Genomic DNA, 57,671 nt, shown 5'->3' with positions numbered 1-57,671 from the left:
CACGGTGGCCAGTTCGGCGAGGATGTCCGGGATGTCTTCCAGTGCCGGCCAGTTGTACTGCACGTTCTGGCGGGTGGAGATGTGGGCGTAGCCCTTGTCGTAGTCGCGGGCGATCCTGGCCAGGGTGCGGACCTGGGTGGCGTTCAGCTGGCCGTACGGCACGGCGACGCGCAGCATCGGTGCGAAACGTTGGATGTAAAGGCCGTTCTGCAGGCGCAGAGGGCGGAATTCTTCTTCGCTCAGCTCACCGGCCAGATAGCGGCGGGTCTGATCACGGAACTGCTTGACGCGGTCCTCGATGATCCGCTGATCGTACTCGTCGTATACGTACATAAAAGTCCTGTCTCAGGCATGCAGCTATTCGCGCGCACGGCCGCGCACTCCGCTTCGGAGCCGGGGAACGATAGCAGGTTGCGTTTATGCGCTAAAGTGATGTTTTTGCATATGAAAAGAACCAAATGGACTATGTGAGACTGACTGCCATTTGTGCGTTGGGCGTGGCCTGGCGTTTATAATCCGATGTTTGCATCGCAGGGATATCACCCATGCTCAAGGCGTTGTGCCAAAGCTTGTGTCTTGCCTTGCCGCTGGCGGCAAGCGCGCAGCCGGCTTCGGTGGTTTTCCTCAACCCGGGGCTGTCCACCGAGACGTTCTGGACCAGTTATACGCGCTTCATGCAGGCCGCCGCGGACGAGCTGGGCATGACCCTGCGCGTGGAGTACAGCGAACGCCGCGCCGACCTGGCGCTGACCCAGGCCAGGGCGATCCTGGGCGGGGCGCAGCGCCCGGATTACCTGGTACTGGTCAACGAGCAGTACGTGGCGCCGGAGATCATCCGCCTGTCGCGCGGCAGCGGGGTCAAGCTGTTCCTGGTCAACAACGGCCTGACTGCCAGCCAGGCCCGCAGCATCGAGGCCCAGCCCGACAAGTATGCCGAGCTGCTGGGCACCTTGACGGCCAACGACGAGCAGGCGGGCTTCCAGATGTTGCACCAGATGGTTGCGCAATTGCCTCGTGACAGCGGGCCGGTGGACCTGCTGGCGTTTGCCGGGGTCAAGACCACCCCGGCCTCGCAACTGCGCGAGGAAGGCATGCGCCGGGCCCTGGCCGACTTCCCTCAGGTGCGCCTGCGCCAGGTGGTATATGGCGGCTGGAGCCGCCAGCGCGCTTACGAGCAGGCGCAGCAACTGCTGGAGCGCTACCCGGCCACCCGCCTGGTGTGGTCGGCCAACGACGAAATGGCCTTTGGTGCCATGCAGGCGTTCGAGGAAGCGGGGCGCAAGCCGGGGCGCGATGTGCTGTTCAGCGCCATCAACAGCTCGCCAGAGGCCCTGCACGCACGTATCGACGGGCGCCTGAGCGTGCTGATGGGCGGGCATTTCACCCTCGGCGGCTGGGCCATGGTGATGCTGCACGATGATGCCCAGGGGCTGGCGGTGAACCGTGACGGCCTGCGCGAGCATCGCGTGCCGGTGTTGCAGCCGATCGACCAGGCCAAGGCAGCCCGTTGGCTGAAACTGCTGGAACGGCCGGACTACGGCATCGATTTCCAGCATTACAGTGCCGAAGGGCGGCCGCCCGACTACCAGTACCCGTTTCTGACATCACCGATCAATTATTGAAAGACCTTGCTTGAGGGAAGGGCATTGCTCGTCTTAACTGCTGGTGGTGAAGTGCATTCCCATAACCACTACAAGAGGCAATGCAATGGGAAACTCAACCAAGGTCCGCAAAGCTGACAGCAGCGTCGATGCCTGGGCGATCCTCTGCCTGATCGTTCTGGTAGTGGTCACTGCCGTGTATTGGGTCAGCCACCAGTAGACTTGTATTCAAGACCGTGATGCAGCCAGAGCGCCTGCGGGAGGGAGTCCCGCAGGCGTTTTTGCTAGCGCGCAAGGTGCAGGGCCAACTGCACCAGGCCGATCAGCACGGCAATGAACACCAGGGTGAACAGCGTCCCCAGCGCAATGAAATGGCTGGCCTTGCCGTGTGTGAAGTCGCGGGCGCGGTTCTTGCCGCTTTGCACGCCGAAGGCGGCAGCGAGGATGCTGTGCAACATCTGCCAGAAGGTAGGGGGCTTGCCCTGGCTGGAATCGTCCATGGTGGCTCCTGAGGAAATCAGAGGCAATCAGGGACAGTGTAGGCAATGAGGCTGAGGTTGGCCTTGCCGGCCTCTTCGCGGGCTTGCCCGCTCCCACAGATACTGCGCAACCCTGAAGAGCAGTGCGGTCCCTGTGGGAGCGGGCGAGCCCGCGAAGACGCCAACGCCGATTTAGCTGTCGTAACCCAGGTTAGGCGCCAACCAGCGCTCGCTGACACTCACATCCTGGCCCTTGCGCGCGCTGTAGCGCTCGATCTGGTCCTTGTCGACCTTGCCCACGGCAAAGTACTGCGCCTGTGGGTGGGCAAAGTACCAGCCGCTGACCGCCGCCGCCGGGAACATCGCGAAGTGATCGGTGAGGAACACGCCGCTCGGCCCGGTCTCGCCGATGGCAGTGCCGTCAAGCAGGCGGAACAGGGTTTCCTTCTCGGTGTGGTCCGGGCAGGCCGGGTAGCCGGGGGCCGGGCGAATGCCGCGGTACTGCTCCTTGATCAGCGCCTCGTTGTCCAGGTGTTCGTCGCGGGCATAACCCCAGTGTTCTTTACGCACCTGCTCGTGCAACCATTCGGCACAGGCCTCGGCCAGGCGGTCGGCCAGGGCCTTGACCATGATCGAGCTGTAGTCGTCGCCCTTGTCCTGGTAGGCCTTGGCCACTTCCTCGGCACCGATGCCGGCGGTGGTGATGAAACCGCCCACGTAGTCGGTAACGCCACTGGCCTTCGGCGCGACGAAGTCGGCCAGCGACCAGTTGGGCTTGCCGTCCGGCTTGATGGTCTGCTGGCGCAGGTGGTGCAGGGTAGCCAGGGCCTGGCCGTCCTCGCCGTACACCTCGATATCGTCATCGGCCACCTGGTTGGCCGGCCAGAAGCCGAACACCGCGCGGGCGCTGATGAGCTTTTCGTCGATCAGCTTGTCGAGCATCTCGCGGGCATCCTTGTACAGCGCCGTGGCCGCCTCGCCGACCACTTCGTCGGTGAGGATGCGCGGGAACTTGCCGGCCAGGTCCCAGGAAATGAAGAACGGGGTCCAGTCGATGTACTCGGCCAAGGTGCGCAGGTCGATGTCTTCCAGCACCTTGACGCCGGTGAAGGAGGGCACCGCTGGCTGGTAGCCAGCCCAGTCGTACTGCGGCTTGGCGGCGATAGCCTGGGCATAGCTCAGGCGCTCGGTGCGGGCACTGCGGTTGGCGGTGCGCTCGCGTACTTCTTCGTATTCCTGGCGGGTCTTCTCGACGAAGCCGGCTTTCAGCTCCTTGGACAGCAACTGGGTGGCAACGCCCACCGCGCGCGAGGCGTCGGTGACGTAGACCACGGCGTCGTTGCTGTACTTGGGCTCGATCTTGACCGCGGTGTGCGCCTTGGAGGTGGTGGCGCCGCCGATCATCAGCGGCAACTGGAAGCCCTGGCGCTGCATTTCGCGGGCAACGTGGACCATCTCGTCCAGCGACGGCGTGATCAGGCCGGACAGGCCGATGATGTCGCACTTCTCGTCGCGGGCGGTTTGCAGGATCTTCTCGGCCGGCACCATCACGCCGAGGTCGACGATGTCATAGCCGTTGCAGCCCAGCACCACGCCGACGATGTTCTTGCCGATGTCGTGCACGTCGCCTTTTACCGTGGCCATCAGGATCTTGCCCTTGGCTTCCGGCTTGTCGCCTTTCTCGGCTTCGATGAACGGGATCAGGTGGGCTACCGCCTGTTTCATCACGCGGGCCGACTTGACTACTTGGGGCAGGAACATCTTGCCCGCGCCGAACAGGTCGCCGACCACGTTCATGCCATTCATCAGCGGGCCTTCGATCACTTCGATCGGGCGTGCGCACTGCTGGCGGCATTCCTCGGTGTCTTCGACGATGAACGCGGTGATGCCCTTGACCAGCGCGTGCTCCAGGCGTTTTTCCACCGGCAGCGAGCGCCACTCTTCGTTTTCCACTTCCTTGGTTGCGCCGCCGCCCTTGTAGTCGTCGGCGATGGCCAGCAGTGCGTCGGTGCCATGCGGGGTACGGTTGAGCACCACGTCCTCGACCTTTTCACGCAGGGCAGCCGGGATCTCGTCATAGATCTCCAGCTGGCCGGCGTTGACGATACCCATGGTCAGGCCGTTCTGGATCGCGTGGTACAGGAACACCGAGTGGATGGCTTCACGCACCGGGTTGTTGCCACGGAACGAGAACGACACGTTGGACACACCGCCCGAACTCAGGGCGTGCGGCAGGTGGTCGCGGATGTAGGCACAGGCCTCGATGAAATCGACGGCGTAGTTGTTGTGCTCTTCGATGCCGGTGGCGACGGCGAAGATGTTCGGGTCGAAGATGATGTCTTCCGGCGGGAAGCCCACTTCATTGACCAGGATGTCGTAGCTGCGCTGGCAGATTTCCTTCTTGCGCGCGGCAGTGTCGGCCTGGCCGACTTCGTCGAAGGCCATCACCACCACGGCAGCGCCATAGCGCTTGCACAGGCGGGCGTGGTGCTTGAACTGCTCGACGCCTTCCTTCATGGAAATGGAGTTGACGATGCCCTTGCCCTGGATGCACTTGAGGCCCGCTTCGATCACTTCCCACTTGGACGAGTCGATCATGATCGGCACGCGCGAGATGTCCGGCTCGCCGGCGATCAGGTTGAGGAAGCGGACCATGGCGGCCTGGGAGTCGAGCATCCCTTCGTCCATGTTGATGTCGATCACCTGGGCGCCGGCCTCGACCTGCTGCAGGGCGACTTCCAGGGCTTCGGTGTAGTTCTCTTCACGGATCAGCCGGGCGAACTTGGCGGAGCCGGTGATGTTGGTGCGCTCGCCGACGTTGACGAACAGCGACTGACGGTCGATGGTGAACGGCTCCAGGCCCGAAAGGCGGCAGGCCTTGGCGATTTCCGGAATCTCGCGCGGCTTGTACTTGGCCACGGCCTCGGCGATGGCCTGGATGTGGCCCGGGGTGGTGCCGCAGCAGCCGCCGATGATGTTGAGGAAGCCGCTGGCGGCGAATTCCTCGACCACCACGGCCATTTCCGCCGGGGTTTCGTCGTATTCACCAAAGGCGTTCGGCAGGCCGGCGTTGGGGTGGGCCGAGACATGGGTGTCGGCCTTGGTCGCCAGCTCTTCCAGGTAGGGGCGCAGGTCCTTGGCGCCGAGGGCGCAGTTCAGGCCCACGGAAATCGGCTTGGCGTGGCGTACCGAGTTCCAGAACGCTTCGGTGGTCTGGCCCGACAAGGTACGGCCCGAGGCGTCGGTGATGGTGCCGGAGATCATGATCGGCAGTTCGATGCCGTCTTCCTCGAACACCTGCTGCACGGCGAAGATCGCCGCCTTGGCGTTGAGGGTGTCGAAGATGGTCTCGATCAGCAGCAGGTCGGCGCCGCCCTCGATCAGGCCGCGGGTGGCCTCGATGTAGTTCGTTACCAGCTCATCGAAAGTGACGTTGCGGTAGCCGGGGTCGTTGACGTCCGGGGAAATCGAGCAGGTGCGGCTGGTAGGGCCGAGCACGCCGGCGACGAAGCGCGGCTTGTGCGGGGTTTCCAGGGTCTTGGCATCGGCCACCTGGCGGGCGATGCGCGCGCCCTCGACGTTCAGCTCGTAGACCAGCGACTCCATGCCGTAGTCGGCCTGGGAAATCTGCGTGGCGTTGAAGGTGTTGGTTTCGAGGATATCGGCGCCGGCATCCAGGTAGGCCTTTTCGATGGCGGCGATCACATCCGGGCGGCTGAGCAGCAACAGGTCGTTGTTACCCTTGACATCGCTTGGCCAATCGGCGAAACGCGTGCCACGATAGTCGTGTTCCTCGAGCCGGTAGCTTTGGATCATAGTACCCATGCCGCCGTCGAGGATCAGGATGCGCTCTTTGAGTGCGTTCTGGAGTGCTTGGAGACGAGCGCTGCGGTCGGACATAGGAACTACCTGGTCGGGCAAATTTCAGAAGGTGCAGAATCATAACAAAGCTGCGCGGTTTTTAGGCGCATCGCCCATTTGCATGAAAATGGCTCATGTTGGGCGGGCGTCGGCGAAGCAGGGCACCCAAGGACGACCAGGCAACAAATCGTGATGGCTTTCAATACCCAGGACTTTCCGCACATGGTGCATCGTATTCTTGCCGGCGTTTTCGCCCTGCTCATCAGCAGTGTGGCGTTCGGGCAAGCCCCCCAGTCGAGCCCGGCTATTTCCTACACCCGGGACATTCAACCGATCTTCACCGAGAAATGCGTGGCCTGCCACGCCTGCAACGACGCCGCCTGCCAGCTGAAGCTGGAAAGCCCCGAAGGTGCGGTGCGCGGCGCCACCAAGGTTCCGGTGTACCAGGGCGAGCGCAGCAAGCCAGTGCCCACCACGCGGCTGTTCTACGACGCCCACAGCGAGGGCGAGTGGCGCAAGAAGGGCTTCTACTCGGTGCTCGACAACCAGGGCAGCCAGGCAGCGCTGATGGCGCGCATGCTCGAGCTGGGGCACAAGACCCCGCTCACGCCCAACGCCAAGCTGCCCGAGGAAATCGTCCTGGGCCTGAACCGCAACAACATGTGCCCGTTGCCGCATGAGTTCGATGCCTATGCCGGCGCCCACCCCAAGGAAGGCATGCCGCTGGCGGTGACCGGCCTGACCGACAGGGAATACGACACCATGCGCCGCTGGCTGGCCGCCGGTGCGCCGGTCGAGTACCAGCCGATCAAGCCAAGTGCGGCCGAAGCCAAGCAGATTGCCGACTGGGAAGAGCTGCTCAACCGCCCGGGTTCCACCGAGGCGCTGGTCGGCCGCTGGCTGTACGAGCACCTGTTCCTGGCGCACATCTATTTCGTTGGTGGCGAGCAGGGCCACTTCTTCCAGTGGGTACGTTCGCGTACACCGAGCGGCCAGCCGGTCGACCTGATCGCCACGCGCCGCCCCAACGACCCGCCGGGCACCGACTTCTACTACCGGTTGATCCCGGTGCAGGGCGTGATCGTGCACAAGACGCACATCACCTACCCGATGGGGCCGCAGAAGCTCAAGCGGGTCAAGCAACTGTTCTACGCCGGCGACTGGCATGCCACCGCGCTGCCAGGCTACGGCCCGCGCCACAGGGCCAACCCGTTCGAAACCTTCGAAGCGATCCCGGCAGTGGCGCGCTACCAGTTCATGCTGGATAACGCCGAGTACTTCGTGCGCACCTTCATCCGTGGCCCGGTATGCCGTGGGCAGATTGCCACCGACGTGATCCGCGACAACTTCTGGGCGTTGTTCCAGGAGCCGGCCCACGACCGCTACATCACCGATGCCAAGTACCGTGGCGAGGCCACGCCGCTGCTGGCCATGCCTGGGCAGATCGATGACGTGGGCAGCGTGCTGAGCCTGTGGCACGCCTACCGTGACAAGCGCAACGAGTACGAGAAACTGCGCCGCGAAGCCTATGCCGACATGCCGGCTCCGGGCTGGGCGACGCTGTGGGCCGGTAACGACAACGCGTTGCTGAGCATTTTCCGCCACTTCGACAGCGCCTCGGTGACCAAGGGCCTGATCGGTGATGTGCCACTGACCGTGTGGCTGTTCGACTACCCGTTGTTCGAGCGCACCTATTACCAGCTGGCGGTCAACTTCGATGTGTTCGGCAACGTCTCGCACCAGTTGCAGACGCGCCTGTACTTCGACCTGATCCGCAACGGCGCCGAGGTCAACTTCCTGCGCCTGATGCCGGCCGACCAGCGCAAGGCGATCCTCGGCGACTGGTACCAGAACAGCGGCAAGGTGAAGATGTGGATGGATTATGAAGACATCGACACCGACACCCCGAGCGGCATCCAGCTCGACCCGCGCAACCCCAAGCGCGACTTCGGCCTGAAGCTGTTGCAGCGTACCGGCAGCCTGAATGCCGCGCCTGACCCGATCAACCGCTGCCAGGGCGCATTCTGCTCGCGACCGCAGGTGAGCGAAGAGTTCCGCAATGCCGAGCAGTCGCTCAGCCGCCTGGTGTCGCGCCCGGCTGCCGGGTTGAGGGTGATCAACCAGCTGCCCGAAGCGACCATGCTGCGCATCGAAGGGCAGGGCGGCCAGCGCCAGGTGTACAGCCTGCTGCGCAACCGCGCGCACAGCAACGTGGCGTTCCTGCTGGGCGAGGCGTACCGCTACCAGCCGGGGCTGGATACCCTGACGCTGTACCCGGGCGTGCTCAGCAGCTACCCCAACTTCATCTTCAACATCCCGACCAAGGATGTGCCGGAGTTCGTCGAGGACATGGAGTATGCGAAAGATGACCCGGCCAGGTTCGAGCGCATCGTCATGCGTTGGGGTGTGCGTCGCAGTCACCCAGAGTTCTGGCGCTACTTCCATGACCTGAACAGCTTCATCAAGGAGACCGAACCGGTCGAGGCGGGCGTGCTGGACATGAACCGCTACGAGAACCTCTGATCGGTTGGGCTGACCTTTCCGATTACCCTGTGGTCGGACTTGCTGGGTGGTCCGGGGGCTGCTTTGCAGCCCAATCGCCGGCAAGCCAGCTCCCACAGGGGCCGCACATGCCTGAAGGCTGCGCAGTACTTGTGGGAGCTGGCTTGCCGGCGATGGAGCGCAACGCGCTCCCAAAGGCCTCAATGCACCGGCAATTGCAGGGTTCTCCATGCTGTATTCGCTTCAGGCACTGCGGGCGTTCGCCGCCTGGGTGGTGGTCTGCCACCATTTCATGCAGATCTTCTTCGACTTCCAAGCCTCCGGCCCCATCGGCCAACTGCTCACCGACCGCGGCGCCGCAGGCGTCGACATCTTCTTCGTCATCAGCGGGCTGGTCATCTACCTGTCGACTTGCGACAAGGCCATCGAGCCTCGCCAGTTCCTGCTCAACCGGGCGCTGCGTATCGTCCCGGCCTATTGGTTCTACACGGCGCTGATGGCAACCCTGCTGCTGGCCTTCAGTCAATGGATGCCGCACCAGGCATTCACCTGGCACCACCTGCTGCTGTCGCTGCTGTTCATCCCGGCGGAAAACCCCGGTGGCTACGGCTTGTACCCGACCCTGAACGTGGGCTGGACGCTGAACTTCGAGATGTTCTTCTACCTGCTGTTCGGCCTGGCCTTCCTGGTGCGCCAGCGTCATCACCAGTTGCTGGTCACCGCCGCGCTGCTGCTGGCCAGCGAGATACTGGGCCGGCTGGGCGTGCTCAGCCGCTTCTACAGCAACGACATCATCTACGAATTCCTGCTCGGTATCGGCCTGGGCGTGCTGCACCGTCGCGGGCTGATCCACCAGGGCCGCTGGCTGCCGTTGGCGTTGCTGGCGGTGGCAGGCCTTGCCATCTACCACCTGGACGCTTCCCGGCGCTTGCTGCACTGGGGCGTGCCGAGCGCAATGATCGTGCTGGCCTTCGTCGCCCTGGAGCCGGTGTTCCGCGGCAACCGGCTACTCAAGGCGCTGGGCGACTGTTCGTATTCGGTGTACCTGGTCCATGTGCTGGTGCTGTACGCAGGCTGGTTCGCCAGCCAGCGCCTGCAGTTGAACCCGTACCTGGTGTTCGCCCTGTGCGTGCCGTCCATTGGACTAATGTCGTGGTTCAGCTACCAGTGGCTGGAGCGCGGCCTGTACCGGCGCATGCAGGCCTGGCTGGCGGCGCCACGGGGGCAGGCCCCTGAATATGCGCTTTCCCGAGTCAAATACTAGGACTTTGTTCGAAGGCCGGGTTGGCGTACACTTGGCCGCAAGTCTGTGAGGAACCTACATGAGCGCTATAACCATTACCGACGCCGCCCATGACTACCTGGCCGATCTGCTCTCCAAGCAGAACACGCCTGGCATCGGCATTCGCATTTTCATCACCCAGCCGGGCACCCAGTACGCCGAAACCTGCATCGCCTACTGCAAGCCGGGCGAAGAAAAGCCTGACGACACCGCCGTGGGTCTGAAGAGCTTCACCGCTTACCTGGACGCGGTCAGCGTGCCGTTCCTGGAAGACGCACTGGTCGACTATGCCACCGACCGCATGGGTGGCCAGCTGACCATCAAGGCGCCGAATGCCAAGGTGCCGATGGTCAACGAAGACAGCCCGATCAACGAGCGCATCAACTATTACCTGCAGACCGAGATCAACCCCGGCCTGGCCAGCCACGGCGGCCAGGTGAGCCTGGTGGATGTGGTCGACGACGGTATTGCCGTGCTGCAGTTCGGTGGTGGTTGCCAAGGCTGTGGCCAGGCCGACGTGACCCTGAAGGAAGGCATCGAGCGTACCCTGCTCGAGCGTATTCCCGAGCTGAAGGGCGTGCGTGACGTGACTGACCACAGCCAGAAAGAGAACGCCTACTACTGATGTAGAGGCGGGCGCGGTCTGTTGTGTGGGAGCGGCCTTGCGTCGCGAAAGGGCCGCGAAGCGGCCCCAGCAATATCAGCTTCGCCGCCAATACCCCAGGGGCTGCTATGCAGCCCTTTCGCGACGCAAGGCCGCTCCCACAACGACCGCACAACCTGGTCAGGCCTTAGCAACAAAGTGTTACTGTTTCAACCCCTGCGACAACAGGCCGCAGCCCGTATTCAAAGGGCTGCAGCCGATCCTTGCCTTCGTCGGGTAGAACCCCTCGGGGTGTCGTGCCAGAATGCCCCGGTTTTTCGACCGGCCCGTCCCGAGGGCCGGCACCTTCCCTGTAAAGGATGGTTTCATGAATGATCTATATACCCGGCGCGCAGTTGTCGCCGGGATGGGCGTTCTCGGGCTTGGCCTGCTCGCAGGCTGCAGCCCGGCCCGGGGGCTCGAGTTCAAGTACGGCAAGAACATGAGCAACGAAATCCTTGGGCGCAAGTTCAGCCTCAAGGACACCCAAGGCAATGTGCGCACCCTGTCGAGCTTCTACGGCAGCATGCCGATGATCTTCTTCGGCTTCACCCAGTGCCCGGCCGTGTGCCCGACCACCCTGGCGCGCGCCGCGCAAATCCGCAAGCTGCTGCGCGGCCGCGATCGCGACCTGTTCCAGGTGGTGTTGATTACCCTGGACCCGGAGCGCGACACCCCCGAAGTGCTCGATGCCTACGTGAAGGCGTTCGACCCGTCGTTCACCGCGCTGACCGGCACCCCTGAGGAAATCGCCGCGGTGGCCAAGGAATTCAAGGTGTTCTACGAGAAAGTCCCGGCCGGTGATACCTATACCGTCTCTCACTCGTCCACCAGCTACGTCTACGATACGCGTGGCACCCTGCGCCTGAGCCTGGGCCATTCCCTGACCGCCCAGGAATGCGCCGAAGACCTGGTCACCCTGATGGAGATCTGCTGAATGTCGATGCAACCGATCAAGCACGGCCTGGCTGCCCTGGTCCTGATGGGCCTGGCGCTGCCGGCCCTGGCCCAGACCACCGTGAGCGACGCCTGGGTGCGGGCGACCGTGCCGCACCAGCAGTCCACCGGTGCCTTCATGACCCTGACCGCCAGCAGCGACAGCAAGCTGGTGGGTGTGGCTTCGCCTGTGGCCAAGACCGTGCAGGTGCACGAGATGACCATGAACGGCGATGTGATGGGCATGCGTGAGGTCAAGGCGGTCGAGTTGCCGGCCGGCAAGGCCGTGACCCTCGACCCGAACAGCCTGCATGTGATGCTGATGGGCCTGAACAATCAGGTGAAGGAAGGCGAGAAAGTGCCGCTGACCCTGACCATCGAAGATGCCAAGGGGGCCAAGGAAACCCTGGACGTACAGGCCGAAGTGCGTGCGCTCAACGCCGAGGCGGGCGGTGGGCATGATCACATGCACATGAAGCACTGATCAGGCTGAACCCTTTGGGGGCGCTTTGCGCCCCATCGCGACACAAGGCCGCTCCCACAGGAGAACGCGTATCCCCTGTGGGAGCGGCCTTGTGTCGCGATGGGCTGCCAGGCAGCCCCCGGTTCAATCAGCTGCGAAACTTGGGCAGCGGCCTGTCGAGGGTCAGCGAGGTCAAGGTCTTGCGGACCTGGGCCTCATCGGCCTCCAGGGCCTTGAGACTTGCGCGGATCTTGCCGGCGGCGGGCACGTCGCCCTGCCGGTCGATCCAGTCGGCTATCTCCTTGCAGGCACTGCTCAGGCAGGCCTGGCGCTGGTTCATCAGCGACAGGAGGGTGGTGAGCTCTCTTTCGGACATGGCAGGATCCTCCATTCAGCCTTGTCAGTGTAGCAGTGGCTGGCCGGCCTGCCTGAGGCCGGCTGTCGCAGCTCAGCCTTGCAGGCAGGCGCTGCGATAAGCCCCTGGCGTTACCCCATAGGCCTGCTTGAACTGCCGGCTCAAATGGCTCTGGTCGGCAAAGCCCAGGTCGAACGCCACCTCCGAGGCAGCCCAGCCACGCTTGAGCATTTCCCGCGCACGGGCCAGGCGCCGCTGCTTCAACCAGGCATGTGGCGGCAGGCCGGTGGCCTGGCGGAACACCCGGGCGAAATGGAATGGTGACAAGTTGACCGCCGCCGCCAGGGCCTCGAGCGAGGGCGGGTCGGCCAGTTGGCTTTCCAGCAGCTCACGGGCGCGGGCCACTGCCAGCGGTTCGTGGCCAGGCGCGGCTGGTTCGGCGCATTGCCCGTGCCGTTGCACCAGGGCCAGCACCGCCTGGCGCCAGGCGGTCTGCTGCTGCAGGGCGCTGGCGCCGGCTTCGGACAGCTGGTGCAACTGGCTGAAGGCAAGCGCCAGGGCCGGGTCGTGTATCACGCTGTCCTTGAAGCTGGGCATGCCGTGGCGGCCCAGTTCCAGTTCGTCGAGCACCCCGGTTACCCGTTCATGTTCCGGGTAGAACCCTCGGTAGCGCCAGCCCGCTTCGTGGGCGGTGGCCCCGGTGTGCAGTTCGTCGGGGTTGATCAGCACCATGCTGCCGACCGGCGCCAGGTGCTCGCTGCCGCGATGCCAGAAGCGCTGGGCGCCCGACTCGATCACGGTGAACACATAGCCTTCATGCACATGCGGGGCGAAACGCTGCTGGAAATAGCGCGCGTGCAGCATCTCGACGTCGCCCAGTGCCGGCGCCTGCCAGAGGTGTGTCTGCTCGCGCAGGGGCGTGCTCATGCCAGCCAGCTGCGCAGGAGGAAGAAGATCAACATGCTCACCAGCATGCTCAGCAACACGCTGCGGGTCAACAGCACCAGGGCGATGGCCACCAGCGAACCCAGCAGGTAGGGGTTGAGCAGGCTCAGGTTCAACTGGTGCTCGGGCATGAAGATGATCGGGCCGCAGATTGCGGTGAGCATGCCCGGCACGGCAAAACCGAGGAACTGCCGGGCGTTGGAGCTCAGGCGCAAGGGCAGGCGCGGCTCCAGGAACGCATAGCGGTTGAGGAACACGATGGCGCCCATGGCAAGAATCAGGACCCAGGTCATGCGCGGGCTCCGGCGAATTTCTGGCAGACGAAACCGGCGCTCATGCCCAGCAGGCCTGCGGCCACCAGGGCGGTTTCCCAGTGCCAGTAGCTGAACAGCACCGAACAGAACAGCGACACCGCCACGCACACAAGCGTGGCCAGGTTGCGCACCAGTGGCGCGATCAGGGCGACGAAGGTGGCGACAATGGAAAAGTCCAGGCCGAGCTGGTCCAGGTGCGGAATGTTCTGCCCCAGCAGGATGCCGGCCAGGGTGAACAGGTTCCAGGCGACGTAGAAGGTCAGGCCCACGCCCAGGGCGTACCAGCGGTTGAACTGCTGCTGGTCGTACTGGCTGGTCAGGGCGAAGAACTCGTCAGTGAGCAGGAAGCCCAGGCCCAGCCGCCAGCGCAGCGGCTGGCTGGACAGCACCGGGCGCATCGTCAGGCCATACAGCAGGTGCTGCGAGGTCAGCAGCAGGGTGGTCAGCAGGATCGACGCCAGGTTGGCGCCGCCCTTGAGCATGCCGATCGCCACCAGTTGCGCGGCACCGGCGAAGACGATGGCCGAAAGCCCTTGCCCCTCCCAGGCGCTGAGATTGGCCTCGATGGCCATGGAGCCGGCCAGCAGGCCCCAGGGGGCGACGGCCAGGGACAACGGGAGAATGGCGATGGCGCCGTGGAGAAAGGCTTGGCGGGCGATGTGGGGCATGGTGGCTGCAGTGCGTGTACGTGGCAGGCCAGCATGCCAGACGGGGCGGGGGATGGCTTGAACGATCTTGCTATGCCTGGCACGGTCCCTTGTAGGAGCAGCCTTGTGTCGCGATGGGGCGCGCAGCGGCCCCGGCAATATCTGCGGCGAAGCTGAAATCCTGGGGCCGCTGCGCGCCCCATCGCGACACAAGGCCGCTCCTACACAGAAACCGTGTCCGTGTTACGGACGGCTGGTCAGGTGCTGCTGCGCTGTCACGCAGCCGTTGGTATCCACGGCCTTCTGCAGCAGGCTCTGGCGGTGCTGCGGGTCGAGGTCGCCGAGCAGGCGGTATACCTCGGCCTGGTAGTCACGCTGGCGCCCCCACTGCATTTCCAGGCCTTGTGGCCGGTTGCGGTTGCAGGCCAGGCGCGTGGCCGGTTGCGGGTAGTAGGGCGCATACACGGTAGCCATGTTGGGGATGGCCTCCAGCGCAGTACGGTACTCGCTGCTGACGTTATAGGGCGGGCACCAGGTGGCGATGGCCGGCGCCGGTGCGGCAAAGCCCTGTCTGAGGCTGGCTTCGAGCAGCGGGCAGGCGGCATCCGGGATTTGCGCGGCGGGCAGGTAGGACATGTAGTACAGCGCCAGACGGTACTGTGCGACCGGGTGGCCCAGCTCCACGGACTTTTTCAGCAAGGCGACGGCTGTCGGCAGGGTGTGGGCCATGGCCTGTCCCTGGCGGCTGAGCTCCGGGTCGCCGCCGATGGCCGTGCGCAGTGTGCTGGCGCCGTCGTCCTGGCTGTCGGCCTGCTCCAGCAGGGGCAAGGCCTGGCGGTAGAGCAGGTCGGCATGAGGGTCGATGCGCACTTCCAGCGCGTGCGCGGCCAGCGGCATCAGGGCGATCAACAGTGGGGGCAAGCGAAGCATGCGGCTCACAGGCAAGCCCCATGGGGTGCCAGGTACTGATGGATGGCTTCGATGTTCATGGCGGTCAAGCGTGCGCCTCGGGCAGATCGGAACGACGGCCTATTCTAGCCACCCAAGGGGCCTGGCCGGAAGACCACCTGGCAACTGTCAGACGAGCTTGATCGGCGTGACCTTGCGCTGGGCATGTTTTTCCTGGGCCAGGCCAAGCTTGGCGGTAATGACCTTGGCCAGGGCATTGTTGCCCAGGTCGTTCAGGTGCAGGCGGTCGATGAACAGGTCGGCGCCGAACACCGGCGAGCTGCTGAGCATGCAGTTCATGTCATAGCAGGGCACCGGGTCGGCCTGGGTCTTGATGCGACGGAAGAAGGCCGAGTGCAACTGGCTGTCGAACGCGCCGTCCAGCAGCCGGTCGAAATTCGCCGGTCGCCGCTGCAGCGCGTCCAGCATGGCCTGTTCGCCAGCGGGCAGGCTATCCCGGCACCAGGGCAGCAACGGCTGCAGGATGAAGGTGAGGGTGGAATGGCTGTCTGCCAGCAGCCGGTCCCATTGGCGCAAGGTCCGGCCAATGCTGTCGGCGGCACGGGCCAGGCGCTTTTCCGGGGGTGACAGCGGCCAGGTGGCAGGTGTTGCGACCGAGGGCGTGGCCAACGCCTGGCCGATGCGCCGCCACAGCGATTGCCGGCGGGGCGCCGCCGTGGGCTGCATGCCTTCGCTGAAACTGTTGAGAAAATCCTGGTAGGCCTTGGCGTGCCGCGGGTCGCTCAGGCTGGCGAGGACTTCGCAGAGGGCTTCGTGGGCCAGGGTGTTGAGGCCGCTGAGCACCACCACATGGCCGAGCTGGCCAAGGCGGTGCTGGTGGGTCAGGAACATCAGCAGCTCCTGGCTGGCATTGAGCCCGCAGCCAGCCAGGCTCAGCCAGACTTCGCCAGTCAGCATCGACAGGTGCGAGGCCACCGTGTGTTCGTCGGAGCTGGCACCGATGCCCAGGGCGGTGGAGCCGCCGACCAGCAGGTTGATGCGTGACGCACCACCGCGCTCGGCTGCCGAAAAGCGCTTGCCGGCGCAATGGCTGTAGCGCAGGCCCAGGGCATCGGTGTTGATGGTGCCGGAGCGGTAGCCGGTTTCGTGCACATGCACGGTGTGCGGGGCACGCCGGCTGCCCAGCAGCAGAAAGCGCTGGTAGTCCTGTTGCAACGGCGAAGGCGACGGGGTCGTGTCAGTCGCGGTCATGGGTTCTCCTTCTGTTGCAGCGGGCACCTTGCGTCACGTTCAGGCCGCCAGCTCCTTGACGTTGTACAGCAGGCCGCCGGCGGCGATCAGCAGCAGGGCGACCCCCGAGGCCAGGCTGATCATGCGGTTGCTGCGCTGCGAGGCGATCTTGCCGATGGCGAAGATGTACAGGCTGAGCACGGCAAAATCGATGGCCACCCACAGCATCGACAGCACCACCATGCTCTTGCCGAACGATTCGGTGATCTGGATGAACTGCGGGAAGAAGGCGATGAAGAAGATGATGTCCTTCGGGTTGGAAATGCCCACCATGAAACCTTGCAGCAGCCCGCCGCGGCCAGGCTTGGCGAGCTCGCCCGGTGCCTCGGCTGCAGGCGCCTGCAGGGCGTCCCGCAGCGTGCCGACGGCAATGTAGCCGATGAACAGGCAACCCAGCAGGCTCATGGCGCTGAGCCAGGCCTTGTCGATGGCGGCGCTGGTGAGGATGATCCAGGCCGCCGCGCCGATCAGCACCAGTGATGCCCAGTTGGTGCCGACAGCCGTGAACATGGCCTTGCGTGAGCCGGAGGCGGCCGCGGTGTTGACGATCAGTGCCACCACCGGGCCGGGGGTGGCGATCAGTAGCAGGACAGTAAGGGCGTAGGTAGCGGTGAGTGCGGTATTCACGGTCAGGTCTCGATCAGTATGTCGGGTGTTGCCGGCTGTACGGCATGGGCGTGGAACGGGCAGCGGGACGGGTTGAGCGACCCTGCCTCCTGCAGTTGGTACTGCTTCCACTCGTAGTTGTCGGCATCGCCGAAGAAACCAAGGGTGTCGGGCATGACGCCGTCGTTGTAGTGGTGCACGCGCTCGCGGATGCGTTCGCGGATACGATGGCCGCTTTCGGTGTTGACGTTGGCCACTTCGTCGAAGTTCGCCCGCGGGTTGATGACGAAGGTGATGTGCGGCCCCAGGTTGCGGCTTTTCATCTGCTGGTGGCCGGGGAAGTTCATGTTGATGAACAGCGGCATGCCGGCAAAGCAGAACGACCAGGCGTTGTCGTCGGGGTCGGTCGGGATGCCCTGCGGCCAGGGATGCGGGTCGCGCGCGTGCACGCCACGCAACACCTTCCAGGCCAGCGCCTGTTGCTCGGCCAGGGTGTAGTCGGCGGCGGTTTCGAGAAACACCACCAGTGGGCTGCCGATACGCTGCTTGGGTGGGATAGGTGTGACGGTGCGCACGTAGTCGGCCAGGCCCATGGCGATGTCATCGGCCAGCTGCCCGGCGCGGGCGAAGAGGATGTGGCAGGTTGCGCCGTTTACCGCCTTGCGGCCGAACAGGCAGGGAAACTCGGGGTTGGCGAGGACACTGCGAAAATGTTCTACGGCTTTGTAGGTCCAATGTCGCGCGTTGCGCACATGGTCAGCGGCCAGCTCTAGCGCATCCAGGCGATAGCAAGTTCCATAACCCGTCGACATGATTTCCCCAGGCGTAAATTTGATGAACGTTCAAGTCACATGCAGGCAGGATCTTGGTTATGTTTATTATTTACCCGCATTTTCCGAGACGTCCTTGGTGTTGTAAAACGCGTGGAACTATGACCTACTATTAGTCTTACTCATGCTCGGGGCGTCGCCATGTCGGAACGGATTCAGGCTTTGCACGCGCTGCGTGCCTTCGAGGTGGCCTCTCGCTATGGCTCATTCACCCGTGCCGCGGAAGAGCTGGCCCTGACCCAGGGCGCCGTCAGCCACCACATCAAGACCCTCGAAGCCATGTTCGGCTGCGACCTGTTCGAGCGCCGCGGGCCGAAGCTGGCCCTGACCGAGCACGGCCGCCTGCTGGCGCAGGAGCTCAAGGTTGGCTTCAAGATCATCGAAAATGCCTGCGCCCTGCTGCGCCAGGACCGCTACGGCCTGCGTCTGAAGGCACCGTCCACGCTCACCGTGCGCTGGCTGCTGCGGGCGCTGGATGCGTTCAAGAAGGTCGAGGACAACTGCAGCGTGCAGCTGTCCAGCGTGTGGATGGACATCGACAGCGTGGACTTCTATTCCGAGCCCTACGACTGTGCGATCCTCCTGGCCAACGGGCGTTTTCCCGCCGATATCGAGAGTTTCAAGCTGTTCGATGAATGGCTGATCCCGGTGTGCCACCCGGATTACATGGCCCAGGCACAACCGGGCCTTGCCGACCTGGCCCAGTGCGAATTCCTGCACCCGTCCCCTGACCGACGAGACTGGCGGCGCTGGCTGGCTCGCATGGACGCGCTGGACATCAGCATCGATCACGGGCAAGTGTTCGATACCCTCGACCAGGGCATCTCGGCCGCACAGCAAGGCCTGGGTATTTCGGTGGTCGACCTGGTGCTGGCCAGCGCCGACCTGTTGGCGGGGCGCCTGGTAACGCCGTTCAAGCACGCGGTGGCCACCGGCGACGGCTATTACATGACCTGGCTCAAGGCCAGCCCCAAGGCGCGGCAGATGCACAAGCTGCGCGAGTTCCTGCTGGGCCAGGTGCCACCGCTGGCCTGCAAGGACATCAATTACCTGTACGGTTGAACACGCGTTCGAGCAAACGCCCGGCCGCGGGCAAGCGCCCGGCGCTGAAAATATTTCGGCAAACACCTGCTGGCCCCAACAAAATGCGCTGCGACGGTGCGTCAGCGGTAGAATCCCGCAATCAGCACAACAAACGATTCAGAGGTCGACGCGGTGGAGTTGCAGCAGGGCTTTGTCCTGACCCGACATTGGCATGACACGCCCGAAGGCACCTGCGTGGAATTCTGGCTGGCCACCGACCAGGGGCCACGACAACTGCGCCTGGCGCCGCAGGTATCGGTGGCATTCATCCCCCAGGCGCAGGAAGCGCACGCGCGGGTGCTGCTGGCCAACGAAGCCGGTGTCGAGTTGCGGCCGCTGCAGCTGAAGGACTTTGACCAGCGCCCGGTGCTGGGCCTGTACTGCCGCCAGCACCGGCAACTGATGCAGCTGGAGCAACGCCTGCGCACGGCCGGTATCGAGGTGTTCGAAGCCGATATTCGCCCGCCCGAGCGCTACCTGATGGAGCGCTTCATCACCGCCCCGGTGCAGTTCACCGGCCAACCGGATGCCCAAGGCGTGCTCTGCGATGCCCAGCTCAAGCCCCTGCCAGGTTATCGCCCGCCGCTGCGCCTGGTGTCGCTGGACATCGAGACCAGCGAGCGGGGCGAGCTGTACAGCATTGCCCTGGAAGGTTGTGGCCAGCGCCAGGTGTACATGCTCGGGCCGGCCAACGGCACGGCTGATGACCTCGACTTCGACCTGCACTACTGCGCCGACCGCGCCGACATACTGGCCTGCCTCAACCAGTGGATGGCCGAGCACGACCCGGATGCAATCATCGGCTGGAACCTGATCCAGTTCGACCTGCGCCTGCTGCACGAGCACGCCAAGCTGCTGCTGGTACCGCTGGCACTGGGGCGCAATGGCACGCCGATGACCTTGCGCAGCCATGCCGGTGGTGGCCACGTGTTCGCCGATGCCCCGGGGCGGCTGCTGATCGACGGCATCGAGGCGCTGCGCTCGGCGACCTGGAGCTTCCCGTCGTTCAGCCTCGAAAGTGTCGCCCAGACCTTGCTCGGTGAAGGCAAGGCCATCGACACGCCGTACCAGCGCATGGATGAAATCAACCGCCGCTTCGCCGAGGACAAGCCGGCGTTGGCGCGCTACAACCTCAAGGATTGCGAGCTGGTGACGCGCATTTTCGCCCACACCCGCCTGCTCGAATTCCTGCTGGAGCGGTCTTCGGTGACCGGCCTTGCGGTGGACCGCAGCGGTGGTTCGGTGGCCGCGTTCTGCCACTTGTACATCCCGCAGATGCACCGCCTGGGCTTCGTCGCCCCCAACCTCGGCAGCCGCCCCGACGAAGCCAGCCCCGGTGGCTTCGTCATGGATTCGCGCCCGGGCCTGTACGACTCGGTGTTGGTGCTGGACTACAAGAGCCTGTACCCGTCGATCATTCGTACCTTCCTGATCGACCCGGTGGGGCTGGTCGAAGGCTTGCGCCTGCCCGACGATGAACACTCGGTGGAAGGCTTCCGGGGTGGGCGTTTTTCCCGTAGCGAGCATTGCCTGCCGGCCATCGTCGAGCGTGTATGGCAGGGCCGGGAAGCGGCCAAGCGCGAGGGCAACGCGCCGCTGTCGCAAGCGCTGAAGATCATCATGAATGCCTTCTACGGGGTGTTGGGCTCGAGCGGCTGCCGCTTCTTCGACCCGCGCCTGGCTTCGTCGATCACCATGCGCGGGCACCAGATCATGCGCCAGACCCGTGCGCTGATCGAAGCCAGGGGCTACGAGGTGATCTACGGCGATACCGACTCCACCTTCGTCTGGCTCAAGGGCGCCCACGGCGAGGAGGCTGCAGCACGCATCGGCCGTGAGCTGGTGGCCCAGGTCAACCAGTGGTGGCGCGAACACCTGCGCGAGCGGATGAACCTGGAAAGCGCGCTGGAGCTGCAGTTCGAGGTGCATTACCGGCGCTTCCTGATGCCCACCATCCGCGGCACGGACGAAGGCAGCAAGAAGCGCTACGCCGGGCTGGTGCAGCGGGCCGATGGCAGCGAGCAGATGGTCTACAAAGGCCTGGAGTCGGTGCGTACCGACTGGTCGCCGCTGGCCCGGGAGTTCCAGCAGGAGCTTTATGGCCGGATATTCCGCGGGGAGCCCTACCAGGCGTATGTGCGTGATTATGTACGGCGCACCCTGGCGGGCGAGCTGAATGAGCTGATGGTGTACCGCAAGCGTTTGCGCCGGCCGCTAGCCGATTACCAGCGCAATGTGCCACCGCACGTGCGTGCGGCCCGGCTGGCCGATGACTACAACCGCCGCCTTGGCCGCCCGTTGCAATACCAGCGCGGCGGCTGGATCAGCTATCTGATCACCCTGGCGGGCCCAGAACCCCTGGAAAACCTGCAAGCACCGGTGGACTACGAGCATTACCTGACGCGGCAGCTGCAGCCGGTGGCTGATGCCATCCTGCCTTTCGTTGGCGACAGTTTCGAAGGGCTGACCGGCCAGCAGCTGGCGCTGTTCTGAAGAGGTGGTAGCTATCTAGCCAATCGCTTGGCAAGCCTGCGTCTAGTGTCGGGCCTTTGGATCAGCCAGAGGCGCAACAACGTGACTACACCCCGCCAGGAACTACCGCCAACCGCCGATACGCTGGCCATGGAGCAGGCCTATCAGGACAACCTCATCGTCAAACGACTGCCCAGATGGATTCGCCGGCTGCGTATCGTATCGCCGACCGAGCAGAACATCCCGGCCAACGGTCTGTATGAATCGCAGCATGCTGCTTTACGTAACGCATTGAAAGACAGCCTGGCCTGTCGACAGTGGCTGGAAAAGGAGCTTGCGCGCATCGAGGGCATCGACCGTTTCGTCAAGCCGCTGCTACAACACGCCATGCAGGAAGAATTCGTCACCAGGGAAAATGTCGATGGCCTGTATTTCAGGCGCTGGTACACCTACACCGCTCCCAGCCAGGGCACCGTGTGGGGGCGCTACCCGGTGGTGGAAAAGGACTATTTCGACGTACCGCTGATCGAGGCGGCACTGGACAACTTCACGCCGGGCGAGGGGCGGAACGAACAGCACAAGGACAACTGCATCGTCGACAGCCTGTCGCAACGCCTCGCGTCGCCAACCGCGCCTGCCTTCGCGCGCTTGTGCCGCAAGCTGGACCTGGGCAAGCGCTATCAACAGCACCTGGACTCCGTGCTCAAAGCGCCGAACAGCCAGGCCAGCGGCTGGCGCAGCATGGCTTCGACGCTTGCCCAGCTGTACAGCTCGGTCATGCTGATCGATGCGTGCAAGGCCAAGAGTGATGGCGTACTGAATGCCGCTGAACTGGAACTGGTGGTGGACCTGTGCAAGCACGGACGCCCCGGCACGCTCTACGAATCGAAAGTGGTGGCCCGGCAACTGAAGGCGTTCGGCTGCGACTTGCAACAGATCGTGATACTCGATGTATTTCATGACAAGGTCAGCCGCAAGATCATTGTCTATATTCCCGATGACCCCCACGGTCCCTGGACCGCAAGCCCCGACCTGGAAAGCTTCACCCGCAAGGTCCTGGGCCAGCGTCTGCGAGACAAGCGCTATCAGGATTTCTTCAAACGCTTCATACGCCGGCGCGACAGCCAGCAGTTCTTCTCCAGAGTTGCCAAGGACCTGGTAGGCGTCGCCGATTGGGCAACCCGGGAAATGGACCAGCACATGCGGGACTACCCGCTGCCGTTGTTCGAGCACCTTGCTTGCGCGCGCATCGATCACATCAAGGACGATGCTGCGGTGATTGCAACGCCGGTGTCAGACCTTGACCGCAAGGCCCAGGAAGCTCATCAACAAAGGTTGGTTGCCGAGGGTTGGACACTGGCCACGGTGGCGGGCGTGTTCATCCCTGCGCTCAATGCACTGCTGCTGGCGGTAATGGTCTGGGACCTGCTGGGCGAGCTGTTCCAGGCCGTCGAAGACTGGCGCGAGGGCGATACCAGTGCCGCGATGGAGCATGTGCTCAGCGTGACCAAAGACCTGGCCGTGATCGGTGTCACCGCTGTGGTATGGCGGGAAGCGAGCCGGGCCTGGGCCGCATTGGACCAGTGGGTGCCAGCGCGCCTGGAAGACGGCAGCGAGAAACTCTGGAATGGAGACCTGGTGCCGTTTCGCAGTGCTGCACCTCCCGCTGGTGAGGTAGCCGATGCTATGGGCATCTACCGTGCCCAGGACAGAAGCTGGATGATCATGGACGGCCACAACTACGAAATCGTGCAGCGCGCAGATGAAGAGTGGCAACTGGCACCACGAGGTGGCCATGGACCTTTGTTGCGTCACAATGACGCCGGTGCCTGGCGGCTATGGACCGAGCAACCGGCCAGCTGGACAGACAAGCACAGGATGTTCCGCCGCCTGGGTGAGCGTTTCGCTCGGCTGGATGATGAACAGATTGACCAGGCCATGGCTATCCATGCCCTGGAGGCAGATCATCTTCGGGCGTTACATGTGTACGGTCGTGCGCCTGAGGCCGAGCTGGTCGATACCGTAGAGCGCCTGCTGATCGACCGTCGGCTGCAAGCCTTGCTGGACGATTTGAAGCTTGGGCGGGTGCCGGAGGACGCACCGTTGCTGTCGAAGGCCCGGGCGTTGCCTGGCGTCACCGAGCACGACGGGCCGGCATTGGCGGCGCAGGTCTCTGCAAGGCGTCGCCAACTGTTTCAACAGGTGTATGACGGGCAGCAGGAGCCGGACGATGCGGCGGTGGCAACGTTGCGCAGGGCATTCCCGAGCCTGCATCGCCGAGCGGCGCGCGAGCTGCTGGCTGAGCTGTCGGCCGAAGGTGCGGAGTTTCAGGCACTGGTCAGCGGCACGGTGCCGTTTCGGCTGGTCGAAAGGTCCCGGCTGAGTGTACTGCGCATACGTGTTGCGCGTGCCTGCGAGGGGCTGTTCATCGAAACGCCCCAGACCCTGGATCAGGCCAAGGTCGCGCTGACGCTGCTGGAGACTCTGGATGTCAGGGAGGCCAGGCCGCGCTGGCGGCTGTACGATGGCGATAGCCCGCAGCCATTAATGACTACCGCTGGTAACGGGCAGAACTACAGGCTTGTACATGACAACGGGCAGTTCGAACTTGAGGACGCGCTAGGCCTGGAGCTGCGCGGCCCCGGCGAGTTGTTCGAGACCCTGGTGGAGGCGTTTGTCCCTGCCGATCATGCGGCACTCGGCATCACTGAACCCTATGCCGCGAGCTTGAGAGCAGTATTGGGACGGCAAATTGCCGGGCACAGCAGGGTGCTCGCCCAGGCGTTGGGCAAAAACCCTCGACAGCCATGGATGCTGACGCCAATGCGCCTGGAGGATGGCCGGGTCGGCTACCCGCTTGGTGGGGGCCTGGGACGCTTTGTCCGGCCTGCGTCTCGACCGCGCGCGTTCGAGGCGCGCCTGCGCAAACTCTACCCCGCGTACAGTGACGAGCAGATCGAAGCCTGGCTGGCCAGGCTGCATGCTTCGGGGCGCGATACCGAGGCTGAACTCAGGGTGCTCGAACAGCAAGAGGAGCTGTTGAAGGCCCACTTGAAAGGCTGGGAGCGGCAAGGCCTGATGACCGGTGAACGAACCGAGCGCAAGCGGTTTCGCAAAGCAATCATGAATTGCTGGCGGGCGCGGGTGCCTGGTCAGGTTGTCCCTGAGAACGAAAGGGAATCTGTGGCTTGGCAGTACAGCGGCTATGAGCTGCGCTCATTGCCTGTATTGGGGCCACAGTTCATCTTCCAGCATGTTACCGAGCTTTCCCTGCGCAGCCTGCAACTGACGGAAGTGCCAGAACAATTTCTTCTTTCATTCCCCAATCTTACGTCTCTGGAACTGAACTACAACCGGTTGGAGCGTCTGCCAGGCAGCCTGGCGTTGCTCAATGATCTGCGCATTCTCGACCTGTCCGCCAACCGCATCTCGCTGGACGTGCCTCAGGCTCAAGTGCTGGCGCTCTGCCGCCGGCTACGGTACCTGAACCTTTCGGACAACCGTTTGAACATGCCCTTTTCCGTGGTAGGGATGGAACAGTTGGCCGAACTGCGTTTACGTAATACCGGGTTGGCATCGTTGCCCGAGGGCATCACGAATTGTCGGGCGCTGTACATGCTCGATGCTTCCAACAACTTCATCACTACGTTGCCCCCTGGTTTCATCGAGTCCAATTTATGGCAGCGAGGTTACGTGGCGCTGGCAGGCAATCCTGTGTTGCTGCGTCAGGCTGAACGGGCGCAGCAGAACTGGAATATTCCAGAGTACAGCACGGTCCCTGAGAAGTTTCGCTGGGCGGACCGCCTGGATGGCGAGAGCCGTGAAGACCTGAGCAACTTGTGGATGACTATCGAGCAAATGGATGGGGCGACGAGTTTCATGCAGTTGCTCAAACAGCTCACGCACTCGCAAGATTTCACTCATCCTCGATTTGGGGAAATGCTGGCTTTACGGGTTTTGGCGATGATGGCAAAGATCGAGAAGGTTCCACAGCTGGCCAATGAGCTTTTCTCCCGTGCGGTGGTTGAGAACTGCGCCGACAACGCCACGGTGGTCTTCCAGGAACTTGAAATCCGATGCCTTGAATGGGACGCCGAGCAGGCTGCCCCTTCTGGTAGCCAGGAGCGAGTTCTGGTCGCGTTGGCGCGGCGGTTGTGGAGGCAGCGGGAGGTCGAGTTCATCGCCTTGCGTGAGGCTGAGGCTGCACGTCGCGGGAACGAGTCGATCGAATGGGCACTGGCCTACTCGATCCGCTTGCGCGAGGACCTGGACCTGCCTGGTAATGCGCAGAGCATGCTACACGCGGGCATCCCGAACCTGGATGACGCTTCGGTCATGCGCGCGCGTGAGGAAATAAGGCGTAACGAGACAGCCCAATCGGTGGCAGTGTGGATGGTCCAGCAATCGTTCTGGAGAAAATATCTCGAGAAACGCTACGTACGCGAACTCGAAGTGCCGCGAAGTTTTCAGAACCAGTTGGCTGAGGATGCCAATGCCGAGGACGCCGCCAGGTTGATGGCGGAAATCAGGCTATGGACCGAAAGGACCGAACTTCAACTGACCATCGAGGCTCTGCAACGTTGGGTATGACGAGGGCGCATTGGACTATGCTCAAGTTACAAGTGATAGAGGTACTTTTTCGGGCTCGCGACGAAGAGTGACCACGCTTGGTAACCGCCGGTTACTGTTCATTGAAACATGGAGGCCTCTGGGTGGTTTACGCTCGCCCGTCGGATCTTTCGCCCTGATCTGTAGTCTTCTGGTTTATCGAGAGAATAAGGAGATACGCATGCTCGTCCGGTCACTGACCCTCGCCACCTTGCTCGCGCTTGTCGCCCCTGTGTTTGCTGCCGACAGTGACGCGCCGCTGGCCAAGGAACTGGGCAAGGCCAGGCCCTTGGTCGTCATTGCACCCAGCAGCGCCGACCCAACGTTGCGTGGGTTGAACGAGGCCCTCAAGGACCCGGCCACCCAGGCCGCCTTCAAAGAGCGCAACCTGGTGGTGTACAGCGTTGCCAACATGATGGGCAAGCGTGAGGACAAGAACCTCGAGCAGCAGACCACCATGGCCTTGATCCGCGAGTTGAAGCTGGGTGCCAGCAAAGGCACCAAGGTGATCCTGGTGGGCAAGGACGGTGAGCGGCACATGCTCAAGGACGACGAAGAGGGAGGGGCCATCGACCCGCAGGTGATCCTCAAGGCGGTCGATGATCTGCCCGCCAGCGAAAAAGCCGTGTCGGCGCCGGAGCCTGTGGCAGCGGCGGCACCGGAACCCAAGGCCAAGGACAGCAAGCCGGCAAAGCCCGCCAAGCCGGCCGCGCCACCCAAGCCGCTGGAAGACTGACCCTGCACGACGGCCCCGAGGCACCTTGGGGCCGTTGTGTATCCCACTGTATCTGCCCACGCCGCAGACCCATTCCCATACAAAACCGCACCCCGCGCGATACATCCACGACATACCGCAACGGCCTAATGGCTCCACATTCCAACCACAGTGGAGCGACACCATGACTCAAGTACGAAACACCCTCGGCCTGCTCGGCGCTGCCCTGATCGGCAGCATGGCATTGAGCAGCAGCGCCTTTGCCGTCGAGCCGTTGGCCCAGGGTTACCAGCTGGCTTCGGCCAAGGTGGCCGGCGAGGGCAAGTGTGGTGAAGGCAAATGTGGTGGCAGCGCCAAGGCCACCCAGGGCGAAGGCAAATGCGGTGAGGGCAAGTGCGGTGCCAGCGCCAAGGCCGGTGCCGAAGGCAAATGTGGCGAGGGCAAGTGTGGTGATGCCTCGTTCGCCAAGACCGACAGCAACCACGACGGCAAGGTCTCGCGCGACGAGTTCCTGGCGGTGGCCAAGGACCGTGCCGGCGACTTCGACAAGATCGACAGCAACCATGATGGCTTCATCTCCGAACAGGAGGCGGCGGATCACCTCAAGGCGATCTACCAGGCTAATGGCAAGGCCATGCCCGAAGGCTTGTTCAGCCACCTGACCGGCAAGTCCTGACCTTCTGCCCCATGAACCGCGCAACGCCCCTCCTGCTGGTCAGGCGGGGCGTTGTGCCTGTTGCGGAGACCTGTTCATGCACCCCACATCTTTGTCCCCTGTACCTTTACAGGCCGGGCTAGGCCTGCGCCGCGGCCTGCTGCCGGAACTGCTGGCCATGGAGGCTGGCGCCGTGGACTTTCTCGAATGCGCACCGGAAAACTGGGTTGCCGTGGGCGGTGCCTACGGCAAGGGCCTGGCGCAGTTGGCCGAGCGTTTTGCCATTACCTGCCACGGGCTGTCGTTGTCGCTGGGTGGCAGCGAGCCGCTGGACCGCCATTTCCTTGGCCAGACCCGCCAGTTTCTCGACCGCCACCAGGTGCGCCTGTACAGCGAGCACCTGAGCTACTGCAGTGATGACGGGCACCTGTATGACCTGATGCCCATTCCATTCACCGACGAAGCGGTGCGCCATGTGGCCGCGCGGATTCGCCAGGCCCAGGAATACCTGGAGCGGCGCATTGCCGTGGAAAACATCAGCTACTACGCCGCGCCGTACCAGGCGATGAGTGAACTCGACTTCATCCGCGCGGTACTCGATGAGGCCGACTGCGACCTGCTGCTGGACGTCAACAACGTCTTCGTCAATGCCTGCAATCACGGCTACGACGCCCGCGAATTCCTGGCGGGCTTGCCCCAGGCGCGGGTCTCCGGCATGCACGTGGCTGGCCATTACGATGAAGCGCCGGACCTCAAGGTAGACACCCACGGGGCTGCGGTGAAGGAAGATGTGTGGGCGCTGTACGCGGTCGCCTGTGCGCGCTTCGGTGTGCAACCCACCGTGCTCGAGCGTGATTTCAACTACCCGCCGCTTGCCGAACTGCTCGCCGAGGCGGCGCGCATCCGCACTGTGCAGCGTGCTGCGGGAGGGCATGCAAATGAATGAGACCTTGCGTGAGCAGCAGTACACCTTGGCCCGGCACCTGCGTGACCCGCAGCGCCATGCGCCGCCGCCGGGCGTGGAGGCCCGGCGCCTGAAGGTTTACCGCGAGCTGTTCTATGGTGCTATCGAAGGTTTGCTGGCCGGCAGTTTTCCGGTGATGCGCCAGGCGTTGGGCGAACCGCGCTGGCACGCCCGAGTGCGAGATTTCTATGCCAACTATCGCTGCCAGACACCGTTGTTCACCGAGATTGCCGAAGCGTTCGTCGATTACCTGCAAGGCATCGAGCTGGATGCGCCCTGGCAGCTGGAGCTGGCGCACTATGAGTGGGTCGAGGCGCAGTTGTATCTGAGCGATGCCGAGGACCCGGCCCATGACCCGGCAGGCGACCTGCTGGAAGGGGAGCCACTGTTGTCGTGTGTGGCGCGGGTGTTGGCCTATCGCTGGCCGGTGGAGCGGATCGGGGCGGATTACAAGCCAGCGGTCGCGCCAGAGGCGCCGACTTTGTTGCTGGTCTATCGCGATGCGGGGTTGAAGGTGCGCTTCGCGCGCCTGGCGCCGCTGGCGTACCGGTTGCTGGCGCTGGAACAGGGCAGTGGGCGGGCTCGGTTGGAGGCGTTGGGCGGTGCTGTGGAGGAGGGGTTGGCGTTGCTGGAGGGGCTGCGCGAGCAGGGGATCATCATCGGTACATGTTGAATCGTGGTATTGGGGCGCTTTGCGCCCCATCGCCGCGGTTCGTCGCCACGACAAGCCAGCTCCCACAGGTACAGCGCATGCTCAGAATCTTGCGCAGTACCTGTGGGAGCTGGCTTGTCGTGGCGACGAACCGCGGCGATGGGCTGCAACGCAGCCCCGGCGATATCACCTGCAGAACCGCCCTCTGAGCCAATGATCCAGGCTCAACCGCCCAGCCCCTTTCAGCAGCAGTGGCAGCAACGCCACCAGGTAGATCAGCGGCAACTTGAAGTTGCCAAAGCCCTGGTCGGTAATTGCATACCCTTGGGCCAGCTCGGCCAGGTTCGACCAGTGCGCCGGCCAATGCACCGCGGCAATCGCCACCACGGTCACCACCATCAGCCCCAACGAGGCCAGCCGGGTACCCAGCCCCAGCAACAGCAGTAACGGCAGGATCAGCTCCGCCCACATCGACAGCTGCCAGTTCAGCTCTGCAGGCAGCAGGTTGAAGGGGAACGGGAAGTTCGCTTGCAGGTCGGCGAACCAGTTGCTGCCATTGAATTTCTCCCAGCCGGATTCGAAAAATTCCCAGGCCAGGAACAGCCGCAACGGCAGGTCGGCGCTCCAGGTACCGAAACGGTCGAAGGTGGTCAGGGTGCGGGTCAAGGTGGTCATGCTGGTTTCTCTCTTCAGGAAAGGGCACGGGCGTTACGGCGTTGCTGGCGGGCCAGCTTGGCGGTGAGCTTGACGGCGATGGCGCTGAACATCAGGGCGAACGCCAGCGGGTACCAGCCGCCCATGGGGATGCGTTTGTAGAACGACAGGCAGAACACCGCGGCCAGTACCCACATGCCGGTGCTGTGCAGGGCCTGCCAGGCACGGCCACCCAACAGGCGCATCGGGGCCTTGAACGAGGTGATGGTGAGCAGCAGCAGGAACAGGTAGCCGAGGGTGCCGGGCAGGCTGGAAGTGAGCGTGCGGCCGGCCCAGAACAGCTCGGGGAATTGCTGGGCATAGCGGTAGATCAGTACGCCGTGCACGGTGTGGGAAAAGGCGAATGCCAACCCCAGATAGCGCCGTTCCTGGAGGATGCGACGGCTGCTGGTGCCAGGCAGCAAGGTCACCAGCGACGAGGCCAGGAAGGCCAGCAGGAATAGCGCGAAGGAGCTGCGCGCAGTGGCACGGATCGCGCTGCGCAGGCCGTCCGGATCAGGTTGGCTGGCCAGGACCACGGCAGTCATCGCCAGGGTCAGGCCGGTGAGCGTGGCGAACAGCTTCCAGCCGGAGGGAAGGGTGAGGGGTTTCATCAGGGAGGCTCCCGGGGTGTGGTTGTGTGACCGGGAGTGTGTCGGGGTGGGGTATCTGCAGTGTGTCGGCGGTGGTGGGGTTGTGTATCGGAGTGTAGAAGTCGCTCAAGCGCCGCAGTCCCTGTAGGAGCGGCCTTGTGTCGCGATGGGCTGCGTAGCAGCCCCAGGTTCTCAGCTTCGCCGCATGAATTGCCGGGGCCGCTTTGCGGCCCGATCGCGACACAAGGCCGCTCCTACCTGAGATTGCCTTACTTCAGCTCGATCTGCGCGCACAGCCCGCCGCTTGCGCGGTTGCTCAGGGTCAGCCGGCCGCCCATGGCCTGGATCAGCTGATGGGCAATCGCCAACCCCAGCCCTGTGCCGCCGGTGCTGCGGTTGCGTGAACCTTCCACGCGATAGAACGGCTTGAGCACTTCATCCAGTTCGCCACCGGGTATGCCAGGCCCGTTGTCGAGCACGCGGATCAACGTCCTGTCGCCCTCGCGGCACACCTCCAGCTCGGCAGCACCGGCAAACTTGAGGGCGTTGTCCACCAGGTTCACCAGCACCCGGCGCAGGGCATGCGGGCGGGTTTCCAGCAGGCTGCCGCTGCTGCCATGGCGCTCGACCTGGGCGCCACTGTCCTGGTAGTCGAACACCAGGCTGTCGAGAAAGGCATCGAGGTTGACCCGGCACGGGGCCTCGGTGCTGGTGTCCATGCTGCGGGCATAGGCCACGCCTTCGCGCACCAGGTGTTCCATTTCACCCAGGTCGCTCCACAGCTTGTCCTTTTCCACCCCTTCGTCCATCACTTCGACACGCAGCTTCATGCGCGTGATCGGTGTTTGCAGGTCGTGGGAAATGGCCGCCAGCAACTGCATGCGTTCCTTGAGGTAGGCAGCGATGCGCGCCTGCAGGGCGTTGAAGGCCACGGCGGCGTAGCGCACCTCGCGCGGGCCGCTTTCATCCAGCTGCACGCCAGGCTTGTCCGGGTCGAGGTTGTCCACCGCACGGGCCAGGCGGGTCAGCGGGCCGATCGCCAGGTGTACCGCCAGCCAGGTGCACAGCAACAGCACGGCCAGCTGGATCAGCAATACCACGGGCAGCCAACGTGCCACCGGGACCGGCGATGGGGTTACGTCGATGGTCAGCGGTGCGCCATCGGCCAGGGTCAGGTGTGCCTGGAAGTGCGCATTCGGGCCGGGGATTTCCTGGAAGGAAAGGCGATAGTCGGCGCCAATGGCCTTGACGATCGAGTCGGCGGCCATGGGTGGGTCACTGGTCGGCATGGCTTCGCCCGCCAGGCCCTGGTCCAGCCGGTAGCGGTAGGTACGCCGCTCCAGGCGCGGCAACCAGGCGGCGCGCTCGGCCGCGGGCAGGCGGTCGAGGATGGCCACCGAGGTGGCCACGTCCTGCTCCAGGGTGCTGAGCATCATCGAGCGGCTGCTGATGTAGCGCTCGTAGGCCTGCAGGCCGAACGACAGGCCGTAGGCCAGCACCAGGCCGGTGAAGAAGATCAGTGCCAGGCGCGATGCCAGGGTACGTGGCCACTTCATGATGGCGACTCGAGCAGTTGCACCGGCAGCGAGAACACGTAGCCCTCGCTGCGCACGGTCTTGATGCAGCTGGGTTCGCGGGCGTCGTCACCCAGGCGCTGGCGCAGGCGGCTGACCAGCAGGTCGATGGAGCGGTCGAAGATGTCGGCTTCACGGCCCTGGGTCAGGTTGAGCAACTGCTCACGGCTGAGCACCCGCTGCGGGTGGTCGAGAAACACCCGCAGCAGGCGGTATTCGGCACCGCTCAGGGCTACCAGGGTGCCTTCGCTGTCGAGCAGGTGGCGCGCGGTGGTGTCCAGCCGCCACTGGCCGAAGCCGAGCAGGCGGCTGCTTTCGCTGATGGTCAGGTTGGGCGGCAGCATGCGCGTGCGGCGCAGCACGGCGTTGATACGGGCCAGCAGTTCGCGGGCCGAGAACGGCTTGGTCAGGTAATCGTCGGCGCCCATTTCCAGGCCGATGATGCGGTCGGTTTCGTCGTTGCGGGCGGTCAGCATCAGCACCGGGGTGTTGCGGTGCTTGCCGGCGCGCAGCTCGCGGCACAACAGCAGGCCGTCGTCGCCGGGCATCATGATGTCCAGGACGATCAGGTCGACGCTGTTGGCTTCTAGAAAGGCGCGCATCTGCCGGCCGTCGGCGACGATGCTGGTGCGCAGGCCGTTCTTCTTCAGGTAGTTGCCGACCAGTTCGCGGATTTCGCGGTCGTCGTCGACGATCAGGATGTGATCGACGTGTTCCATGCGCTGCGTTCCTGTGCAAGAGGGGATGGGCGCAGTGTACCGAGCGCATTCGCGCTTGCCTGCGGGGGTTTGTATTGCAGTGTATCTGGCATGTGTACAGACACAGGAGGAAGCACATCACAGCTTCGGGCGACACATACGGGATACCTGGCCGGCGTGAAATGGCTCTCGACCGGGGAGCACAACTCCCCACCCTCAAGCGTTACACAGGAGAGATGCCATGAACTTCATTACCTTCGCCCGTGCCAGCCTGTTCGCCGTGCTCAGCTTTGGCGCCATTGCCGCCCAGGCCTCCACGATGCCGATGGACGATACCGGGGTCATGCAGTACCGCTACGGTGACCACCTGGATGTGAAGAAAGTGCTGTCGATACAGGATGACCAGAGCGACGCCTGCGGCCTGGTGAACACCCGCATGGACTACCTCGACTCCAAGGGCCAGCAGCAGAGCGTGCAGTACCGCACCTACGCCACCGGCGGTTGCCATGAGAATTGATCGCCGCTTGTTGTTGAAGGTTGGCGGCATTGCCCTGGCGCTGGCCGGCCTGGGCCTGGCCGGGCACCTGATGGCCCGCGACAGCTACGGTGCCATGCCGTCGCTGTCCGGCGCCAGCCAGTGGCTGAACTCGGCGCCGCTGGATGGCCCCGGGCTCAAGGGCAAGGTGGTGCTGGTGGACTTCTGGACCTGGGACTGCATCAACTGCCGGCGCAGCCTGCCGCATGTGAACGAATGGGCGCGGCGCTATGCCGACCAGGGCCTGGTGGTGGTCGGCGTGCACACCCCGGAATACGACTACGAGCACGATATAGGCACCTTGCGTGACAAGGTGGCTAGCCTGGGGATCGGTTACCCGGTGGCGGTGGATAACGACTACAAGGTGTGGAATGCCTGGGGCAACCAGTTCTGGCCGGCGCATTACTTTGTCGACCGCAAGGGGCAGGTGCGCCATGTGCACTTTGGCGAGGGGGATTATGGGGGGCAGGAGCAGGTGATACAGGCGTTGCTTGATGAGAAAGGGTGAGTTGTCTGTGCCGGCCTCTTCGCGGGCTTGCCCGCTCCCACAGGTACTGCACCGCTTGCAGACTGTGCGATCCCTGTGGGAGCGGGTTTACCCGCGAAGAAGCCAACAGCGATCCGTCAGGTGAAACTGGCAAAGTGCGCCTGCATCCGCGCCGCATCCGCCTGGCGCCCGCTGAACAGCTCGAACGCCTTCACCGCCTGGAACACGGCCATGTTGCTGCCATCCAGGGTGCGGCAGCCCAGCGCCCGGGCGGCGCGCAGCAGTTCGGTCTCCAGCGGGAAGTAGATGATCTCCGCCACCCACAGGCGCGCATGCAGCAACTCCACCGGCAGCGGTGTGCCCGGCAGCTTGGCCATGCCCACCGGTGTGGTGTTGACCAGCCCGTCCGCCTCGGCCAGGGCCGTGGCCAGGTCGTTGCCGACCACGGCGCGCCCGGCACCGAAATGGGCATTCAGGTTGTCCACCAGGGCCTGCGCACGGGCCGCGTCCACTTCGAACAGTACCAGCCGCTCGACCCCTTCACCCAGCAGGGCATGGGCCACGGCCGAACCGGCACCACCGGCACCCATCTGCACCACCTGGCGCCGTGCCACATCAGGCAGGCCACGGCGCAAGCCTTCGGCAAAGCCCAGGCAGTCGGTGTTGTGGCCGACCCGCTTGCCGTCCTTGAGCACCACGGTGTTCACCGCGCCGATGCCGCGGGCTTCGTCCGACAGTTCGTCGAGCAGTGGCAGGATCGCCTGCTTGAACGGATAGGTGATGTTGAGCCCGGTGAAACCGGTGTGCTGGGCGGCGTCGAGCAGGCCGGGCAGGGCGCTGTCGTCCAGTTGCAACTGGTCGGCATCGATCAGCCGGTACAGGTAGCGCAGCGCCTGGGCATCACCTTCGTGTTCGTGCAGGGCAGGGGTGCGTGACAGCTGGATGCCGCGACCGATCAGGCCGGCGAGGATGGCTTGCTGGCTCATGCGTTGTGCTCCTGCAACATTTCGGCGAAGTGGCTGATGGCCATGCGGTAGCCATGGCTGCCCAGGCCGCAGATGACCCCGACGGCGATGGACGATACGAACGACAGGTGACGGAACGGTTCGCGCTTGTGCACGTTGGACAGGTGCACCTCGATTACCGGCACTTCGCTGGCCACCAGGGCATCGCGGATGGCCACCGAGGTATGGGTCCAGGCACCGGGGTTGATCACGATGCCGGCGCAGCGGCCACGGGCGGCATGGATCCAGTCGATCAGTTCGCCTTCGTGGTTGGTTTGGCGGAATTCGATTTCCAGGCCGTGGGCATGGGCGGTATCGGCACAGCCCTGGGCCAGGTCGGCGAGGGTTTCGTGGCCATATTGGGCAGGCTCGCGGGTGCCCAGCATGTTCAGGTTGGGGCCGTTGAGCACGAGAATGAGGGGCTTCATGACGGGCATCGCTTTGTTGTTGTTGGATGCGTCTAGTTTTGTACCGACTGGTTAGTTTAGTCAATTGGACTAAACCGCTGTACCGGGAAAGTGGGCGATTATCGAACTTGATATCGCCTGTACCGGCCCTATCGCCGGCAAGCCAGCTCCCACAGGAACTCCATAGGGCTCCAGCTTTGTCACGGACCTGTGGGAGCTGGCTTGCCGGCGATAGGACCAGAGCAGACAGCCTGCAGCTTGATTACAAAATTGTAATTTTCCCGCCACCGCCCCGATAAGCACGGCTTTCTACAGTCCCTCGCCAAAGCTCGCTGACGAGGACCTGTTTCGTGCCCATCCCCCGCAAGACCGCCTTGCTCTGCCTGTTGCTGGCTGTTGCCGCCAGCGCCCAGGCCAGCCAGAGCCTGAGCCTGCCGCAGGCGCTTGACGCCGCCTTTGCCCAGAACCCGGAGCTGGCCGCGGCCGGCCGGGAAATCGGCATTGCCGATGGCGAGCGGCGCCAGGCCGGGCTGATCCCCAACCCGGAGCTGTCCTGGGAGGTCGAGGACACCCGCCGTGACACCAGCACCACCACTGTCACCCTCAGCCAACCGCTGGAGCTGGGCGGCAAGCGCGGTGCACGCATCGCCGTGGCCGGTGCCGGCCAGGCCATTGCCCAGCTGGACCTGGAGCGCCAGCGCAACGGCTTGCGCGCCGATGTGGTGCAGGCGTTCCACGCGGCCCTGCGCGCGCAGACCGCGCTGGAACTGGCGCAGCAATCGCAGGCGTTGACCGAGCGTGGGCTGCGGGCGGTGCAGGGGCGGGTGACCGCTGGCCAGTCATCGCCCGTGGAGGCCACCCGGGCCCAGGTGCAGTTGGCCCAGGCCCAGGCTGAAGTGCGCCGTGCGCAAACCCAGCGCAGTGTGGCTTACCAGGCCCTGGCACGGTTGACCGGCAGCCCGCTGGCAAGCTTCGACCAGTTGCAGGCCGCCAACCTGTCCCCCGGTGATGCGCCCAGCGCCGACGCCCTGCTCGACCAGGTCGAGCAAACGGCTGAATGGCGCCTGGCCGCCGCCCAGGTCGAGCGCGGCGAAGCGTCCCTGGGTTCGGAAAAGGCCCTGCGCATACCCAACCTCACCGTCAGCCTTGGCAGCCAGTACAGCCGCGAAGACCGCGAGCGGGTCAATGTGGTGGGCCTGTCGATGCCCTTGCCGCTGTTCGACCGCAACCAGGGCAACGTGCTGGCCGCGGCCCGCCGTGCCGACCAGGCGCGTGACCTGCGCAACGCCGTGGAGCTGCGCCTGCGCAGTGAAACCCGCAGCGCCGTCAGCCAGTGGGCCACGGCCATGCAGGAAGTGCAGGCCTATGACCGCACCATCCTGCCTTCTGCCCAGCAGGCCGTGGACACCGCCACACGCGGTTTCGAAATGGGCAAGTTCGCCTTTCTCGATGTGCTCGACGCCCAGCGCACGCTGATCGAGGCGCGCGGGCTGTACCTCGAGGCGCTGGCCTCGGCGACCGACGCGCGGGCGCAGGTCGAGCGGATCTATGGCGACCTCGATGGGCTGAGCAACAAATTGAACAGCAGGAGCAACAATGACTAATCCACGCAAGATAGCCCTTCTGGCCGCCGCCATTGCCGCGCTTGGCCTCGGTGGCCTGGCCTGGACCGGCAACCTCGGCAAGGCGTCGAGCACTGAAGCCCGGCACGACGACCACGGCGAAGACAGCCACGGCCACGGCGAGGAACAGGCCGGCGAAGGCCACGAAGAAGAGGAGGGCAAGCTGCACCTGTCCATCGCCCAGATCGAAGCTGCCGGTGTGCAACTGGCCTATGCCGGCCCTCGTGAACTGGGCACCGCCATCAGCTTCCCGGGTGAAATCCGCTTCGACGAGGACCGCACCGCCCACGTCGTGCCACGCGTGCCCGGTGTGGTCGAGTCGGTGCAAGCCGAGCTGGGCCAGGCGGTCAAGCGTGGTCAGGTGCTGGCGGTAATCGCCAGCCAGCAGATTTCCGACCTGCGCAGCGAACAACAGGCTGCCCAGCGCCGCCTGGAACTGGCGCGCCTGACCTTCCAGCGCGAACAGCAGCTGTGGCTGGAACGCATCAGTGCCGAGCAGGATTACCTGCAGGCCCGCCAGGCGTTGCAGGAAGCCGAGATTGCCTTGGCCAACGCCCGGCAGAAAGTCGCCGCCGTGGGCCCGGCCGGCGCCGGCAACCGCTATGAACTGCGCGCGCCGTTCGATGCAGTGGTGGTGGAAAAGCACCTGACCGTGGGCGAGGTGGTCGATGAGACCAGCAATGCCTTCACCCTGTCTGACCTGAGCCGGGTCTGGGCCACCTTCGCCGTCGCCCCGCGCGACCTGGACAAGGTGACCACCGGCCGCAATGTCACGGTCAGCGCGCCGGACCTGGGCGCCCAGGTCGAGGGCAAGGTCAACTACGTCGGCAGCCTGCTCGGCGAGCAGAACCGTGCCGCCACTGTCCGCGCCACGCTGGCCAACCCCAACGGCGCCTGGCGCCCCGGGCTGTTCGTCAATGTCGCGGTCAGCGTCGAACGCTTCAACGCCGCCGTGGTGGTACCGCAAAGCGCACTGCAAACCTGGGAGGAGCAGACCGTGGTGTTTGCCCGTACCGAGGAAGGCTTCGAGGCTCGCCCGGTGAAGACCGGCCGCCGCGACGCCGGCCAGGTGGAAATCACCACCGGCCTTGCCGCCGGAACCCAGGTGGCCGCTGCCGGCAGCTTTGTCCTCAAGTCCGAGCTGGGCAAAGGCTCGGCCGAGCACAGCCATTGATCACGGGGACGCTTGCATGTTCGAACGCCTGATCCAATTCGCCATCGAGCAGCGCCTGGTGGTGATGCTGGCCGTGGTCCTGATGGCCGCGGTGGGTATCCACAGCTACCAGAAACTGCCGATCGACGCTGTACCGGACATCACCAACGTCCAGGTGCAGATCAATACCGCCGCCCCCGGCTATTCGCCGCTGGAGACCGAGCAGCGCATCACCTTCGCCATCGAGACCGCCATGGCCGGCCTGCCCGGGCTCAAGCAGACCCGCTCGCTGTCGCGTTCGGGCCTGTCGCAGGTCACGGTCATTTTCGACGACGGCACCGACCTGTTCTTCGCCCGCCAACTGGTCAACGAGCGCCTGCAAGTGGCGCGTGAGCAGTTGCCCGACGGCATCGAAGCGGGCATGGGGCCGATTTCCACCGGGCTGGGTGAAATCTTCCTGTGGACGGTGGAAGCCGAGCAGGGCGCGCTGAAGGAAGACGGCACGCCCTACACCCCGACCGACTTGCGGGTGATCCAGGACTGGATCATCAAGCCGCAGTTGCGCAACGTGCCCGGGGTGGCCGAGGTCAACAGCATCGGCGGCCATGCCAAGCAGTACCTGATTGCGCCGGAGCCCAAGCGCCTGGCGGCCTACAAACTCACCCTCAACGACCTGATCGCGGCGCTGGAGCGCAACAACGCCAACGTCGGCGCCGGTTACATCGAGCGCAATGGCGAGCAGTTGCTGATTCGCGCGCCAGGCCAGGTGGCGTCGGCCGAGGACATCGCCAACATCGTCATCTCCAGTGTCGATGGCACGCCAATTCGCGTCAGCCATGTTGCCCAGGTCGGCCTGGGCGAAGAACTGCGCTCGGGCGCGGCCACCGAAAACGGCCGGGAAGTGGTGCTGGGCACGGTGTTCATGCTGATTGGCGAGAACAGCCGCACGGTGTCACAGGCGGTTGCCGCCAAGCTGGTCGAGATCAACCGCAACCTGCCCAAGGGCGTGGTCGCGGTGACGGTGTACGACCGCACCGACCTGGTGGAAAAGGCCATCGCCACGGTGAAGAAGAACCTGGTCGAAGGTGCCATTCTGGTCATCGCTGTGTTGTTCCTGTTCCTGGGCAACATCCGCGCTGCGCTGATCACCGCCATGGTCATTCCGTTGTCGATGCTGTTCACCTTCACCGGCATGTTCAGCAACAAGGTCAGCGCCAACCTGATGAGCCTGGGCGCACTGGACTTCGGCATCATCGTCGACGGCGCGGTGGTGATCGTGGAGAACGCCATCCGCCGCCTGGCCCACGCCCAGCAACGCCATGGCCGCATGCTGACCCGCACCGAGCGCTTCCATGAAGTGTTCGCTGCCGCCCGTGAGGCGCGCCGGCCGCTGATCTACGGCCAGCTGATCATCATGGTGGTGTACCTGCCGATCTTTGCCCTGACCGGGGTGGAGGGCAAGATGTTCCACCCTATGGCCTTTACCGTGGTCATCGCCCTGCTTGGTGCCATGATCCTCTCGGTTACCTTCGTGCCGGCGGCCATTGCCCTGTTCGTCACCGGCAAGGTCAAGGAAGAGGAAGGCCTGGTAATGCGCACGGCGCGTCAGCGCTATGCCCCGGTGCTGGCCTGGGTGCTGGGCCGGCGCAAGCTGGCGTTCGCTGGCGCCGCTACCCTGGTGTTGCTGTCCGGAGTTATGGCCAGCCGCATGGGCAGCGAGTTCATCCCCAGCCTCAGCGAAGGCGACTTTGCCCTGCAGGCTTTGCGCGTGCCGGGCACCAGCCTGTCGCAGTCGGTCGACATGCAGCAGCGCCTGGAACAGGCGATCATCGCCCAGGTGCCGGAAGTGGAGCGGGTGTTCGCCCGCACCGGCACCGCCGAGATCGCCTCCGACCCGATGCCGCCGAACATTTCCGACGCCTATGTGATGCTGCGTCCGCGTGAGCAATGGGGCGACCCGGGCAAGCCGCGTGATGAGCTGATCGCCGAGGTACAACGCGCCGCCGCCAGCGTGCCGGGCAGCAACTACGAGCTGTCGCAGCCGATCCAGCTGCGCTTCAACGAGCTGATATCCGGGGTGCGCAGCGATGTGGCGGTGAAGCTGTTCGGTGATGACATGGATGTGCTCAACCGCACCGCCGCGCAGGTCGCCAGCAGCCTGCAAGGCGTGCCGGGCGCATCCGAGGTAAAGGTCGAGCAGACTACCGGCCTGCCGGTGCTGACCATCGATATCGACCGCGACAAGGCGGCCCGCCATGGCCTTAACGTGGGCGATGTGCAGGACGCCATTGCCATTGCCGTGGGTGGCCGCACGGCCGGCACGTTGTACGAAGGTGACCGCCGTTTCGACATGGTGGTGCGCCTGTCGGAACCCCTGCGCACCGATGTCGAAGGGCTGGGCAGCCTGCTGATTCCGGTGCCGGCCAGTGCTGCTACGGGTGCGGGGCAAATAGGCTTCATCCCGCTGTCACAGGTAGCCACGCTGAACCTGCAGCTGGGGCCGAACCAGGTCAGCCGCGAGGATGGCAAGCGGGTGGTGGTGGTCAGTGCCAACGTGCGTGGGCGTGACCTGGGTTCGTTCGTCGAGGAGGCCGAGCAGACGCTGATTCAGCAGGTGCAGATACCGCCGGGTTACTGGACCCGCTGGGGTGGCCAGTTCGAGCAACTGCAGTCGGCGGCCGAGCGCCTGCAGGTGGTGGTACCGGTGGCCTTGCTGCTGGTCATGGCGCTGTTGCTGATGATGTTCAACAACCTCAGGGATGGCCTGCTGGTGTTCACCGGCATCCCGTTCGCCCTTACCGGCGGGGTGCTGGCGCTGTGGTTGCGGGACATTCCGTTGTCCATTTCCGCTGGCGTGGGGTTCATTGCCTTGTCGGGGGTGGCGGTGCTCAACGGGCTGGTGATGATCGCCTTTATCCGTGGCCTGCGGGAGGAAGGGCGCACGCTGCGGGCAGCGGTCGAGGAGGGCGCGCTGACGCGCTTGCGGCCGGTGCTGATGACGGCACTGGTGGCGTCGCTGGGGTTCATCCCGATGGCCTTGGCGACCGGGACCGGGGCCGAGGTGCAAAGGCCGCTGGCGACCGTGGTGATTGGCGGGATTCTGTCGTCCACCGCACTGACCTTGCTGGTGTTGCCGGCGATGGGCCGCACAGCGGCCCCAAAATCCTAAACGGTACGACGAGCCCCAGCCCTTGCACCGTCGCCCCCAGCCTCATCATGCAACGAAATCCGCGAAGTCTCCGGCAACGCCAACCCACCCACCAACGCCACCAGCGCAATCACCACCAGGTAGAACGCCGGTGCCAGGCTGCTGCCGGTCTGCCCGATCAGCCAGGTCGCCACCAGCGGTGCGGTGCCGCCAAACAGTGTATAGGCCACGTTGTAGGTAATTGCCGAAGCGGTATAGCGGGTGCGGGTAGGGAAGCTTTCCGACAGCAATGCCGCCGTGACCACGCCACTGCACAACGCCCCCACCGCCAGCAGGATCACCCCCAGCAGCGCACCGGACATCGAGCCGGAACTGGCCAGCCAGTACGCCGGGAACACGCACAGCATCACCCACAGGCAGGTAAAGCCGATGGTCTTGCGCCGCCCGACGCGGTCCGAGAACGCCCCGGCCAGCGGGCAGCCGACCGCGGCGAACAGCAGGGCCACGGTGGTTACCAGCAGCGATTGCGCGCGGGTCAGGTTGCCGACCAGTTGCAGGTAGGTGGCGAAGTAGGTGGTGAACATGTAGAACGACAGCGCGGTCAGCGAGATGAAGGCCCCCAGGTTGCGGATCGCCCGGCCATGGTTGCGCAGGGTTTCCTTGAGCGGCGAATGTTCATGCTCCTTGCCCTGGGCGATGGCTTCGCGGAACGCCGGGGTTTCTTCCATGCGCCAGCGCAGGTACAGGCCGACCAGCCCCAGCGGCGCGGCGATCAAGAACGGGATGCGCCAGCCCCAGGCGTTCATCGCCTCGGCCGACAGGCTGGCTTCCAGGCCATAGGCAATCACTGCCGCGCAGGCAAAGGCGGAAAAGGTCGACACCGGTACGAAGCTGCCATAGAAGGCGCGCTTGTCGTTGGGCGCATGCTCCATCAGGTAGGCGCAGGCCCCGGCATACTCGCCACCGGCGGAAAAGCCCTGCAGGCAGCGCGCCAGGGTCAGCAGCGCGGGGGCTGCCAGGCCGATGCTGGCGTAGGTCGGCAGCAGGCCGATGAGGGTCGTGGAGCCGGCCATCAGCAGGATGGTCAGCGACAGGATGCGCTTGCGCCCCAGGCGGTCACCCAGCGCGCCGAACACGATGCCGCCCAGCGGGCGCAGGGCGAACGCCACGGCGAACACCGCAAAGGTCTTGAGCAAGGCCACGCTGGCGTCTTCGCTGGCGAAGAACTGGCTGGCGATCAGGGTAGCGAGAAAGCCGTAGACGGCGAAGTCGAACCATTCGACGAAATTGCCGATGGCCGAGGCGGCGATCACCCGGCGCAGGGTGGCGGGGGATACCTCGTGAGGTGCGGGCATGCGAGTGCTCTCCGGTTCCATTGGCAGGCATGATGAAAGTGGCGCGGTCGGGCCGCGCCATCATTGTTGTGCTTGCCAGTAGATAGCCGGGCGCTGGAAGGCGTTTTGTCGAGGGCGACCTCGGGATACCTGAATCAACCGAACATGGTGGGCTGCTCCTGATGGCCCTATCGCCGGCAAGCCAGCTCCCACAGAATTTGCACCGCACTCAAGGCTTGTGCAGTACCTGTGGGAGCTGGCTTGCCGGCGATAGGGCCATGGGTTCAGAAGCGCATGTCCAGCGCCAGTTCGAAGGTACGCGGCGGCCCCATGTAGTACTGGCTGTTGTAGGCCTGCTTGGCATACACCTCGTCGGTCAGGTTGCGTACCCGCCCGGTGAGCGTGGTGTGTTCATCCAGCCGGTAGCGGGCGAACGCGCCGAACAGGGTGTACGCCGGGGCCTTGAGGCTGTTGGCGTTGTCGGCATACACCGAGCCCACGTAGCGCCCGTCTGCCCCCACCGACCACGCCGGGGTCAGGCTGTAGGTCAGCCACAGGTTGGCGACGCTGGCCGGTACGTTCACCGGTGCGTTGCCCTTGCGCGATACCGACACGCCGTTGACCGCCTCGTTGAACTCGTCGTAGTGCGCATCGACATAGGCATAGTTGGCCTCGGCCAGCAGCTTCGGCGTCACCTGCAGGCGCCCGGACAACTCGACACCGCGTGAGGTCTGCTGCCCGGCCTGGACCGTGAGGTTGGCGTCGTTGGAGTCGCGCACGGCAAAGTCCTTGCGCACGATCTGGTACAGCGCCAGCGTGGCCGCGCCGCGCCCGTCGAGAAAGTCGAACTTGCTGCCCACTTCCCACTGCTCGCCCTTGGACAGGTCGAACAGCCCGACGTTGGAATAGGTCGCTGCCGCCAGCGAGCCGGCCGGCAAGTCGGCAGAGGTACTGTACTGCGCATAGACGCTGGCGGACGGGGTCAGCGCGTAGGTCAGGCCGATACGCCCGGAAAGCGGTTCCCAGCGCCGTTCGAAGAACGCCGGCGAGGTTGGCGTGACCGCGCCGTAGTTGGTCACCTGCATGTCCAGGTAGTCGTAGCGCAGGGCGGTCAGCAGGGCCAGGCGTTCGGTGAGTTGCAGGCGGTTTTCGGCAAACACCGCGCGGTTGGTCACCTCGTGGCGGCGTTGCTTGGTCAGGCCGGCATTCACCCCGGGAATGTCGTCGAAGCTGCCGGGGTCGAAGTGCTCGGCATCGACCACATCGCTCCAGCTGCTCGAGGTGGGGTAGAGGGTCTGGCGCATGCGCGAGTACTCCAGCCCCAGCGACCACTGGCTGGCCAGGCCGAACAGCTGGTTGTCGTGGCGCAGTTCGATGCGGTCGCCCAGCAGGTTCTGGTCGTGGCGCTGCAGGTAAGGGCTGCTGCGTCGTACCCTGCCATCGTCGGTGTAGCTGTAGCGTTCGAGGTTGCGGTAATCGCGCTGGGCGTTGTAGTGGTAAAGCGTGTTCTGCACGCTGGTGCTGTCGCTGAGCTGGTAGTCGAGGATCGAGCGTAGCCAGCGTACCCGCTGCTCATAGCGCCCGTCGCCGACGTTGTAGTTTTCGAAGCGGCGGCTGTTGTCGATCTTCATCGTGCTGCGCCCGGGCAAGATCGGCGAGCCCCAGTAAGGGCTGTCTTCGCGGTCTTCCTGATACTCCAGGGCCAGGGTGTGGGTGAGGTTGGGCGTGAGGTCGCTCAGCAACGAGAAGGCCAGGCTGTCGGTGTGCCGTTCGTTGCGGTCGATGTAGCCGTTGCCCTGCCCGCGGCTGAAGTCCAGGCGCATGAAGTGGCGAGCATCGGCGGGGTTGCTGGCCAGTGCCTGGTTGATGCCGAACGCCACTTCGCTGTCGTCGAAGCTGCCATGGCGGATACGGCCGTCGATGGTCTGCTGATCGCGGCTGGCCAGCTTGGTGATGTAGTTGATCGAGCCGCCCACCGCGCCCGCACCATGCAGGAACGACGATGGCCCGCCGATCAGTTCGACGCGGTCGAGCACCCAGGCATCCACTGGCCGGGTGGCGCTGCTGTAGCCCAGGTTGATGCCGTTGTACAACTGGGTAACCTGGTTCTGGGTGAAGCCGCGGTAGGCGACGAAGCCGCCAAAGCCGGGGTTGGCCGAGGCATTGACGCCGGTCATGGCGTTGATCACGTCCTGGCTGTCCTTGGCGCCGCGCTCTTCGATCAGGCGGCGGTCCGAGACACTGACCGAGGCCGGCGTTTCCCGCGCGGTGAGCCCCAGGCGCGAGCCGGTGCGGATCGGCTCGTCCAGTTGCACGCCGCTGGCGGCGTCGCGTTCACCGTCGATGGTGGTGGCGCTCAGTTCCACCGGGGCAGCATCCGCCCAGGCAAGGTTGCAGGTGCCCATGAGGAGCACCAGGGAGGTTTTGCGAAGCATGTTGGTGTGTCTTCCACGCAAAGGTCATGGCTGACCGCGAGCGCGCAGTCAGGCGCGCCCGGCTGAGGTCAGGCGAAATGAAGTACGGCTGCGGGGAAAGCGACGGGGGAGGCGCGGGGGTTGAGGGCGGGGCGTTGATAGCGCGGCGGCGGTTGCGCCCAGCTGCGCACCACGATGGGCGATGTGGCCACGGCTTGCGTAGGGGTGAACGACCAGCCTCCGCTGCTGAGCGGCACGGCCAGGCCGAACGAGGAGCACACCGGGCAGTCGAGCTGGGCCATGTGCTGGTCGCCGCCGGCGCCATCCAGGTCGATGGCAACGCCGTGTTCGCTGTTGATCGAGCAGAAACCGCCTTCCAGGCCGGCCAGGCGCAGGCCACCCATCTGGCCATGGTGCAGGCCGCACAGAACCAGGCTGAACAGGACACTGGCGTAGAGCGTCCAGGCGGTCAGCGTGCGGGTATGCCGGGTGGTTTTCATGGCGGCGAATCTACCATCCGGACGAACGGTCGGGTAGTGCTTCGGGCTTGATATTTTTGGGGCTGCAATTTGACGCGATGCCTTGTAGAAGCGGCCTTGCGTCGCGAAAGGGGCGCAAAGCGCCCCCAGGGTTCTGTCAGGCCGCACGCTCCAGTACATCCAGCAAATCAACAAACTCCAGCGCCAGTTTATGCCGCGGCGCCAGGTGCACCAGCGGCACCGAGGCCTGGTGCGATTCACGCATCTTGATCGAACTGCTCAGGTACACCGGCAGCACCGGCATGCCTTCACCGCGCAATTGCTCGACCAGGGTCTGGTGCAGCGCGGTGCGCCCGGCGAACTGGTTGACCACCACACCTTCCACCTGCAACGCCGGGTTGTGGTCCTGGCGCAGTTCTTCGACCTCGGCCATGACGCAGTGCAGGGCCTGGCGCGAAAAGCTGTCGCAGTCGAACGGGATCAACAGCCGCTCGGCCGCCACCAGCGCGCTGAAGGTATAGAAGTTTAGCGCCGGCGGGGTGTCGATGTAGATCCGCTCGTAGTCCTCGCCCAGTTCCACCAGCAGCTTGCGCAGCTTGTTGATCTTGAACTTGCTCTCCAGCTTGCCTTGCAGGTCGCTGAGGTCGGGGCTGGCGGTCACCAGGTGCAGGTTTCTGTAGCGGGTTTCGGTGATCGCCACCCGGTGCTTCTTGCCGGCAGCGGTGACTGGCGACAAGGTCTGGCGGAAGAAATCGGCGATGCCGGAAGGAATGGCGTCATTGACCAGGCCGGTCAGGTAGTAGGTGGCATTGGCCTGAGGGTCGAGGTCGACCAGCAAGGTCCGGTAGCCTTCGGCGGCGCTGGCGGCGGCAAGGTTGCAGGCGATGCTGGATTTTCCGACGCCACCTTTCTGATTGAAAACCACACGACGCATTAGACGCTCATCCATGAAGTGAAAATGTCAGGTTGGGGTCAATCCTATGACTGGAACAAGACAGTTTTATGACAAGGAATGTTACAGCCTGCCCATTCATCATGGTTTGTGCCGGCCCTTTCGCGGGCATGCCCGCTCCCACAGGGAACAATGTTCGAGAGCGTGTCACATTCCCTTGTGGGAGCGGGCGCGCCCGCGAAAGGGCCGGTACAGGAGAAACAAGGTGCTCAGGCAACCACTACCCGATTACGCCCCTCCTGCTTGGCCCGGTAAAGGGCCCGGTCAGCCTCGCTCAACGCATCCCCCGGTTCGCTCTCGGTCTCGCCATCCCAATGCGCCACCCCCAGCGACACGGTCACCGCCCCCACCGGCTCCACTGGCGTATCCTGCACCGTTACCCGCAGCCGCTCGGCCACCACTGCCGCAACGTCCAGGCCGGCCCCCGGCAGCAGCATCAGGAACTCCTCGCCGCCGGTGCGGCACAGCAGGTCACCCTCGCGGCAGCAGCGGCGCATCAGCTCCGCCAGCCGGCGCAGCACCTGGTCGCCCACCTCGTGCCCGTGGCAGTCGTTTACCCGCTTGAAATGGTCGACATCCAGCACGATGGCCGCAAATGCCCGGCCCTCGGCTTCCAGCAACGACAGGTTGAACTCCAGGCTGCGGCGGTTGCCCAGGCCGGTCAGCGGGTCGGTCTGGGCGTCGCGGTTGAGCCGGCCGATGCGTTCATGCAGCAGGTTCAGCCCGAACAGCAGCGCGCGCTTCAGCTCGGCCGCCTCGAAGTACCAGGCCGGTACCCGATGCAGGCGCTCGGCAGTGCCGGCCCGGTCCATCGAGCGGGCGCCGGCGGCCAGCTGCCACAGCGGCCGGGCGATGGTCATGGCCAGCCACCACAGCAGCATGCTGCCCACCAGCGCCAACGGTGCGGAGGTGCCGACCACGTTGAGGATCAGGTGGCTAAGCGGCGTCACTGTCTGGGTCAGCGGCTGCTGCGCCACCACGCCCCAACCGGCGCTGGGCACGGTGGCGTATCCGGCGAGCATTTCCACGCCGAGGCTGTTGGTCAATTGCCGGGTACCATTGCCCAGGCCCGCCAGCTGGTCGATCAATTCATTGCCTTCAACCACCGTCCCTACGCGCTGGCTGTCGGGGTGATACAGCAGACGGCGGTTGCGGTCGACCACGTACAGGTAGGAACCATCCTTGTAGAAATGCTCCCCCAGCAGGCTGTTGAGGATGTTGCGTTCACGCAGGTACAGGCTGCCGCCGACATACCCCAGGTAGCGGCCGTTGCTGTCGTAAATGGGTTGCGACAGCGCCACCACCAGGTTGTTGGCCGCCGAAATGTAGGGCGTCGACACCAGTGGGCGGCGCGCCTGTAGCGCCTCCTGGACCCCGGGCGAATGCATGTGGCTGCCGACCAGGTGCCGCAAAGGGGCGGGGGAAATCGCCAACAGCACCCCGTTGGCATCGATCACGAACGTGGAATTGAAGGCCATGCTCTGGCTCAGGACACGCTCGGTCTCCGCCTGCAGGGCGACAGCGTCACCCAGCTGGCGGCCTTGCACACCAGCGCTGAACGACAGCTGCTGCAAGGCGTTGTCGATAAAGGTCTCGGTGATGCTTGCCAGCTTCATCGCATACACCCGGTTGGCTTCCAGGGCATGGTCGATCAGCAGTTGGCGTTGCACCCGGTAGCTGGCGAAGTAGCTGGCGCACAGCATGACCACGGCGGTAAGGGCGCAAAGCACCAGAATGAGTGTGCGTAGATCCAGGCGCAGTCCGTGCTTGGCGTGTGGCAATCCTGACCTCGGGTGATCGAAAAACAGCTACGAAATGGGAACAACCTTACGCCTTATGAGCGCAGTGGGGAACCGCGTTCAGGAGCCTGCCTTTTCCAGCGCGTCCAGTTCGTCTTCCACCTGCTGCATGCGCTGCTCGGCCAGGGCCTGCACCTTCGCGTCGCGGGCCGATTCGCGCATCAGGGCGGTGAGCTTTTCGCTCAGGCGCTTGCCGGCCTCGGTGTCTTCCAGGGCACGGGCCTTGGCCGGGTCCTGAGTGGCCTCGACGATGGTGGCGAACTCGGCATCGCTGAAGTTCTTTTCGCTGTACAGGCGAAAAAGGTCCTGGCGCTGGTCCTCGACGGTCAGGTGCTTGCGCAGCACGCCCTGGATGGTCGCCTGCGGCAGCTGCGGGTGCGTGCGGCCGAGCAGCGCGGCCATGCGCTCGATGTTGTGCGTGTAGGCATCCTGCAGCGGCAGCTGGGCCAGGATCTGTTCTTCACGGGAGGGTTTCTGGTCGCAGGCGGTGAGGGCTGCAGTCAGCAGCAGGGGCAGCAGCAACTTCTGGAGGCGAGGCATGGCGTGGCCTGGTTGGGCAGTGAGTGCTGCCGATTATACGGCAGTTGTGGTTGCCTGATGGATTTTGGGGGCCGCTGTGCGGCCCATCGCGACACAAGGCCGCTCCTACAGGGATCGCGCTTGGCCAGATCTGTATGCGAATCCCTTGTAGGAGCGGCCTTGTGTCGCGATGGGCTGCAAAGCAGCCCCATTCAGGCAACGCGGAGCATCAGAACCCACCCCCCAACGGCCATTCCACCGCCAACCGTATCTGGTCCCCATCCAGCTCCGCCTGCGCCGTATTGCCCCGATGCACGTTATGCCGCAGCGAAAACGCGGTGCCCTTGGCCTTGCCGCTCTGCACCACATACCGTGCCTCCAGGTCGCGCTCCCAATGCTTGCCCCCCTTGCCATACCCCAGGTACGCATACCCGCCCGCAGGGTCGACATGGCTGCCGTCGATATCGAACCCGCGCACGTACAACGCCGTCAGGTTCAACCCCGGTACGCCGTAGGCGCCCATGTTCAAGTCATAGCGCGCCTGCCACGACTTCTCGTTCGGTGCGTTGAAGTCCGACATCTGCACCGCGTTGGCAATGAAGATCGCCCCTCGCGTCACGTAGTCGAATGGCGTGTTGCCGTCCACCTGCTGCCAGCCCAGGCTGAAACCGTGCGGCCCGTGGTCGTAACGCGAGACCAGGCTCCAGGTGGTGTTGTCGATGTGCCCGGACAGCGCCTTGCCGATATCGGTGGTGCGGTACAGGTTGAGGTCGAGGGTGAGGCTGCGTCGCTCATCCAGGGCATGGCTGAGGGTGCTGCCCAGGTAATGCTGCTTCCAGCTGTCCTGGTAGCGTGAGGTGTACAGGCTGCCGCTGAAGGCGGCGCCGGGGTTCCACACCACGCCGGCCAAATCGAAGCTGTTGCCCTGGCGGCCATTGGAGTAGTTCACCACGAAGCCCTGGTCGTGGCTGGAAGCATTGCGGTCGGCGCTCTCGTTGAAGTGCCCGGCCACCAGCCTGAGGTGGTTGAACTCGGTGCTGTCAAGGAAGAACCCGGTCGCGGTCTCGGGCAGCAGGCGGCTGTCGGAGGAACTGAACACCGGGGTCTTGACCCGTTGCTCACCGTAGGACAGCACGGTATCGGACATGCGCAGTTTCAGCGCCGCGCCGGCACGGCTGTATTCGTTCTTCGGGTGCCCCTCGTTATCCACCCCGAGCAAGCGTGCCTTGCCCACGCGCCCGCCGCCGCTGTCGAGTTGCACGCCCAGGTAGGCGTGGGCGTCGACCCCGACACCGATCAGCCCCTGGGTAAAACCGGACCGGAAGGTGCCCATCAGGCCATAGGCCCATTCCTCGGCCTTGCCGCTACGTTCATCGCGCGGCTTGTAGGCGTTGCGCCCGGCACTGTTGCGCCCGCCATGCTTGTAGTCGCGCTGGTCGAATACGCTGCGGTTGAGCAGGCTCCAGCGGCCATCCTCGACAAAACCGTTGCTTTGCGACTGGGCGGAGTCGGCCAGCGCAGGGGGCGCGAGCAGGGCGCTGGCGAGCAGCAGGGCGACAGGGCGCGGCATGGGCAGAACTTCCTGTTCAGGGGGCGCGAAAACGCAGGATGCGCGCGCCGTCGAAGGGGTCGATGAGGTAATGGGCGTGCACGCCGAAGGTGTTCAGCAGGCGCTCGGGTGTAAGCACCTCGAGCGGTTTGCCGAGGGCGACCAGGCGGCCCTTGTCGAGCACCGCGACGCGGTCGCAGGTGAGCGCCTGATTCAGGTCGTGCAAGGCCACCAGGGTGGTCACCGGCAGGGCCTGCACCTGTTGCAACAGGCTCAGCTGGTGCTGGATATCCAGGTGGTTGGTCGGCTCGTCCAGCAGTAGCACCTGCGGCCGCTGTGCCAGGGCACGGGCGATGTGCACGCGCTGGCGCTCGCCACCGGACAGCGACCCCCACAGGCGGGTACGCAGGTGCAGGGCGTCGAGGTCGGCCAGGGCCTGCTCGACGATCGCGCGGTCCTCCCGGGAGAACGGCGCCAGCGCCGACAGCCAGGGGGTGCGGCCCAGGGCAACGGCATCGAACACGCTGATCGCATCGAGGGTGTCGGCCTGCTGTTCGACCAGCGCCAAGGCCTGGGCGACACGGCGGCGGGGCAACCGTGCCAGCGGTTCGCCCAGCAGTTGCACGCTGCCGCTGCCTGGCTTGCGCAGCCCGGCCAGCACCTTCAGCAGCGAGGATTTGCCGGAGCCGTTGGGGCCGACAATGCCCAGGGTTTCACCGGCGACAACGCTCAGTTCGATATCGCTGAGCACGGTGTTGCCGGCCAGTTGCAGCCCCAGGTTCTGGCAACTCAAGGGGGCCAGCTGTAGCGCCGTCATGACCGTCATGGGCGCCCCCGGCGGCTGACCAGGATCAGCGCGAAGACCGGTGCGCCGAGCAGCGCGGTGACCACGCCAACGGGGATCACCTGGCCAGGGATCAAGGTGCGCGACAGGATGTCGGCGGCAATCAGGAACAGTGCCCCGCCCAGTGCGCTGGCGGGCAGCAGGCGGCTGTGCCCGGGGCCGAGCAGCAGGCGCAGGGCATGGGGGATCACCAGCCCGACAAAACCGATGGCGCCGACGATGGAAACCATCACGGCGGTCACCAGCGCCGCGCAGCTGATCAGCAACAACTGGGTACGCCGCACCGGGATGCCCAGCGATGCCGCCGAGTCGGCACCGAAGGTGAAGGCATCCAAGGCACGGCGATGCCACAGGCACACCAACAGCCCGAACAGTACAACTGGCACGGCCAGCCACACCGAAGGCCAACGCACGCCACTGAGGTTGCCCAGCAGCCAGAACAGGATGCCGCGCGCCTGCTCGGCGGTGGCCGACATGGTGATGAGGAAGGCGGTAAGGGCGTTGAACAGTTGCGAGCCGGCGATCCCGGCAAGGATCACCTGGGCATTGTTGCTGCTGGGGCCGGCTGCCCGAGCCAGCACCAGCACCAGGGCGAACGCTGCCAGGGCGCCGATGAAGGCACCGCCGGACATGCTCAGCGCCAGGCTGCCGAAGCCTAGCAGGCCCACCAGCACCGCACCGGTCGAGGCGCCGGCAGACAGCCCCAGCAGGTAAGGCTCAGCCAACGGGTTGCGCAACAGTGCCTGGAGGATCACGCCGCAGGTGGCCAGGCCGGCGCCGCAGGCTGCAGCGACCAGGGTGCGGGGCAAGCGGTAGTTCCAGACGATGCCGGCGTCGATCGGGTCGACCGGATAGCCGGCCTGCCACAGGTGGTTGGCCAGCACCTGGCCGACCACGCCGGGCGACAGGTTGGTTTCGCCGATGGCGGTGCCGGCCAGCAGGGCCGCCAACAGGGCGGCCAGGGCAACGGCGATGCAGGGTAACAGGCGCATCATCACTGGGCTGCTTTGCCGCTGGCGAAGGCGGTGGCCAGTGTCTGCAGGCCGCTGAACAAGCGAATGCCGGCCTGCATGGCGTCGGCGTCGAGGATGATGATGCGATCGTGCTTCACCGCGTCCATGTTGCGCGTTACCGGGTCGCTACGCAGGAATGCCAGCTTCTTCTGGTAGTCGTCGGCGGGGTAGCGGCGGCGGTCCATGCGGGCAATGATCAGCCAGGTGGGGTTGGCCTTGGCCAGGGTTTCCCAGCCTACGGTCGGCCATTCTTCGCTGGACTCGACCACGTTGCGCACGCCAAGGGTGCGCAGCATGAAGTCGGCGACCCCCTGGCGGCCCGCCACGTAGGGATCGATGTGCAGGTCGGCGCTGGAGAACCAGAACAGCGCCGAGGTGGCGGACAGGTCCTTGTCGGCCAGTTGCGCCTTGGCACTGTCCAATCGGCCTTTGAGTTCGGCATTCAGGGCCGTGCCACGGTCCTGCACGTCGAAGATTGCCGCCAGCTGGCTGACGCTTTTGTAGATAGTGTCGACCTGGAACGCCTGCAGGCGGGTGCCATCGGCGCCCACCAGGTTGTCCTTGCCTTCGCAGTCGGACGGCAGCAGGTAGGTGGGGATGCCCAGTTCATCGAACTGCTCGCGGGTGCCGACCACGCCCTGGGCACCGACCATCCATTCGAACTGCACCGTCACCAGTTGCGGGCGCTTGCCCACTACTGCCTCGAAGCTGGGCTCGTTGTCGGCCAGGCGCGGCACCTTGGCGTTCTGCACCTGGTACTCGGGCAGCACATTGTTGAACCACAGCGAGGTGGCCGCCAGTTTGTCGCCCAGCCCCAGCGCGTAGAGCATCTCGGTACCGGCCTGGCCAATGGTGACCGTGCGTTGCGGTGCCTGGGCGAAGGTTTGCGGCTTGCCGCAGTTGTCGACCGTCAGCGGGTAATGGGTGGCAGCAGCCTGGGCCAGGCCGGTGAGGCCGAGGCCGAGGCCGGCGAGCAGAGTGGCAAAACGGGGCAGCATGCTGGGCGATCTCCTATCGGACAGTTCGGGTGAGGAACGCACGGACAGGCATCGCCGAGCCCCCGCTGGCGGCAGGGGCAACACTGATGGCCAATCCCGGACACCCCGCCGGTTGGTGAATGTAGGCCGGCAGGTCTCCTGACTGGTGCGTCATGGCCTGGCTCCGGCCTTCCCGGGTTCGTGGCCCAGTGGCATCGATGGAGCAGGCTCGGCACCTACAGTTGCGGGGGCAGTTCCGTTTGGCCCGAATTGGCGGGCCTGGGATTCCCTATTGATTCCGTGGTGGAAACCGGCGGCCGGCATGGTAGACCATCGTGCCGCCGGGTGAAAACGCTTTTCAGAAGTACTTCAGCCAGGTGATGTCGCGCCGCCGCGCCTTCAGGCGAGCGAACCAGCGCACCGGCAGGTACAGCGAAACCGCCAGCAGCACTGCCCCCAGCCACACCGCGGCGATGCCGTCGAAGCCGAAGTAGTCGCCATGGTTGCGGCCGAACAGCGCCACGCTGGCCAGGTACAGCAGCTTCAGCACATACAGGTGCAGCAGGTAGAAGAACATCGGTGCCGCGCCGAACACCGCCAGGGCACTGATCCAGCGGGCCTGGCCGGCGCGTTCGAAGGCGCGCAGCAACAGCAGGCCACAGCCCAGGGTCAGGGCCAGGAACAGCAGCGAGGGCGGGTACTTGGTGATGTTGAAGAAGCTCATCAGGGTTTGCGTGACGGTCGGGTAAGCGCTCCACGGCGCCTCGCCGTAGCCGTTGACCAGGCGCAACACGACAAAGCCCAGCAGCGCGATCAGCCCGGCCAGCAGCAGGCGATGCTGGCGTTGGCCGGCCGCGCTGCCACGGGCGAACCACGGGCCCAGGCCGTAGCCCAGGGCGATGACACCGATCCACGGCAGCACCGGGTAGGAGGTGCGCAGGCGCAGGTTTTCGGAGAACTCCAGCCAACCCCGGTCATGCAGGATCGCCCATGGCACATGCAGGGCGGATTCGGCGCCGAAGTGCAGGCCGTCGAGCAGGTTGTGGCCGGCGATGATGATTGCGCCCAGGGTGATCAGGGCGGCACGTGGCAGCCAGATCAGCAGCGACAGGGCGATCATGCTCACGCCGATGGCCCAGATCACCTGCAGGTAGATGACGCTGGGCGGCAGCTGGAAGGTCCAGGCGAAGTTGACCAGGGTGAATTCCAGCACCACCAGGAACAGCCCGCGCTTGAACAGGAACGCCGAGACATCGCCGCGGCCCTGGTGTTTCTCGCCGTACAGCCAGGCCGACAGGCCGGTCAGCATGACGAACACCGGCGCGCACAGGTGGGCCAGGGTGCGGCTGAAGAACAGCGAAGGCTCGGTGGTATCGATCGCCATCGGGTCGCTCACCTGGCGGTGCAGGAAGAAGGTTTCGCGGACATGGTCCAGGAGCATGAACAGGATCACCAGGCCGCGCAGGGCATCGATGCTCTGCAGGCGCTGGTTGAGCAGGGTGGGGGTGGCGCTGGCGCTTGTCATGGGAGGTCGCTGATAGGAATGGATGTCAACTGAAACGTTATCTTATAACTAAATGATGGTGAGTTGGTAACTGTTTTTGTGGGACCTGTACCGGCCCTTTCGCGGGCTTGCCCGCTCCCACAGGAATTTCACCCACTCTGAAATCTGTGCAGTACCTGTGGGAGCGGGCAAGCCCGCGAAGAGGCCGGTGCAGGCAGTGCAGGTCAGAAGCTGTAATCCACCGTCGCAAAGTACGACCGTGGCATCCCCATCAGCCACTGCTGGCCACTGAACGCCGACTGCACATACTCACGGTCGAACAGGTTGTTCAACTGCAACCCCAGCCGCACATCCGGCAACACCTGCCAGCCGATGTCGGCATCGACCACGGTGTAGCCGGGGGCGCTCTGGGTGTTGGCGGTATTGGCATATCGTTCGTCCACATAGCGCGCGCCAATGCCGGCCTCCAGCCGCTGGCCGAAGCCTTTGCTCAGCCACAGGTTGGCGGTACGCCGCGGGACATTGGTCGGGCGATTGCCCGCACGGTCCTGCGCCACGCCGCCGACCATTTCGTCGAAGTCGTCATACCTGGCGCGCACGATCGCCGCGTTGGCCGACACCTGCCACTGGTGCGCCAGCGCCAGTTCCAGGGTTGCCTCCAGGCCGTCGGACGTCTGCTGGCCAGCCTGCTGCTTCTCGTGGGTGACCGGGTCATCCACCAGCAACTTCTTCTTGACGATGTGGTAGGCCGCCAATGTCCATTCGCCACGCCCGTCCCAGAAGCGCTGCTTCAGGCCCACCTCGGTCTGCCTGGCCTCGGTCAGGTCGTAGTGCATCTGGTTGGCGCTGAGGCTGATGAGATTGTCGACCCCGTCCTCGCTGGTGGAGTACTGGCCATACAGCGACAGGTCGTCGCTGACCGCAAACACCAGCCCGGCACGCCAGTTGCCCCCTTGCAGGCTGCGGTCGCTGCGGCTGTCGGTGGTCAGTTTCTCCTGGACGATGTGGTTCCGGTCGCGGCGCACGCCGGTGACCAGGGACAGGCGATCGCTCAACTGCAGGCGGTTTTCGGCGAACAGGGCAAAGGTGTGGGTGGTGGACAGCGTTTGCGGGCGCAGCGGCGAGGCGCTGTGGAACCAACCCGGTTGTGGCTGCCAAGGGTCGACGTAGTCACCGCCCACATCGTTGTAGGGCGCGTTGCTGTCGACGTTGAAGCGGACCTTGTTGTACTCGGCGCCGACCACGGTCTTGCTGGCCAGGCCAAACAGCGTGTGGTCGAGGGTGAAGGCCTGGCGATCGCCGAACTGTTCCTGGTTGTGCTTGATCTGCAGGTAGCTGCCGCGCAGCAGCTGCTGGCGCCCGGCATCCCAGCTGTACTCCTCGGCATTGCGCCAGTGACGGCGGCTCTTGATGTAGTACAGCTGGTTGCTGGCGCTGAGGTGGTCGCTCAACGTCCAGTCGGTGTTCAGGCGGGTCCATTCATCGACGTAGTGCTGCACATCGTCCTGCACGTTGTAGTTCTTCTTGCGCAGGCTGCTGCGGTAGTGGCCGTCGATCAGCGGGGTGCCGTAGTAGTTGGCAGGCTGCGCATCGCCGCGGTCGTGGGCGAGGGTGAAGCTGAGGTCGTCGCTGGCATCGAAGCGCAGCGCGGCGCTCAGCGCCAGGCTGCGTGACGGGGTGCGGTCGACCCAGCCGTTACCGGTTTGCTGGTTCAGGGCCAGGCGGTAGCTCAGGCGCTCGCCGAGGCTGCCGCCGCTGTCCAGGCCGAGCTGCTGGCGGTCCCACGAACCGTAGCCCAGGCGCAGGTGGTTGCGTACCTCGCCGGCAAACGGCTTTTTCGGGACCACGTTGACCACCGCACCGGTGGCGCCTTCGCCATACAGCACCGAGGCCGGGCCGCGAATCACATCGATGCGCTCGACCATCCACGGGTCGACCGGGAACGTTTGGGTGCCGGCACCGGTGTACAGGCGTGCGCCGTCGAACAGGGTCATTACCGAGTTGTGCCCGGTAAAGCCGCGGGCGGACAGGCCCGTGCCGCCGTCGCCCGGGGAGCCGATGTAGCTGATGCCCGGTGAGCGGGTCACCGCGTCCTGCACGGTGAGGTTGTTGCGCTGCTGGATCTGCTCGGCGCTGATGCTGCTGGTGCTGGCCGGTGTCTCCAGGGCGCTGAGGCCCAGGCGCGAGCCCGCCTGGGTCGGGGTGGCCAGGTCGATGGCGTGGCTGTCGAGCGTGTCGGTGATGGCCGTGGAAGGCAGGGCCAATGGTTGTCGCTCGAGGTCATCGGCCAGGGCCGGCAGGGAAACGGCCAGGCAGGCCGCCAAGGGGTGAAGCTTGAAGATACGGGACATGTCGTTCCACTACTGCAGGAATGAATGGATCCCGGTGGAAAACACGCAAAGGCGCACCGTGCACGCAGGCGCGCGCACGGATACCGGCCTGCGCCCGCCCACCGCGGGTTGCCAAGTGAAGCTCCAGGCCGGTCTCCGGGCTTGCGAGGGGCATGAAACCTTCACCTTCCCATGCATGTGCACAGTGGTATCTCGAAGGGTTCGCTCGCTTACCGTTGCGGGGGCAGCGCCGGACTTGTCGTGGGCAACACGACGCACCGGCTTCCCGTTTCACCCTGCGCGCGGCGGCGCAGGGCACCTGAAACTGGCGGGCATATGACCATTGAAACGCGGGGGCGTCAAATCTGCCTGCTACCAATGAAACAACTCTCGTCGCGCCCCCTCGGTAATCGCCACGATCCCCGGGTGCTTGACCTTGCGCTCCACCGAAATGGCATAGAACGACTCGTGCACCGCCTCGGTCTGCCCGATCAGCTCCACGCCGTACTGGCGGCACACTTCTTCGGCGATCACGCTGGGCGCGACGAAGATGCCGCTGCCCGACTGCCCGAACGCCTGCATCAAGGCACTGTCATCGAACTCGCCCACGATCCGTGGCTGCACCTGCTGTTCACCCAGCCAGCGCAGCAGGCGGCTGCGTACCACGGTTTCCTGCCCGGGGATAAGCAATGGCGCATCCTGCAGGCAGACGGGGAAGGGGCCTTCCAGGCGTTGTGCCAGCGCCGGGGTGGCGAAGAAGCTCAACCCACACTCGCCCAGTTTCTGGCTATAGCCCTTGATGTCCAGGTGGCTGGGCATGGGGCTGTCGGAAATCACCAGGTCCAGGCGCTGGATCGCCAGGTCGGCCAGCAGCCGTTCGAGCTTGTCTTCGCGGCAGTTGATACGCAGCACGTCGTCCAGCTCCATGGTCGGTGCCAGCAGGCGGTAGACGATGGACTTGGGCACCACGTCCGCCACGCCCACGCGGAACAGGATCTGCTCCTGCGGGCCGGCCCGCAGCATGGCCTCCAGCTCGTTACCCAGCTGGAACATCTGCTCGGCATAGATCAGCGTCTGGCGCCCTGTTTCGGTCAGTTCCAGCTGGCGCCCCACGCGCTGGAACAACTCCAGGCCGTAGGTCTGTTCCAGCAGGCTGATCTGCCCGCTGATGGTTTGCGGGGTCAGGTTCAACTGTTCGCTGGCGCGGGCGATGCTGCCGGTCTTGGCCACG

General features: G+C 64.7%; 48 protein-coding genes and 2 riboswitches (2 of these 50 only partly in view). Of the genes, 18 read left to right on the top strand and 30 right to left on the bottom strand.

Annotation, left to right across the window (positions count from 1 at the left end; genetic code table 11):
- Positions 1-333, bottom strand: partial view of a nitrite/sulfite reductase gene (locus tag CAG22_RS15290; RefSeq protein WP_025338481.1) — the 5' end (the start) only. The gene continues 1,320 nt to the left of window position 1, outside the view; only the first 333 of its 1,653 coding nucleotides appear in the window; its start codon is at positions 331-333; the stop codon falls past the left edge of the window.
- Between the two features lie 212 nt (positions 334-545).
- Here CAG22_RS15290 and CAG22_RS15285 point away from each other — a divergent pair, with 212 nt between their 5' ends.
- Positions 546-1,622 (top strand): ABC transporter substrate-binding protein, encoded by a 1,077-nt coding sequence (locus tag CAG22_RS15285; RefSeq protein WP_085705711.1) that lies wholly within the window; start codon positions 546-548, stop codon positions 1,620-1,622.
- A 263-nt stretch (positions 1,623-1,885) separates the two neighbouring features.
- Here CAG22_RS15285 and CAG22_RS15280 read toward each other — a convergent pair whose 3' ends face one another.
- Together CAG22_RS15280 and metH are read right to left on the bottom strand one after the other, a co-directional pair.
- Positions 1,886-2,101 carry a DUF2970 domain-containing protein gene (locus CAG22_RS15280; RefSeq protein ID WP_003256398.1) on the bottom strand — a complete coding sequence of 72 codons (216 nt, stop codon included), beginning with the start codon at positions 2,099-2,101 and terminating at the stop codon, positions 1,886-1,888.
- Positions 2,102-2,272: 171 nt separating this feature from the next.
- Positions 2,273-5,980, bottom strand: coding sequence for a methionine synthase (metH, locus tag CAG22_RS15275; protein ID WP_085592205.1), 3,708 nt, complete (start codon positions 5,978-5,980; stop codon positions 2,273-2,275).
- Positions 5,981-6,163: 183 nt separating this feature from the next.
- On the opposite strand from metH, the gene CAG22_RS15265 reads away from it, so the two are divergent.
- The 5 genes from CAG22_RS15265 to CAG22_RS15245 all read left to right on the top strand — a co-directional run bounded on the left by CAG22_RS15265 (position 6,164) and on the right by CAG22_RS15245 (position 11,788).
- The gene (locus tag CAG22_RS15265) at positions 6,164-8,464 is read left to right on the top strand and encodes a fatty acid cis/trans isomerase (protein WP_085705710.1); all 2,301 of its coding nucleotides are present in this window, start codon (positions 6,164-6,166) and stop codon (positions 8,462-8,464) included.
- Between the two features lie 208 nt (positions 8,465-8,672).
- Positions 8,673-9,707 (top strand): acyltransferase, encoded by a 1,035-nt coding sequence (locus tag CAG22_RS15260; RefSeq protein ID WP_075044641.1) that lies wholly within the window; start codon positions 8,673-8,675, stop codon positions 9,705-9,707.
- Positions 9,708-9,765: 58 nt separating this feature from the next.
- The gene (gene nfuA / locus CAG22_RS15255; protein WP_003250416.1) at positions 9,766-10,350 is read left to right on the top strand and encodes a Fe-S biogenesis protein NfuA; all 585 of its coding nucleotides are present in this window, start codon (positions 9,766-9,768) and stop codon (positions 10,348-10,350) included.
- Between the two features lie 346 nt (positions 10,351-10,696).
- Complete coding sequence (locus tag CAG22_RS15250; protein WP_024086651.1) at positions 10,697-11,305, top strand: SCO family protein; 609 nt, start codon at positions 10,697-10,699, stop codon at positions 11,303-11,305.
- Positions 11,306-11,788, top strand: a complete 483-nt coding sequence (locus tag CAG22_RS15245; protein ID WP_013971950.1) for a copper chaperone PCu(A)C — start codon at positions 11,306-11,308, stop codon at positions 11,786-11,788.
- Between the two features lie 127 nt (positions 11,789-11,915).
- Here CAG22_RS15245 and CAG22_RS15240 read toward each other — a convergent pair whose 3' ends face one another.
- From CAG22_RS15240 to CAG22_RS15205, 8 genes are all read right to left on the bottom strand, one after another.
- A complete protein-coding gene (locus CAG22_RS15240) occupies positions 11,916-12,143 on the bottom strand; it encodes a hypothetical protein (protein WP_003260451.1) in 228 nt (75 codons plus the stop codon).
- A 72-nt stretch (positions 12,144-12,215) separates the two neighbouring features.
- A complete protein-coding gene (locus tag CAG22_RS15235) occupies positions 12,216-13,049 on the bottom strand; it encodes an AraC family transcriptional regulator (RefSeq protein ID WP_025338486.1) in 834 nt (277 codons plus the stop codon).
- Complete coding sequence (locus tag CAG22_RS15230; RefSeq protein WP_046615691.1) at positions 13,046-13,360, bottom strand: AzlD domain-containing protein; 315 nt, start codon at positions 13,358-13,360, stop codon at positions 13,046-13,048. The genes CAG22_RS15235 and CAG22_RS15230 overlap by 4 nt, the downstream gene beginning before the upstream one ends.
- Entirely contained in the window at positions 13,357-14,049 is a 693-nt protein-coding gene (locus CAG22_RS15225; protein WP_013971958.1) for an AzlC family ABC transporter permease, read from the bottom strand. Before CAG22_RS15225 ends, CAG22_RS15230 begins: the two co-directional genes overlap by 4 nt.
- A gap of 222 nt (positions 14,050-14,271) precedes the next feature.
- Positions 14,272-14,967 carry a hypothetical protein gene (locus CAG22_RS15220; RefSeq protein WP_085705709.1) on the bottom strand — a complete coding sequence of 232 codons (696 nt, stop codon included), beginning with the start codon at positions 14,965-14,967 and terminating at the stop codon, positions 14,272-14,274.
- Between the two features lie 138 nt (positions 14,968-15,105).
- A complete protein-coding gene (locus CAG22_RS15215) occupies positions 15,106-16,188 on the bottom strand; it encodes a hypothetical protein (RefSeq protein WP_085705708.1) in 1,083 nt (360 codons plus the stop codon).
- A 39-nt stretch (positions 16,189-16,227) separates the two neighbouring features.
- On the bottom strand, positions 16,228-16,854 hold the full coding sequence (locus tag CAG22_RS15210; protein WP_025338491.1) for a LysE family translocator: 627 nt from the start codon (positions 16,852-16,854) through the stop codon (positions 16,228-16,230).
- Between the two features lie 2 nt (positions 16,855-16,856).
- The gene (locus tag CAG22_RS15205; RefSeq protein ID WP_025338492.1) at positions 16,857-17,645 is read right to left on the bottom strand and encodes a YqcI/YcgG family protein; all 789 of its coding nucleotides are present in this window, start codon (positions 17,643-17,645) and stop codon (positions 16,857-16,859) included.
- A gap of 159 nt (positions 17,646-17,804) precedes the next feature.
- Between CAG22_RS15205 and CAG22_RS15200 the strand changes: the two genes are divergently transcribed.
- From CAG22_RS15200 to CAG22_RS15170, 7 genes are all read left to right on the top strand, one after another.
- On the top strand, positions 17,805-18,725 hold the full coding sequence (locus CAG22_RS15200) for a LysR substrate-binding domain-containing protein (RefSeq protein ID WP_025338493.1): 921 nt from the start codon (positions 17,805-17,807) through the stop codon (positions 18,723-18,725).
- A gap of 153 nt (positions 18,726-18,878) precedes the next feature.
- Positions 18,879-21,239: a DNA polymerase II gene (locus tag CAG22_RS15195; protein ID WP_085592217.1), complete on the top strand. Its 2,361-nt coding sequence runs from the start codon at positions 18,879-18,881 to the stop codon at positions 21,237-21,239.
- 81 nt (positions 21,240-21,320) lie between these two features.
- Entirely contained in the window at positions 21,321-25,808 is a 4,488-nt protein-coding gene (locus CAG22_RS15190) for an NEL-type E3 ubiquitin ligase domain-containing protein (RefSeq protein ID WP_085592219.1), read from the top strand.
- Between the two features lie 199 nt (positions 25,809-26,007).
- On the top strand, positions 26,008-26,562 hold the full coding sequence (locus CAG22_RS15185; RefSeq protein WP_025338496.1) for a DUF4174 domain-containing protein: 555 nt from the start codon (positions 26,008-26,010) through the stop codon (positions 26,560-26,562).
- 163 nt (positions 26,563-26,725) lie between these two features.
- Complete coding sequence (locus CAG22_RS15180; RefSeq protein WP_013971966.1) at positions 26,726-27,217, top strand: hypothetical protein; 492 nt, start codon at positions 26,726-26,728, stop codon at positions 27,215-27,217.
- 76 nt (positions 27,218-27,293) lie between these two features.
- Positions 27,294-28,142 (top strand): DUF692 domain-containing protein, encoded by an 849-nt coding sequence (locus tag CAG22_RS15175; RefSeq protein WP_085592223.1) that lies wholly within the window; start codon positions 27,294-27,296, stop codon positions 28,140-28,142.
- Complete coding sequence (locus CAG22_RS15170; protein ID WP_085705707.1) at positions 28,135-28,833, top strand: DUF2063 domain-containing protein; 699 nt, start codon at positions 28,135-28,137, stop codon at positions 28,831-28,833. The genes CAG22_RS15175 and CAG22_RS15170 overlap by 8 nt, the downstream gene beginning before the upstream one ends.
- A gap of 165 nt (positions 28,834-28,998) precedes the next feature.
- Here CAG22_RS15170 and CAG22_RS15165 read toward each other — a convergent pair whose 3' ends face one another.
- From CAG22_RS15165 to CAG22_RS15150, 4 genes are all read right to left on the bottom strand, one after another.
- Entirely contained in the window at positions 28,999-29,487 is a 489-nt protein-coding gene (locus CAG22_RS15165; protein ID WP_075044651.1) for a DoxX family protein, read from the bottom strand.
- A gap of 14 nt (positions 29,488-29,501) precedes the next feature.
- Positions 29,502-30,119 (bottom strand): ferric reductase-like transmembrane domain-containing protein, encoded by a 618-nt coding sequence (locus CAG22_RS15160; RefSeq protein ID WP_085705706.1) that lies wholly within the window; start codon positions 30,117-30,119, stop codon positions 29,502-29,504.
- A 248-nt stretch (positions 30,120-30,367) separates the two neighbouring features.
- Positions 30,368-31,654 carry a HAMP domain-containing sensor histidine kinase gene (locus tag CAG22_RS15155; RefSeq protein ID WP_085705705.1) on the bottom strand — a complete coding sequence of 429 codons (1,287 nt, stop codon included), beginning with the start codon at positions 31,652-31,654 and terminating at the stop codon, positions 30,368-30,370.
- Entirely contained in the window at positions 31,651-32,391 is a 741-nt protein-coding gene (locus CAG22_RS15150; RefSeq protein ID WP_003250463.1) for a response regulator, read from the bottom strand. Before CAG22_RS15150 ends, CAG22_RS15155 begins: the two co-directional genes overlap by 4 nt.
- A gap of 220 nt (positions 32,392-32,611) precedes the next feature.
- Here CAG22_RS15150 and CAG22_RS15145 point away from each other — a divergent pair, with 220 nt between their 5' ends.
- Together CAG22_RS15145 and CAG22_RS15140 are read left to right on the top strand one after the other, a co-directional pair.
- Entirely contained in the window at positions 32,612-32,887 is a 276-nt protein-coding gene (locus CAG22_RS15145) for a DUF2790 domain-containing protein (RefSeq protein WP_025338502.1), read from the top strand.
- Positions 32,877-33,413 carry a thioredoxin family protein gene (locus CAG22_RS15140; RefSeq protein ID WP_170929310.1) on the top strand — a complete coding sequence of 179 codons (537 nt, stop codon included), beginning with the start codon at positions 32,877-32,879 and terminating at the stop codon, positions 33,411-33,413. Before CAG22_RS15145 ends, CAG22_RS15140 begins: the two co-directional genes overlap by 11 nt.
- A gap of 116 nt (positions 33,414-33,529) precedes the next feature.
- Here the strand turns inward: CAG22_RS15140 and CAG22_RS15135 are convergent, their stop codons facing one another.
- Positions 33,530-34,378, bottom strand: coding sequence for a shikimate dehydrogenase (locus tag CAG22_RS15135; RefSeq protein ID WP_025338504.1), 849 nt, complete (start codon positions 34,376-34,378; stop codon positions 33,530-33,532).
- Positions 34,375-34,824, bottom strand: a complete 450-nt coding sequence (gene aroQ / locus CAG22_RS15130) for a type II 3-dehydroquinate dehydratase (protein ID WP_085592233.1) — start codon at positions 34,822-34,824, stop codon at positions 34,375-34,377. The genes CAG22_RS15135 and aroQ overlap by 4 nt, the downstream gene beginning before the upstream one ends.
- A 329-nt stretch (positions 34,825-35,153) precedes the next feature.
- On the opposite strand from aroQ, the gene CAG22_RS15125 reads away from it, so the two are divergent.
- From CAG22_RS15125 to CAG22_RS15115, 3 genes are read left to right on the top strand one after another with little or no spacing between them, the layout of a single operon-like run.
- Entirely contained in the window at positions 35,154-36,407 is a 1,254-nt protein-coding gene (locus CAG22_RS15125) for a TolC family protein (RefSeq protein ID WP_085705704.1), read from the top strand.
- Positions 36,400-37,599: an efflux RND transporter periplasmic adaptor subunit gene (locus tag CAG22_RS15120; RefSeq protein ID WP_085705703.1), complete on the top strand. Its 1,200-nt coding sequence runs from the start codon at positions 36,400-36,402 to the stop codon at positions 37,597-37,599. The genes CAG22_RS15125 and CAG22_RS15120 overlap by 8 nt, the downstream gene beginning before the upstream one ends.
- A 16-nt stretch (positions 37,600-37,615) precedes the next feature.
- Entirely contained in the window at positions 37,616-40,747 is a 3,132-nt protein-coding gene (locus CAG22_RS15115) for an efflux RND transporter permease subunit (protein WP_085705702.1), read from the top strand.
- Here CAG22_RS15115 and CAG22_RS15110 read toward each other — a convergent pair.
- The 13 genes from CAG22_RS15110 to nhaR form a co-directional block, all read right to left on the bottom strand.
- Positions 40,744-42,081 (bottom strand): MFS transporter, encoded by a 1,338-nt coding sequence (locus CAG22_RS15110; protein ID WP_085617616.1) that lies wholly within the window; start codon positions 42,079-42,081, stop codon positions 40,744-40,746. The genes CAG22_RS15115 and CAG22_RS15110 overlap by 4 nt on opposite strands.
- Before the next feature lie 263 nt (positions 42,082-42,344).
- Positions 42,345-44,495 carry a TonB-dependent siderophore receptor gene (locus CAG22_RS15105; protein ID WP_085705701.1) on the bottom strand — a complete coding sequence of 717 codons (2,151 nt, stop codon included), beginning with the start codon at positions 44,493-44,495 and terminating at the stop codon, positions 42,345-42,347.
- A gap of 68 nt (positions 44,496-44,563) precedes the next feature.
- Positions 44,564-44,974 (bottom strand): DUF2946 family protein, encoded by a 411-nt coding sequence (locus tag CAG22_RS15100; protein ID WP_085705700.1) that lies wholly within the window; start codon positions 44,972-44,974, stop codon positions 44,564-44,566.
- A 136-nt stretch (positions 44,975-45,110) separates the two neighbouring features.
- Entirely contained in the window at positions 45,111-45,887 is a 777-nt protein-coding gene (locus CAG22_RS15095; protein ID WP_085692114.1) for a ParA family protein, read from the bottom strand.
- 227 nt (positions 45,888-46,114) lie between these two features.
- Complete coding sequence (locus CAG22_RS15090; protein ID WP_085705699.1) at positions 46,115-47,686, bottom strand: sensor domain-containing diguanylate cyclase; 1,572 nt, start codon at positions 47,684-47,686, stop codon at positions 46,115-46,117.
- A 78-nt stretch (positions 47,687-47,764) separates the two neighbouring features.
- Positions 47,765-48,244, bottom strand: coding sequence for a hypothetical protein (locus tag CAG22_RS15085; RefSeq protein WP_085663195.1), 480 nt, complete (start codon positions 48,242-48,244; stop codon positions 47,765-47,767).
- A gap of 208 nt (positions 48,245-48,452) precedes the next feature.
- A complete protein-coding gene (locus tag CAG22_RS15080; protein ID WP_085705698.1) occupies positions 48,453-49,793 on the bottom strand; it encodes an OprD family porin in 1,341 nt (446 codons plus the stop codon).
- A 16-nt stretch (positions 49,794-49,809) separates the two neighbouring features.
- Positions 49,810-50,598, bottom strand: a complete 789-nt coding sequence (locus CAG22_RS15075; protein WP_085592256.1) for an ABC transporter ATP-binding protein — start codon at positions 50,596-50,598, stop codon at positions 49,810-49,812.
- Complete coding sequence (locus CAG22_RS15070) at positions 50,595-51,611, bottom strand: iron ABC transporter permease (protein WP_084785139.1); 1,017 nt, start codon at positions 51,609-51,611, stop codon at positions 50,595-50,597. The genes CAG22_RS15075 and CAG22_RS15070 overlap by 4 nt, the downstream gene beginning before the upstream one ends.
- Positions 51,611-52,627: an ABC transporter substrate-binding protein gene (locus tag CAG22_RS15065; RefSeq protein WP_085705697.1), complete on the bottom strand. Its 1,017-nt coding sequence runs from the start codon at positions 52,625-52,627 to the stop codon at positions 51,611-51,613. The genes CAG22_RS15070 and CAG22_RS15065 overlap by 1 nt, the downstream gene beginning before the upstream one ends.
- A 110-nt stretch (positions 52,628-52,737) precedes the next feature.
- Positions 52,738-52,936, bottom strand: a riboswitch (cobalamin riboswitch).
- A 28-nt stretch (positions 52,937-52,964) separates the two neighbouring features.
- Positions 52,965-54,131, bottom strand: a complete 1,167-nt coding sequence (locus CAG22_RS15060) for a DUF1624 domain-containing protein (RefSeq protein ID WP_085692105.1) — start codon at positions 54,129-54,131, stop codon at positions 52,965-52,967.
- A gap of 203 nt (positions 54,132-54,334) precedes the next feature.
- Positions 54,335-56,461: a TonB-dependent siderophore receptor gene (locus CAG22_RS15050; RefSeq protein WP_085705696.1), complete on the bottom strand. Its 2,127-nt coding sequence runs from the start codon at positions 56,459-56,461 to the stop codon at positions 54,335-54,337.
- Positions 56,462-56,569: 108 nt separating this feature from the next.
- Positions 56,570-56,778, bottom strand: a riboswitch (cobalamin riboswitch).
- Positions 56,779-56,812: 34 nt separating this feature from the next.
- A protein-coding gene (gene nhaR, locus CAG22_RS15045) for a transcriptional activator NhaR (protein ID WP_085705695.1) crosses the window boundary here: on the bottom strand, positions 56,813-57,671 show its 3' portion. It continues 35 nt past the right edge of the window; 859 of the gene's 894 nt are visible here — the last part of the coding sequence; its start codon lies beyond the right edge, outside the window; the stop codon is at positions 56,813-56,815.

This window comes from Pseudomonas sp. B8(2017) (assembly GCF_002113575.1).
GTDB lineage: Bacteria > Pseudomonadota > Gammaproteobacteria > Pseudomonadales > Pseudomonadaceae > Aquipseudomonas > Aquipseudomonas putida_Z.
Note: the sequence above shows the minus strand (reverse complement) of the source record. Positions and strands in the feature narration are given on the sequence as shown.

What these genes read in the sequence shown, in the direction of transcription:
- CAG22_RS15080 (WP_085705698.1), bottom strand. Translation starts at nt 49,793, where the DNA reads ATGCCGCGCCCTGTCGCCCTGCTGCTCGCCAGCGCCCTGCTCGCGCCC.
- CAG22_RS15175 (WP_085592223.1), top strand. Translation starts at nt 27,294, where the DNA reads ATGCACCCCACATCTTTGTCCCCTGTACCTTTACAGGCCGGGCTAGGC.
- CAG22_RS15060 (WP_085692105.1), bottom strand. Translation starts at nt 54,131, where the DNA reads ATGACAAGCGCCAGCGCCACCCCCACCCTGCTCAACCAGCGCCTGCAG.
- CAG22_RS15245 (WP_013971950.1), top strand. Translation starts at nt 11,306, where the DNA reads ATGTCGATGCAACCGATCAAGCACGGCCTGGCTGCCCTGGTCCTGATG.
- metH (WP_085592205.1), bottom strand. Translation starts at nt 5,980, where the DNA reads ATGTCCGACCGCAGCGCTCGTCTCCAAGCACTCCAGAACGCACTCAAA.
- CAG22_RS15225 (WP_013971958.1), bottom strand. Translation starts at nt 14,049, where the DNA reads ATGCCCCACATCGCCCGCCAAGCCTTTCTCCACGGCGCCATCGCCATT.
- CAG22_RS15160 (WP_085705706.1), bottom strand. Translation starts at nt 30,119, where the DNA reads ATGAAACCCCTCACCCTTCCCTCCGGCTGGAAGCTGTTCGCCACGCTC.
- CAG22_RS15135 (WP_025338504.1), bottom strand. Translation starts at nt 34,378, where the DNA reads ATGAGCCAGCAAGCCATCCTCGCCGGCCTGATCGGTCGCGGCATCCAG.
- CAG22_RS15105 (WP_085705701.1), bottom strand. Translation starts at nt 44,495, where the DNA reads ATGCTTCGCAAAACCTCCCTGGTGCTCCTCATGGGCACCTGCAACCTT.
- CAG22_RS15165 (WP_075044651.1), bottom strand. Translation starts at nt 29,487, where the DNA reads ATGACCACCTTGACCCGCACCCTGACCACCTTCGACCGTTTCGGTACC.
- CAG22_RS15115 (WP_085705702.1), top strand. Translation starts at nt 37,616, where the DNA reads ATGTTCGAACGCCTGATCCAATTCGCCATCGAGCAGCGCCTGGTGGTG.
- CAG22_RS15120 (WP_085705703.1), top strand. Translation starts at nt 36,400, where the DNA reads ATGACTAATCCACGCAAGATAGCCCTTCTGGCCGCCGCCATTGCCGCG.
- nfuA (WP_003250416.1), top strand. Translation starts at nt 9,766, where the DNA reads ATGAGCGCTATAACCATTACCGACGCCGCCCATGACTACCTGGCCGAT.
- CAG22_RS15285 (WP_085705711.1), top strand. Translation starts at nt 546, where the DNA reads ATGCTCAAGGCGTTGTGCCAAAGCTTGTGTCTTGCCTTGCCGCTGGCG.
- CAG22_RS15140 (WP_170929310.1), top strand. Translation starts at nt 32,877, where the DNA reads ATGAGAATTGATCGCCGCTTGTTGTTGAAGGTTGGCGGCATTGCCCTG.
- CAG22_RS15265 (WP_085705710.1), top strand. Translation starts at nt 6,164, where the DNA reads ATGGTGCATCGTATTCTTGCCGGCGTTTTCGCCCTGCTCATCAGCAGT.
- CAG22_RS15070 (WP_084785139.1), bottom strand. Translation starts at nt 51,611, where the DNA reads ATGATGCGCCTGTTACCCTGCATCGCCGTTGCCCTGGCCGCCCTGTTG.
- CAG22_RS15200 (WP_025338493.1), top strand. Translation starts at nt 17,805, where the DNA reads ATGTCGGAACGGATTCAGGCTTTGCACGCGCTGCGTGCCTTCGAGGTG.
- CAG22_RS15260 (WP_075044641.1), top strand. Translation starts at nt 8,673, where the DNA reads ATGCTGTATTCGCTTCAGGCACTGCGGGCGTTCGCCGCCTGGGTGGTG.
- CAG22_RS15215 (WP_085705708.1), bottom strand. Translation starts at nt 16,188, where the DNA reads ATGACCGCGACTGACACGACCCCGTCGCCTTCGCCGTTGCAACAGGAC.
- CAG22_RS15150 (WP_003250463.1), bottom strand. Translation starts at nt 32,391, where the DNA reads ATGGAACACGTCGATCACATCCTGATCGTCGACGACGACCGCGAAATC.
- CAG22_RS15050 (WP_085705696.1), bottom strand. Translation starts at nt 56,461, where the DNA reads ATGTCCCGTATCTTCAAGCTTCACCCCTTGGCGGCCTGCCTGGCCGTT.
- CAG22_RS15230 (WP_046615691.1), bottom strand. Translation starts at nt 13,360, where the DNA reads ATGACCTGGGTCCTGATTCTTGCCATGGGCGCCATCGTGTTCCTCAAC.
- aroQ (WP_085592233.1), bottom strand. Translation starts at nt 34,824, where the DNA reads ATGAAGCCCCTCATTCTCGTGCTCAACGGCCCCAACCTGAACATGCTG.
- CAG22_RS15180 (WP_013971966.1), top strand. Translation starts at nt 26,726, where the DNA reads ATGACTCAAGTACGAAACACCCTCGGCCTGCTCGGCGCTGCCCTGATC.
- CAG22_RS15170 (WP_085705707.1), top strand. Translation starts at nt 28,135, where the DNA reads ATGAATGAGACCTTGCGTGAGCAGCAGTACACCTTGGCCCGGCACCTG.
- CAG22_RS15235 (WP_025338486.1), bottom strand. Translation starts at nt 13,049, where the DNA reads ATGAGCACGCCCCTGCGCGAGCAGACACACCTCTGGCAGGCGCCGGCA.
- CAG22_RS15205 (WP_025338492.1), bottom strand. Translation starts at nt 17,645, where the DNA reads ATGTCGACGGGTTATGGAACTTGCTATCGCCTGGATGCGCTAGAGCTG.
- CAG22_RS15250 (WP_024086651.1), top strand. Translation starts at nt 10,697, where the DNA reads ATGAATGATCTATATACCCGGCGCGCAGTTGTCGCCGGGATGGGCGTT.
- CAG22_RS15145 (WP_025338502.1), top strand. Translation starts at nt 32,612, where the DNA reads ATGAACTTCATTACCTTCGCCCGTGCCAGCCTGTTCGCCGTGCTCAGC.
- CAG22_RS15155 (WP_085705705.1), bottom strand. Translation starts at nt 31,654, where the DNA reads ATGAAGTGGCCACGTACCCTGGCATCGCGCCTGGCACTGATCTTCTTC.
- CAG22_RS15185 (WP_025338496.1), top strand. Translation starts at nt 26,008, where the DNA reads ATGCTCGTCCGGTCACTGACCCTCGCCACCTTGCTCGCGCTTGTCGCC.
- CAG22_RS15075 (WP_085592256.1), bottom strand. Translation starts at nt 50,598, where the DNA reads ATGACGGTCATGACGGCGCTACAGCTGGCCCCCTTGAGTTGCCAGAAC.
- CAG22_RS15065 (WP_085705697.1), bottom strand. Translation starts at nt 52,627, where the DNA reads ATGCTGCCCCGTTTTGCCACTCTGCTCGCCGGCCTCGGCCTCGGCCTC.
- CAG22_RS15280 (WP_003256398.1), bottom strand. Translation starts at nt 2,101, where the DNA reads ATGGACGATTCCAGCCAGGGCAAGCCCCCTACCTTCTGGCAGATGTTG.
- CAG22_RS15240 (WP_003260451.1), bottom strand. Translation starts at nt 12,143, where the DNA reads ATGTCCGAAAGAGAGCTCACCACCCTCCTGTCGCTGATGAACCAGCGC.
- CAG22_RS15095 (WP_085692114.1), bottom strand. Translation starts at nt 45,887, where the DNA reads ATGCGTCGTGTGGTTTTCAATCAGAAAGGTGGCGTCGGAAAATCCAGC.
- CAG22_RS15085 (WP_085663195.1), bottom strand. Translation starts at nt 48,244, where the DNA reads ATGCCTCGCCTCCAGAAGTTGCTGCTGCCCCTGCTGCTGACTGCAGCC.
- CAG22_RS15100 (WP_085705700.1), bottom strand. Translation starts at nt 44,974, where the DNA reads ATGAAAACCACCCGGCATACCCGCACGCTGACCGCCTGGACGCTCTAC.
- CAG22_RS15110 (WP_085617616.1), bottom strand. Translation starts at nt 42,081, where the DNA reads ATGCCCGCACCTCACGAGGTATCCCCCGCCACCCTGCGCCGGGTGATC.